Source organism: Kitasatospora sp. NPDC057936, from assembly GCF_042887525.1.
Lineage (GTDB): Bacteria > Actinomycetota > Actinomycetes > Streptomycetales > Streptomycetaceae > Kitasatospora.
Map to the genome: position 1 here is coordinate 181555 of NZ_JBHVPD010000002.1, position 55742 is coordinate 237296.

The 55742-nt window shown below is 73.8% G+C and carries 48 protein-coding genes and 1 pseudogene (1 of these 49 running past the window's edge); 26 read left to right on the forward strand and 23 right to left on the reverse strand.

Annotated elements, in window-relative coordinates; translation table 11 throughout:
• From ACFVU9_RS01960 to ACFVU9_RS01975, 4 genes are all read right to left on the reverse strand, one after another.
• Positions 1-693 carry the start of a hypothetical protein gene (locus ACFVU9_RS01960; RefSeq protein ID WP_380501468.1) on the reverse strand. It extends 1023 nt beyond the left edge of the window, so the window shows 693 of its 1716 coding nt (coding positions 1-693); the start codon lies at positions 691-693; its stop codon lies beyond the left edge, outside the window.
• 5 nt (positions 694-698) lie between these two features.
• Positions 699-1583 (reverse strand): trypsin-like peptidase domain-containing protein, encoded by an 885-nt coding sequence (locus ACFVU9_RS01965; protein WP_380501280.1) that lies wholly within the window; start codon positions 1581-1583, stop codon positions 699-701.
• Between the two features lie 32 nt (positions 1584-1615).
• On the reverse strand, positions 1616-2050 hold the full coding sequence (locus ACFVU9_RS01970) for a CU044_2847 family protein (RefSeq protein WP_380442850.1): 435 nt from the start codon (positions 2048-2050) through the stop codon (positions 1616-1618).
• 115 nt (positions 2051-2165) lie between these two features.
• Positions 2166-3728 (reverse strand): MFS transporter, encoded by a 1563-nt coding sequence (locus ACFVU9_RS01975; protein ID WP_380501278.1) that lies wholly within the window; start codon positions 3726-3728, stop codon positions 2166-2168.
• 90 nt (positions 3729-3818) lie between these two features.
• Between ACFVU9_RS01975 and ACFVU9_RS01980 the strand changes: the two genes are divergently transcribed.
• Positions 3819-4547, forward strand: coding sequence for a TetR/AcrR family transcriptional regulator (locus ACFVU9_RS01980; protein WP_387588944.1), 729 nt, complete (start codon positions 3819-3821; stop codon positions 4545-4547).
• A gap of 19 nt (positions 4548-4566) precedes the next feature.
• Here ACFVU9_RS01980 and ACFVU9_RS01985 read toward each other — a convergent pair whose 3' ends face one another.
• Both ACFVU9_RS01985 and ACFVU9_RS01990 read right to left on the reverse strand, forming a co-directional pair.
• A complete protein-coding gene (locus ACFVU9_RS01985) occupies positions 4567-7437 on the reverse strand; it encodes an AAA family ATPase (protein ID WP_387588946.1) in 2871 nt (956 codons plus the stop codon).
• Positions 7438-7592: 155 nt separating this feature from the next.
• On the reverse strand, positions 7593-8255 hold the full coding sequence (locus ACFVU9_RS01990; protein WP_387588948.1) for a DUF4232 domain-containing protein: 663 nt from the start codon (positions 8253-8255) through the stop codon (positions 7593-7595).
• Between the two features lie 223 nt (positions 8256-8478).
• Between ACFVU9_RS01990 and ACFVU9_RS01995 the strand changes: the two genes are divergently transcribed.
• From ACFVU9_RS01995 to ACFVU9_RS02035, 9 genes are all read left to right on the forward strand, one after another.
• Positions 8479-9216, forward strand: coding sequence for a phosphotransferase family protein (locus ACFVU9_RS01995; RefSeq protein WP_380501272.1), 738 nt, complete (start codon positions 8479-8481; stop codon positions 9214-9216).
• Positions 9217-9291: 75 nt separating this feature from the next.
• Positions 9292-9912, forward strand: a complete 621-nt coding sequence (locus ACFVU9_RS02000; RefSeq protein WP_387588950.1) for a sigma-70 family RNA polymerase sigma factor — start codon at positions 9292-9294, stop codon at positions 9910-9912.
• 104 nt (positions 9913-10016) lie between these two features.
• Complete coding sequence (locus ACFVU9_RS02005) at positions 10017-10970, forward strand: MerR family transcriptional regulator (RefSeq protein ID WP_387588952.1); 954 nt, start codon at positions 10017-10019, stop codon at positions 10968-10970.
• A 205-nt stretch (positions 10971-11175) separates the two neighbouring features.
• A complete protein-coding gene (locus tag ACFVU9_RS02010) occupies positions 11176-12459 on the forward strand; it encodes an NAD(P)/FAD-dependent oxidoreductase (RefSeq protein WP_387589013.1) in 1284 nt (427 codons plus the stop codon).
• Positions 12456-13274 carry a DUF1365 domain-containing protein gene (locus tag ACFVU9_RS02015; RefSeq protein WP_387588953.1) on the forward strand — a complete coding sequence of 273 codons (819 nt, stop codon included), beginning with the start codon at positions 12456-12458 and terminating at the stop codon, positions 13272-13274. Before ACFVU9_RS02010 ends, ACFVU9_RS02015 begins: the two co-directional genes overlap by 4 nt.
• Positions 13271-14575 carry a class I SAM-dependent methyltransferase gene (locus ACFVU9_RS02020; protein ID WP_387588955.1) on the forward strand — a complete coding sequence of 435 codons (1305 nt, stop codon included), beginning with the start codon at positions 13271-13273 and terminating at the stop codon, positions 14573-14575. Before ACFVU9_RS02015 ends, ACFVU9_RS02020 begins: the two co-directional genes overlap by 4 nt.
• Positions 14572-15426 (forward strand): DUF1295 domain-containing protein, encoded by an 855-nt coding sequence (locus ACFVU9_RS02025; RefSeq protein WP_387588957.1) that lies wholly within the window; start codon positions 14572-14574, stop codon positions 15424-15426. The genes ACFVU9_RS02020 and ACFVU9_RS02025 overlap by 4 nt, the downstream gene beginning before the upstream one ends.
• Complete coding sequence (locus tag ACFVU9_RS02030) at positions 15423-16742, forward strand: cryptochrome/photolyase family protein (protein ID WP_387588959.1); 1320 nt, start codon at positions 15423-15425, stop codon at positions 16740-16742. Before ACFVU9_RS02025 ends, ACFVU9_RS02030 begins: the two co-directional genes overlap by 4 nt.
• Before the next feature lie 136 nt (positions 16743-16878).
• Entirely contained in the window at positions 16879-18372 is a 1494-nt protein-coding gene (locus tag ACFVU9_RS02035) for an SDR family oxidoreductase (protein ID WP_387588961.1), read from the forward strand.
• On the opposite strand, the gene ACFVU9_RS02040 is transcribed toward ACFVU9_RS02035, so the two are convergent.
• Complete coding sequence (locus tag ACFVU9_RS02040) at positions 18344-18724, reverse strand: hypothetical protein (protein WP_387588963.1); 381 nt, start codon at positions 18722-18724, stop codon at positions 18344-18346. The genes ACFVU9_RS02035 and ACFVU9_RS02040 overlap by 29 nt on opposite strands.
• A 128-nt stretch (positions 18725-18852) precedes the next feature.
• Here ACFVU9_RS02040 and ACFVU9_RS02045 point away from each other — a divergent pair, with 128 nt between their 5' ends.
• The gene (locus ACFVU9_RS02045; protein ID WP_387588965.1) at positions 18853-19281 is read left to right on the forward strand and encodes a MerR family transcriptional regulator; all 429 of its coding nucleotides are present in this window, start codon (positions 18853-18855) and stop codon (positions 19279-19281) included.
• Between the two features lies 1 nt (position 19282).
• Positions 19283-19612, forward strand: coding sequence for a thioredoxin (gene trxA / locus ACFVU9_RS02050; RefSeq protein WP_387588967.1), 330 nt, complete (start codon positions 19283-19285; stop codon positions 19610-19612).
• Here trxA and ACFVU9_RS02055 read toward each other — a convergent pair.
• From ACFVU9_RS02055 to ACFVU9_RS02065, 3 genes are all read right to left on the reverse strand, one after another.
• Entirely contained in the window at positions 19605-20279 is a 675-nt protein-coding gene (locus ACFVU9_RS02055) for a DUF998 domain-containing protein (protein ID WP_387588969.1), read from the reverse strand. The genes trxA and ACFVU9_RS02055 overlap by 8 nt on opposite strands.
• A 108-nt stretch (positions 20280-20387) precedes the next feature.
• Complete coding sequence (locus ACFVU9_RS02060) at positions 20388-21623, reverse strand: hypothetical protein (protein ID WP_380442882.1); 1236 nt, start codon at positions 21621-21623, stop codon at positions 20388-20390.
• Positions 21620-22462 (reverse strand): alpha/beta fold hydrolase, encoded by an 843-nt coding sequence (locus ACFVU9_RS02065; protein WP_387588971.1) that lies wholly within the window; start codon positions 22460-22462, stop codon positions 21620-21622. Before ACFVU9_RS02065 ends, ACFVU9_RS02060 begins: the two co-directional genes overlap by 4 nt.
• A 344-nt stretch (positions 22463-22806) precedes the next feature.
• On the opposite strand from ACFVU9_RS02065, the gene ACFVU9_RS02070 reads away from it, so the two are divergent.
• From ACFVU9_RS02070 to ACFVU9_RS02105, 8 genes are all read left to right on the forward strand, one after another.
• Positions 22807-24648 (forward strand): FAD/NAD(P)-binding protein, encoded by a 1842-nt coding sequence (locus ACFVU9_RS02070; RefSeq protein WP_387589016.1) that lies wholly within the window; start codon positions 22807-22809, stop codon positions 24646-24648.
• A complete protein-coding gene (locus tag ACFVU9_RS02075) occupies positions 24645-25382 on the forward strand; it encodes a class I SAM-dependent methyltransferase (RefSeq protein WP_380442886.1) in 738 nt (245 codons plus the stop codon). Before ACFVU9_RS02070 ends, ACFVU9_RS02075 begins: the two co-directional genes overlap by 4 nt.
• Positions 25383-25385: 3 nt before the next feature.
• A complete protein-coding gene (locus ACFVU9_RS02080) occupies positions 25386-26876 on the forward strand; it encodes an argininosuccinate lyase (RefSeq protein ID WP_387588973.1) in 1491 nt (496 codons plus the stop codon).
• A gap of 125 nt (positions 26877-27001) precedes the next feature.
• A complete protein-coding gene (locus tag ACFVU9_RS02085; protein ID WP_387588975.1) occupies positions 27002-27940 on the forward strand; it encodes a kinase in 939 nt (312 codons plus the stop codon).
• Entirely contained in the window at positions 27930-30194 is a 2265-nt protein-coding gene (locus ACFVU9_RS02090; RefSeq protein ID WP_387588977.1) for a pyridoxal-phosphate dependent enzyme, read from the forward strand. Before ACFVU9_RS02085 ends, ACFVU9_RS02090 begins: the two co-directional genes overlap by 11 nt.
• Positions 30191-30910 (forward strand): AzlC family ABC transporter permease, encoded by a 720-nt coding sequence (locus ACFVU9_RS02095; protein ID WP_380442894.1) that lies wholly within the window; start codon positions 30191-30193, stop codon positions 30908-30910. The genes ACFVU9_RS02090 and ACFVU9_RS02095 overlap by 4 nt, the downstream gene beginning before the upstream one ends.
• Entirely contained in the window at positions 30910-31209 is a 300-nt protein-coding gene (locus ACFVU9_RS02100) for an AzlD domain-containing protein (protein WP_380442896.1), read from the forward strand. Before ACFVU9_RS02095 ends, ACFVU9_RS02100 begins: the two co-directional genes overlap by 1 nt.
• A gap of 186 nt (positions 31210-31395) precedes the next feature.
• Positions 31396-32139 (forward strand): alanyl-tRNA editing protein, encoded by a 744-nt coding sequence (locus ACFVU9_RS02105; protein ID WP_380442898.1) that lies wholly within the window; start codon positions 31396-31398, stop codon positions 32137-32139.
• A 432-nt stretch (positions 32140-32571) separates the two neighbouring features.
• On the opposite strand, the gene ACFVU9_RS02110 is transcribed toward ACFVU9_RS02105, so the two are convergent.
• The gene (locus ACFVU9_RS02110) at positions 32572-33555 is read right to left on the reverse strand and encodes an aldo/keto reductase (RefSeq protein ID WP_387588980.1); all 984 of its coding nucleotides are present in this window, start codon (positions 33553-33555) and stop codon (positions 32572-32574) included.
• Positions 33556-33610: 55 nt separating this feature from the next.
• Complete coding sequence (locus ACFVU9_RS02115; protein WP_387588982.1) at positions 33611-34924, reverse strand: cation:proton antiporter; 1314 nt, start codon at positions 34922-34924, stop codon at positions 33611-33613.
• A 73-nt stretch (positions 34925-34997) separates the two neighbouring features.
• Here ACFVU9_RS02115 and ACFVU9_RS02120 point away from each other — a divergent pair, with 73 nt between their 5' ends.
• Together ACFVU9_RS02120 and ACFVU9_RS02125 are read left to right on the forward strand one after the other, a co-directional pair.
• Entirely contained in the window at positions 34998-35720 is a 723-nt protein-coding gene (locus ACFVU9_RS02120; protein ID WP_387588984.1) for a leucine-rich repeat domain-containing protein, read from the forward strand.
• A 229-nt stretch (positions 35721-35949) separates the two neighbouring features.
• Positions 35950-36273, forward strand: a pseudogene (locus ACFVU9_RS02125) (hypothetical protein); the annotation flags it as partial.
• 709 nt (positions 36274-36982) lie between these two features.
• Here the strand turns inward: ACFVU9_RS02125 and ACFVU9_RS02130 are convergent.
• The 5 genes from ACFVU9_RS02130 to ACFVU9_RS02150 are packed head-to-tail and all read right to left on the reverse strand — an operon-like array spanning position 36983 to position 41905.
• Complete coding sequence (locus ACFVU9_RS02130) at positions 36983-37846, reverse strand: LLM class flavin-dependent oxidoreductase (RefSeq protein WP_387589019.1); 864 nt, start codon at positions 37844-37846, stop codon at positions 36983-36985.
• Positions 37847-37866: 20 nt separating this feature from the next.
• On the reverse strand, positions 37867-38679 hold the full coding sequence (locus tag ACFVU9_RS02135) for an ABC transporter permease (RefSeq protein ID WP_387588986.1): 813 nt from the start codon (positions 38677-38679) through the stop codon (positions 37867-37869).
• Positions 38680-38692: 13 nt separating this feature from the next.
• Positions 38693-39601 (reverse strand): ABC transporter permease, encoded by a 909-nt coding sequence (locus ACFVU9_RS02140; protein ID WP_380442912.1) that lies wholly within the window; start codon positions 39599-39601, stop codon positions 38693-38695.
• 3 nt (positions 39602-39604) lie between these two features.
• Positions 39605-40801: an ABC transporter substrate-binding protein gene (locus ACFVU9_RS02145; RefSeq protein ID WP_387588988.1), complete on the reverse strand. Its 1197-nt coding sequence runs from the start codon at positions 40799-40801 to the stop codon at positions 39605-39607.
• A gap of 42 nt (positions 40802-40843) precedes the next feature.
• Positions 40844-41905: an ABC transporter ATP-binding protein gene (locus tag ACFVU9_RS02150; RefSeq protein ID WP_387588990.1), complete on the reverse strand. Its 1062-nt coding sequence runs from the start codon at positions 41903-41905 to the stop codon at positions 40844-40846.
• Positions 41906-42087: 182 nt separating this feature from the next.
• Here ACFVU9_RS02150 and ACFVU9_RS02155 point away from each other — a divergent pair, with 182 nt between their 5' ends.
• The 4 genes from ACFVU9_RS02155 to ACFVU9_RS02170 all read left to right on the forward strand — a co-directional run bounded on the left by ACFVU9_RS02155 (position 42088) and on the right by ACFVU9_RS02170 (position 48449).
• Positions 42088-43620 carry a PucR family transcriptional regulator gene (locus ACFVU9_RS02155; RefSeq protein WP_387588992.1) on the forward strand — a complete coding sequence of 511 codons (1533 nt, stop codon included), beginning with the start codon at positions 42088-42090 and terminating at the stop codon, positions 43618-43620.
• 121 nt (positions 43621-43741) lie between these two features.
• A complete protein-coding gene (locus ACFVU9_RS02160) occupies positions 43742-44293 on the forward strand; it encodes a DUF3592 domain-containing protein (RefSeq protein WP_387588994.1) in 552 nt (183 codons plus the stop codon).
• Positions 44294-44422: 129 nt separating this feature from the next.
• A complete protein-coding gene (locus ACFVU9_RS02165; protein ID WP_387588996.1) occupies positions 44423-45598 on the forward strand; it encodes an FHA domain-containing protein in 1176 nt (391 codons plus the stop codon).
• 85 nt (positions 45599-45683) lie between these two features.
• Positions 45684-48449 (forward strand): protein kinase, encoded by a 2766-nt coding sequence (locus ACFVU9_RS02170; RefSeq protein WP_387588997.1) that lies wholly within the window; start codon positions 45684-45686, stop codon positions 48447-48449.
• Between the two features lie 138 nt (positions 48450-48587).
• Here ACFVU9_RS02170 and ACFVU9_RS02175 read toward each other — a convergent pair whose 3' ends face one another.
• The 6 genes from ACFVU9_RS02175 to ACFVU9_RS02200 all read right to left on the reverse strand — a co-directional run.
• On the reverse strand, positions 48588-49217 hold the full coding sequence (locus ACFVU9_RS02175) for a DedA family protein (RefSeq protein ID WP_380500392.1): 630 nt from the start codon (positions 49215-49217) through the stop codon (positions 48588-48590).
• A 96-nt stretch (positions 49218-49313) separates the two neighbouring features.
• Complete coding sequence (locus tag ACFVU9_RS02180; protein WP_387588999.1) at positions 49314-50504, reverse strand: hypothetical protein; 1191 nt, start codon at positions 50502-50504, stop codon at positions 49314-49316.
• Positions 50505-50603: 99 nt separating this feature from the next.
• Positions 50604-52346 (reverse strand): putative Ig domain-containing protein, encoded by a 1743-nt coding sequence (locus tag ACFVU9_RS02185; RefSeq protein WP_387589001.1) that lies wholly within the window; start codon positions 52344-52346, stop codon positions 50604-50606.
• A 190-nt stretch (positions 52347-52536) separates the two neighbouring features.
• On the reverse strand, positions 52537-53682 hold the full coding sequence (locus tag ACFVU9_RS02190) for a low temperature requirement protein A (protein ID WP_387589002.1): 1146 nt from the start codon (positions 53680-53682) through the stop codon (positions 52537-52539).
• An 80-nt stretch (positions 53683-53762) separates the two neighbouring features.
• The gene (locus ACFVU9_RS02195; RefSeq protein WP_387589004.1) at positions 53763-54854 is read right to left on the reverse strand and encodes a glycoside hydrolase family 113; all 1092 of its coding nucleotides are present in this window, start codon (positions 54852-54854) and stop codon (positions 53763-53765) included.
• Positions 54855-54884: 30 nt separating this feature from the next.
• Positions 54885-55742 (reverse strand): DUF2334 domain-containing protein (locus ACFVU9_RS02200; RefSeq protein ID WP_387589006.1); only part of this gene is annotated, 858 nt, incomplete at its 5' end.

The window sequence follows — 55742 nt, forward strand, 5'->3', positions numbered from 1 at the left end:
GGTCAGGCCGAGTTCATGGGCGTGGCGCTTGACGAGGTCGGTCAGCAGGACGGCCTCCGGCCCGGGGCACGCCGCGGCGAGGCGGACGAGGAAGCGCAGCAGCAACGGGGGGCGGTCGTCCAGCCGGGCCTGGTTGAGGCGGCTCACCGCCTCCGGCAGGCCGTCCTGCGGCCGGACCGGGTGGGTCTCGCCGGGCTCGCACGCCGACTCCACGAGGTGCAGGACCCGGGCCGGCCTCGGCTGGGGGTTCAGCGAGCGCAGCGTCCACAGGAGGACGAGCTGCGCCTGCGGGTCCAGCAGTCCGGGCTTGACGACGGCGTCGACCGCGGCGTCCAGCCATCCGACGGCGGCGGTGCCGGGGCGCAAGGTCCGCAGGGACTCGCCGAGTTCGCTGAGCGCGTGGAACGGTTCGTGCCACTGGCGGCAGGCGCGGACCAGTTGCAGGAGGTGGTCCCGCGCCTGCGGGCCGTCCGGTACGACGAACGGCGCGGACGGCCCGAGCCGGTCCCGCAGGTCGGCTAGGAGCAGGTGGCGGCTCTCCGGCTGGTCGAGGTCGGGCACCTCGCACAGGAACGCGTGGAGCACGGCGTCCGTCTTGGCCGACCACGGCGTCCGGCCGCCCGGCCCGCCCGGCGCCGGAGGGGCTCCCAGCGGGCTGTGGTGGCCGCCCAGCTTGGCGAGCCGGTGGAGCATTTCCCTCACGGACCGCCCTCCGGGTCGCTCGTCAGGGTGCGCAGCTCGTCGACGGCGGCGTCGCCGAGGCGCAGGAGCTCCAGCGCGTCCGTCACGGCGGCCAGCGCCGCGGCCGGGTCGCGGTGCCGCAGGCAGGCCTGCACCAGCTCCAGCAGGTGGTCGGTGGTGTGCGGGCGGTGGGCGACGTGCAGCGGGCCGGCGGCGAGGCTCTCCTCCGCCGTCCGCACGACGAGGAGGCGGAAGTCCGGGTCGTCCATGCCCGGAACGCGGAGCAGGACCGGCAGCAGGGCGCGCGCAGTGGGCAGCGGACGTTCCGCCACCCGTCCCGCGAGCCGCGCGTGCAGCGGATCGTCCGCGGGCAGCACGTCGGCCAGCGCCGACAGCGGCGTGAACCAGCCGCCGCGCACGCCGTCGAAGTCCCGGCTGCCCTTGAGCACGCCGCAGACGGCGCCGGAGTCGAGCCGGATCACCATGCCCCCGCTGAACCCGTCCCGGACCTCGTCCCCCGTCAGCCGCACGTATCCGGCCGCCGGTCCGGCGACGGTGAGCAGCAGCGAGTCCCCGTGGACACCGGGCGTCGGGGTGTACGGGGTGAAGCCCGCCACGAGGACGGCCGTGCCCGGGGGCGGGACGTCGGTGTCGAGGACGAGCGGTGACGGCGACTCGAAGGGCGCGGCGAGCGTGAGCAGGGCGAGGTCCGGAAAGGCGTGGAAGCGCCCCTCCCCCGGATCGGCCGGGAACCGCCGCGCCGGGCGGACCACCGGCGCCCGCCCGAACCACCCGTCCGCGGCCGGCTCGTCCACGGCCCGGCGCGCCACATGCGCGGCCGTCAGCACCAGCCCGGGCGCCACCAGGAACCCGCTGCCAAGGAACGCCGTCCCGTCCCTCACCCCGACCGCGGCACCGCGCGCGGCCGGCCCGGTCACCGCTCGTCGCCGCCCTGCGGCACGAACCCGGCCCCGCGGCCGGCCCGCGCCGCCGCGACCCGGGCGGTGTCCCAGCTCATCCGGACGGTGAACGACGCCTCGCCGCCGGCCTCGGCCAGCACCCCGATCACGGCGCCGGACTTGACCGCGAGTTTGAGCCCGAACTCGACCTCCAGCGTGTCCGGAACGGCCGCCCCGGTCCCGCCGATGCTGTCCGCGGCCCACCGCCCGACGCTCTTCACCACCTCGCGCACCGCGTCCAGCCGCTGCGGCAACTCGGCGAGCGCCTTGGCGGCGGTGTCCCGCACCCCGGCGTCCCCGCCGGCCTCGGCCCGGTCCAGCACCGTCACCTCGGCGTGGACGTACGCGCCCTCGCCGAGATCCACCGTGATGACGTCCCCCATCGACAGACTCCCCTCCGTCCGGTTCAACGACAGAACTATAGGACGATCAGCCGATGGTGACTGCTGATCAGCAGACCTCGGGAGCCACCCGGACGTCCGCCGGGCCGTGCGGGGGCGGTGAACCCGCCCCCGTCGCGGGCGGTCACAGCGCCGGACGGGCCAGTGCGTCCGGTGCCGTGCGGCCGGCCGTCGGCGACGGAGCGGTCAGTGGTCCGCCGGGCAGGGCCAGTGCGGCGAGGGCGCCGAGCAGGCAGACCGCCGCGGCCACGACGCTGGCCACGTGGAAGCCGGTCATGAACGAGTGCCGGACGGCGTCGAGCAGGCTCCGCTGCGACGCCGCGGGCGCCTGGGCGGCGATCCGGAGTGCGGCGCCGACCGACTGCCGGGCGGCGGCAGCCGTCGCCGGCGGCAGGGCGCCGAAGGACGTGGTCGCGAGGTGGTGCGCGTAGAGCGAGGTGAAGACGCTGCCCAGGACGGCGACGCCCAGGGTGCCGCCGGCCTCGCGGGTGGCGTCGTTGACGGCCGAGCCGACTCCGGCCTTGGCCGGGGGCAGGACGCTGAGGATCGACTCGGTGGCCGGTGCCGTGGTCAGGCCGAGCCCGAAGCCCATGAGCACCATCTGCCCGACGACGCTCGTGTACGAGCTGAATGTCGGCGAGGCCGCGATCCACCCGAATGACGACGCCAGCAGCAGGAGCCCGGCCGTCACGACGGCGCGGGTGCCGGCGCGGGTGGCGAGGGCGACACCGCCGACCGAGCCCAGGGCGAGGGTCGCGGCGACGGGCAGGATCCGCACGCCGGTCGACAGGGTGCCGTACCCGCGGACGAACTGGAAGTACTGCGTGACCAGGAAGATGAACCCGAAGAGCGCGAAGAACGCGACGGTGACGCAGCCGCTGGCGGCGGCGAACGCGGGCGTGCGGAACAGGGTCACGTCGATCATGGGCCTGGGGCGGGCGCGCTCGACCACGACGAAGGCCGCGGCCAGGGCGGCCGCGACGGCGAACCCGGCGATCGTCGCGGGGGCCGTCCAGCCGCGCACCGGCGCCTCGATGACCGTGTAGACCAGGGTGCCGATCGCGCCGGAGGACAGCACGAGACCGGCGGGGTCGAGCCGGGCCTCCGCCGGGGCGCTGGACTCGGGCACCCAGACCCACGCGGCCGCGAGGGCGATCAGGGCGACGGGGACGAGGGCCAGGAACACGGACGGCCAGGCGAAGTGCGCGAGCAGCAGCCCGCCGCAGACCGGGCCGACGGCCACGCCGAGGCCGGTGACCGCGCCCCACAGGCCGACGGCCTTGGCACGCTCGCGCCGGTCCGGGAAGGTGTTGGTGATCACCGACAGCGTGGTCGGGAAGATGACCGCAGCGCTCGCGCCCATCAGCACGCGCAGGGCGATCAGCGCGCCGGGGCCGCCGGCCGTCGCGCCCAGCGCGCTCGCGAGCGCGAAGGAGGCGAGGCCGAGGAGCAGGGCGGGCCTGCGCCCGAAGCGGTCGCCGAGGGAGCCGGCGGTCAGGACGAGCGCGGCGAAGGCCAGGTTGTAGCCGTCCACGATCCACTGCAGGTCGCGCGTGGTGGCGTGCAGCTGGCGGCTGAGGTCCGGCAGGGCGACGTTGACGATCGTCGTGTCGAGGTTGATCGCGAAGGCGGCCAGGCAGACGGCGAAGAGGACGGCGCCGCGACGGCGGGGAACTGTGAGGGACATGGGGTGCCTCCGTACTGCCGGAGCAGCATGTTGACAGTGGGCACATTTGCGACGATTCCACTCAAAATGGACAATGTCAACATGGAATCCGTGGAGACCGCCACAGGCACCGCCGAGCCCGCGCCCCGCCGGGGCTACCACCACGGCGGACTGCGGGAGGCCCTGATCGAGGCCGGGGTCGCGCTGGCCCGCACCGGAGGGCCGGACGCGGTGGTGCTGAGGGCGGCGAGCCGGGCCGCCGGCGTGTCCCACAACGCCGCCTACCGCCACTTCGCCGACCACGAGGACCTCATCGCGGCCGTCGGCGAGCGCTGCATGCACCACCTCGGCCGGCTCATGCTGGAGCGCGCGGCCCGGGCGACCGCACCGGACCCGGCCACCCGGGCCGCCGACCGGCTGGAGGCCATCGGCCGCGCCTACGTCGACTTCGCCCTCACCGAACCCGGCTGGTTCCGCACCGCGTTCTCCGGAGCCTCACCGGGCGGCAAGCGGCTCTGCGCGACCGAGCCGGAACCGCCGACCGCCGAATCCACCGAAGTCGCCGAAGCCGCAGACCGAGACGTCCGAGCCGACCCGGGGACGGATCCCTACCTGATCCTGGGCGCAGCACTCGACGACCTGGTCGAGGCCGGGGCGATGCCCGCCGAGCACCGCCCCGGTGCCCAGTACGCCGCGTGGTCCGCGGTCCACGGCCTCAGCGCACTCCTGGTCGACGGACCGCTGCGCACGCTGCCGCCCGCGGAGGTCGAGTCCGCCACGCACACCGTCCTGGCGGTCGTCGGGCGCGGCCTGGTGACGCCACCGCCCCCGGCGGGCTGACGGCCGGACAGGTTCCGCCTCACCCGGCCGCGTCGGTCCTGTCGGTCCCGTCGGCCTCCGGCAGCCGGCTCAGCGCGTCGCGCAGCGCGGCCCTCGTCGTGATGCCCAATTTGGGGAAGACGCGGTAGAGGTGCGAACTGACGGTGCGCGGGGACAGCCGGGTCCGCTCGCCGATCTCCTTGTTCGTGAGCCCGCTCGCGGCGAGGTCGGCGATCCGGCGCTCCTGCCAGGTCAGGGCCGCGGGTTCCGGAGCCGCCGGGCCCGAGGGCAGGCCGACTTCGCGCAGCTCGGCGCGGGCCCGGTTCTCCCACGCCGTCGCGCCGAGCCGGTCGAACTCCTCGGCGGCCAGCAGCAGCGGGGCCTGCCGGGCCGCCCGGGGCGCCTTCAGCTGCCGCAGCCTGATGCCGTGCGCCAGGCGGATCCGCGCCAGTTCGAAGGGGAAGTCCTGAGCCTCGGGGTACGCCTCGACGCGCGCGTACGTCCGCGCGGCCTCCGTCAGGTCGTCCGCGGTCATCGCGAGGGCGCCGTAGGCGGACAGGGCCAGCCGCGGGGACGCCTCCGGCAGGCCCGCGTCGCACGCCGCGAGCGCGTGCCGGCGCGCCTGCTCGCGGCGGCCGCTGTACAGCGCGGCCTCGGCCAGTTCGAGCAGCGCCCGCGGGGCGATCTGGTGGGCGTGGCGGTCGAAGCTGCCGGGTGGCGTCATGCCGATGGCGTACAGGTAGGCCGCCTCGAAGTCGCCTTCGGTGAGCGCCGCTCCGGTGGCGATCGCCTCGGTGATCTGGGTGAGCAGGCCGACGCCGCGCGGCCGCGCCCAGGCGTCCACGGCGGACTGCAGCTCGCGCGCCTCGTCGAGCCTCCCCTGCCGGGCGGCGAGCTGCCCGAGGCAGGCGCGGGCGTGGTAGGCGAGCAGGACGTGACCGTGCGCGGTGGCCAGGTCCAGCGCCCGCTGCGCCAGCCGGCGCGCCTCGTCCCACTCGCCGGAGTACATCCGGTCCAGCATCAGCATCCGCAGCAGGACCATGACGCTCGACACGGCGCCGGCCTCCTGCTCGCGCTCGACCGCGCCCCGCAGCTGGGTGCGGTACTGGTTCAGGACGTCGACGTGGGACGCGCAGACCCCCAGCCGCGCCAGGTCCCAGGGGGCCAGGTTCGCCGGATCGGCGAACGCCCGCTCCAGGCGCGCCCGCAGGCCGACCCCGCTGCGGGCCACGGCGCTCGCGTCGTGGTACATCGCCGTCAGGGGGTGGACCAGGTCGCCGAGGGCGTCGAGGATGCGGTCCGTCCGCTGCCACAGGGCGGGGTCGCCCGCGTAGTGGGCCATCGTCACCAGGGCGTCCGCCGCGCGGGCCAGCGTCTCGTCACGGGTCAGGGTCTCGTCGCGGCTCAGGGTCCCGTCACCGGTCCGCGCCGCCCCGTCCGCCCGGCGCTCGACCGCCGCCGCGAGCCGCTGGAAGGCGGGCCGGACCGCCCCGGACTGGACGAAGTCGGCGTGGGCGGAGGTGAGCACGGCGGCCAGCGGCTCGGCCGCGCCGGGTTCCGGCTCCGAGCGGTGGAGCAGCCGCTGGGCCTCGTCCAGCAGCGCCGCCTGACCGGCCGTGTAGGCCGCGTCGCCGAGCCGCCGGGAGCGCTGCGCGGGGTCCTCGCTCAGCTCGGCCGCGCGGGTCAGCCAGCTGACGGCGGCCGCCGCGCCGCCGCGCCGGGTCGCGGAGCCAGCCGCTGCTTCCAGCGCCGCCGCCACGGACTCGTCGGGGTCGACGGCCGCCGCGGCCAGGTGGCCGGCGTACCGCTCGACGTCCGCCCGGTGCACCCGGGCCAGTTCGGCGTGCGCGGCGCGGCACTGCTCGGGCGTCGCCAGCTGGACGACGGCGGAGCGCACCAGCGGGTGGCGGAAGACGAAGTCGCCGCCGGCCGCGTCGACGTCGAGCAGACCGGAGGCGGCGGCCTCCTCGACGCCGCGCATCCGGTACCGCGTGCCGTGGTCGCCGCCGCGCTGCCGGCCGGCGGTGCCGTCGAGGGCGCCCCGCAGCAGTTCGGCACGGGTGCCGGGCTCCAGGCGCTCGATCCGTGCGGCGTAGAGGAGTTGGAGGCGCCGGGGCAGCGGGAGACCGGCGCCGCCCGGCAGACTGCCGCCGGGGTGCGGCGCGGCCGGGCCGGGCGGGAGCTCGTACAGCGCCAGCGGGTTGCCCCGGGCGTGGTCGAGGACGGTGCGGCGGGCGCGCGCGTCGAGCCGTGGACGGTGCAGCTCCAGGAGGCGTTCGGCGTCCTCGTCGGACAGCGGCGCCACCGGCAGTTCCGGGAGGCGGGCGTCGTCGAAGCGGGAACGCTCGTCGGCCCGTAGGGCGATCAGCATCTTCACCGGACCGGCCGCCAGCCGGCGGGCGACGAAGCCGCACACTTCGGCGCTGGCGTCGTCCAGCCAGTGCCCGTCGTCGATCAGCAGCGTCAGCGGCCGCTCGGCGCCGGCCGGGGACAGCAGGTCGAGCACGGCGATGCCCAGGGCCATGACGGACGGCGGCTCGCCCGTGCCGTGCCCGAACACGACGTCGAGGAGCGCCCGTTGCCGCGCGCCGAGGCGGGCGGTGCGGTCCAGCACGGGGTAGAGGCACTGGTGCAGCCCGGCGAACGGCAGCTCGGACTCCGCCTCGACCCCCGTGACCCGGATCAGTGCGTGCCCTTCCCGGCCGGCCAGCCCGGCCGCGTGGCCGACCAGGGCGCTCTTGCCCACGCCCGCCTCGCCCCGCAGCACCAGGGCCCGGCCCTCGGGCGCGGTCACGAACGAGGCCAGCGCGGCCAGTTCGCGCTCCCGGCCGATCAGGGGCACGCCCGAGGGGTCGGGGGCGCCGGGCCAGGGCCGGATGCCGTCGATGCGGAGCCTGCCATCTGCGGCCACGTCCCGTCCTCTACCACTGATCGGCGCTTGAAGTGCCTCCGACTGTCACACCGATGCAGCAATTTACACGCCCATTGCCATCCGATCATCGTCCTACTGCCTGGGCCCGGGCGCGCCGCGACGTGACGGGCGCCGCGCCTGGGACCGTGTCGGTGCTACTTGGGTGCCGCCGTCATGGAGGCGACCGCCTCCGCCGTGGTGGCCCGGTAGAGGCCCATGCGGGGGTTCAGGACGCGGACGCCGTCGGGGAGCGGGAAGTTCTGGGTGTTCGCGAGGGGCATGTTGGTGCCCTCCTCGTCGGCCAGGACGTTGAGTTCGTTGATGCCGGCGGCGGTGCCGGTGGTGGCGCCGCTCGGGTCGAGGTCGATCACGGCGTAGGCGTTCTTGCCGGCCGGGACCGGGAAGCGCGAAGTGCCGCTGGCGAGCACCGGCTTGATGTTCTTGCTCTGGTCGCGCGCGGCGGAGTTGCCCAGGTCGACCCCCGGGGACGAGCTCAGGGTGCAGGCGCTCGCGCCGGTGTTGCGGACGTCGATGACCCACTGGTTGGGCGCCCCGGCGCGTGCCGTCACGTGGATCGAGAGGTGCTGGATGTCGCACGGATCGGTGGCGGCGCCGGTGCCCCCGGTGGGAGGCGTGTGCGTGGCGGGGCGCGACGCAGCGCCCGTCGGGGGCGTGACGGCTCCCTTGGTGGGCGCCGCGGTGGCCGTCGGGCCCGCGACCGGGTCGGCGTTGTCGGGCCCGCAGGCGGTCAGGGCGAGTCCGGCCCCGACGACGAGGACGGCGGGGACGAGCAGCGGGCGGCGGTTGCGAACGGACATGGTGGCTCCCCGATGACGGTTCGTGCTGACTGCGTGGACACCTCACAGGACGGTCGTCCGATGGCATTCGGTGGCACGCGTGGCGTCACAATCATCAGGACATGACAGGGACGCGACCGTGACATTCCGTCAGGTGTGGCGCGGTTGACACGACGAGCCGTCCGGAGTCGGCCGGTCGAATATTCCCTGCGACATCCACGACCCTCCCGGGATACTGCTCGCCATGGATGAGATCGAGGTCGTCGTCGCCCATTCCGAGCGCGCGACCCTGCGCGTCGGCGACGTGTTCCTGAAGGTGGACGCCGACCGGGCGCGCATGGACGTCGAGGTCGAGGCGATGGCCCTGGCGCCGGTGCCGACGCCGGAGGTGCTGTGGTACGAGCCGCCCGTGCTCGCGATCGCCGCGCTGCCGGGGCGGGCGCTCGGCCGGCTCGGCGAACCGTCGGCCGCGTCACCGGCGGCGTGGGCCGCGGCCGGCGCCGCCGCACGCAGGCTGCACGACGCGCCGTTGCCGCCGTGGTCGGCCCGGGGAGTGGACGAGTTGGCGGCGGACCTCGACCGCGAGTGCGCGTGGCTCGTGGCGAACGCCGTCCTGCCCGCCGACCTCGTCACCCGCAACCGGCGGGTCGCCGAGGCCGCGCTGCGGCCGTGGACCCCGGTGTTCACGCACGGCGACCTGCAGACCGGTCACGTGTTCGTCGACGGCGACGAGGTCACCGGCATCATCGACTGGTCCGAGGCCGCCCGGGGCGACGCCCTGTTCGACCTCGCCGTCCTGACGCTCGGCCACGAGGAGCACCTCGGCGACGTCCTCGCCGGCTACGGCGCCGACGTGGACGTCGACGTGATCCGCGCGTGGTGGTCGTTGCGGAGCCTGCTGGCGAGTCGCTGGCTGGTCGAGCACGGCTTCGACCCGTCCGCGCCGGGCTGCGAGTTCGACGTGCTCAAGGCCCGGATGTAGGAAGCCCGCGCGGGCGAAACGCTGCACAGACGCTGCGAGTGGTCTCGGTCATCCGCCCGGCCGCACCGTTGCCGTGTGACCCTCTGCACGCAGCAGCGACCCGATGTGCAGCCCCTCCCCTGGATCAACGACGTGGCGCCCGAGGAGTTGTGCCGGCTCGTCGTGGCCGTGGCGGGCGGGAGCGAGGAGGCCTTCGCCCGGCTGTACGACGCCGTCGCCGGACCGGTCTACGGCACCGCCGTCCGGACGCTGCGCAATCCGGCGCACGCCGAGGAGGTGGCGCAGGAGGTGCTGCTGGAGGTGTGGCGCGGGGCAGCCGGGTACCGGCCGGAGCGGGGCACGGTGATGGCGTGGGTGCTCACGATCGCCCGCCGCCGCGCCGTGGACCGGGTCAGGTCGGTGCAGGCCGCGTCGGACCGGGAGACGCGCGTCGCGTCGCTCGAACCGCCCGTCGGCGAGTCGGTCGTCGACCTGGTGGAACGCGGGCTGGACGTGGAGCGGGTACGGGCGGCGCTCGCGGGGCTGAGCCGGGTGCAGCGTGAGTCGCTGGTGCTGGCGTACTACGGCGGGTACTCGCAGCGTGAGATCGCGCAGATGCTCCGTGTGCCGCTGGGCACGGTCAAGACGCGCATGAGGGACGGGCTGATCCGGCTGCGGGCGTCGTTCGCCACCGGTCCTGCGGTCGGCCTCAGATGAGTGCCGGCCCGAAGGCCGTGGGGCGGGGCCGCCGGCCGGACGACAATGGGTGCGCCTCCGGTGACTCTCCGGGGGCTTCTGACGCCCCGTTCCCGGAGGACCTGATGGCCGAACCGCCCGTGCCCGACGCCGGGATGCCCACCGGGAGCGTGGCCCGGCGCCTGGGCGTGTCGCCGACGACGGTCCGCTCGTGGGAGCGCCGCTACGGCATCGGCCCGTCGGACCGGGAGCCCGGGCACCACCGCCGCTGGAGCGCGCGCGACATCGCGGTGCTGGAGGCCATGTGCCGGCTGACGGCCCGTGGTGTCCCGCCGGGCGAGGCCGCGCGGGTGGTCCTCGCGACGGCGAGTGCGGAGCCGTTCCAGCCCGAGGAGACGGCGGCCGCACGCCCCGGGGGAAGCCGGGCGCTGCGCGTGGGGACGGTACGCCCCGAGTGCCGCGGCCTGGCCCGGGCGGCCGTGCGGCTGGACGCCCCGGAGGTGGCCCGGATCCTGCGCGACGCCGTCCACGCGCTGGGGGTCGTGGACGCGTGGACGGAGGTGATGATGCCCGCGCTGCGCGCCGCCGGCCGCAAGTGGGCCGCCGAGGGCGAGCAGTACGTCGAGGTCGAGCACCTGCTGTCCTGGCACGTGGCCTCGGTGCTGCGGCATGCCGCCGTGCAGCCCGCGGAGGTCCGGGCGGTGCCGCCGGTCGTGCTGGCCGCGATGCCCGCCGAGCGGCACACGCTGCCGCTGGACGCCACCGCGGCCGGGCTGACCGCGCGCGCCCTGCCGTTCCGGATGCTCGGGTCGACGGTCCCGCCGCGGGCGCTGCTCGACGCGGTGCAGCGGATCGGCCCGGGTGCGGTGATGCTCTGGTCGCAGGACCGGCGGACGGCCGACCGGCAGCTGGTGCGGCGGGTGACCGACAGTGCGTGGGGGCCGCGCGGCTCCCGCGGCCGGGCGGTGGTGCTGGTCGCCGGTCCCGGCTGGGACCGCTCCCGGCTGCCGGCCCGCACCGCGAGCCCCCGCACCCTGGCGGGCGCGCTCGACCTGCTGGAGGAAGCGGTCGTCCCGTAGGCCCGGCCGCGGCACATCGCCGGCGCCACGGCCCGATCCGCTGGCCGATCCACCCACCAATCCGCCGAATGGACGGCTCCGAAGGTTCGGTGCAGACAGCACCCGGGCCGCACCCGCGGCCCCGACGAACCGAGGGGCCTTCGTGACGACAGTCGACACCGTCTCCACCTCCGGAGCCGTCCCGCGGCCCCGGAGCGGACCGCCCGTGCGCCACGCGGTGGTGGTGGGCGCCGGCGTGGCCGGGCTCACCGCCGCGTACGAGCTGTCCGGGGCGGGCGTGCGGGTCGAGCTGTTCGAGGCGGACGAGCGGCTCGGCGGGCACGCGCACACACAGGAGGCCGTCGGGCCGGCCGGGCGCGCGGCGGCCCTGGACACCGGGTTCCTGGTGCACAACGAGCGCACCTACCCGCACCTGGTGCGGCTGTTCGCCGAGCTCGGTGTGCGCACGCGAGTCAGCGACATGAGCCTGTCCGTGCACTGCGACGGGTGCGGCCTGGAGTACGCCGGTGCGCGCGGCCCGGCCGGTCTGCTGGCCCGGCCCGGGGCCGCGCTGCGCGGCCGGTACCTGCGGATGCTGGCCGAGGTGCCGCGCTTCCACCGGCGGGCCCGCCGCCTGCTCGCGAGGCCCGGGGACGACGGCCCCAGCCTGCGCGAGTTCCTCGCCACCGAGGGCTTCTCGCCGTACTTCGTGAGCCACTTCATGACGCCCGTGGTCTCGGCGGTGTGGTCGTGCGCGCCGGATCTCGCGGGCGACTACCCGGCGCGCTACCTGTTCAGGTTCCTCGACAACCACGGCCTCCTCAGCGTGAACGGCTCGCCGACCTGGCGCACGGTCGTCGGCGGCTCCCGGACGTACGTCGAGCGGATCGCCGGGAAGCTCGCCGAGCGGCAGGGCACGGTGCACCGGTCGGCCCCCGTCCGGGCGGTGCGCCGCCACCCGGGCGGCGTCACGGTCGTCACCGCGGACGGACGGCGCACCCGGGCGGACGCCGTGGTGATCGCCACCCACGCCGACCAGGCGCTGCGGCTGCTCACCGACCCGACCGACGCCGAGCTGGAGGTCCTCAGCGCCTTCCGGTACTCGCGCAACCCGACCGTCCTGCACCGCGATTCCTCCCTCCTGCCGGAGGCCGGCTGGGCCCGGGCCTCGTGGAACTACCGGATGCCCGCGTGCGACGGCCCCGCCGACCGGGTGCGGGTGAGCTACCACCTCAACCGGCTGCTGCGGCTGGACACCGGCGACGACTACCTGGTCACGCTCAACGAGGACGAGCACGACACCGTCCCCGAGGACCTGGTGGTGTCCCGCACGGTCTACGAGCACCCGATCTACACCGCCGGGACCGTCGCCGCCCAGCGCCGCCTGCCCGAACTCGCCACCGCCACGACCGCGTTCGCCGGCGCGTACCACGGCTGGGGGTTCCACGAGGACGGCTGCCGCTCGGGTGTCCGCGCGGCCCTGTCCCTCCTCGGGGCGGAGGCGCCGTGACCGCCGAAGTCCGCCGCCTGCCCGGCCCCTGGGGCGCCGTGCTGTACGAGACGCGCACCGCCCACGTGCGCACGGCCCCGCTGCGGCACGCCTTCCGGCACCGCGGCTACCTGTGGCTGGTGGATCTCGACCGGCTCCCCCGACTCCCCTGGCCGCTGGGAGCACTGGCCTCCTTCCGGCCCCGAGACCACCGCCTCGACCCCGGCTACGGGAACGCGACGATCCGGCAGGATCTCCGGGACTACCTCGCCGCCCGAGGTGTGCACCTGGGCCGCGGCCAGGTACTGATGCTCACTCAGGCCAGGTCGCTCGGGCACGTGTTCAACCCCCTCACCGTGTACTGGTGCCGCGACGAGGCCGGGCGCCCGCTCTGCACCGTCGCCGAGGTGCACAACACCTACGGCGGCCGCCACCGCTACCTGCTGCGCCCGGACGACGGGGGCCGGGCCGGGACACCGAAGGAGTTCCACGTCTCGCCGTTCTTCCCGGTCGACGGCGGCTACCGGATGTCCCTGCCGGAGCCGGGCGAGCACCTCCGCCTCGCCGTCCACCTGGAGCGCCCCGGCGGGCGCGTCTTCACCGCCACCGTGCGCGGCACCGCTCACCCGGCGAGCACCGCCGCCCTGCTGCGGGCCGCCCTGCGGCACCCGTTCGCCACGCAGGCCGTGAGCCTGCACATCCGCTACCAGGGCGTCCGGCTGTGGCTGCGCGGCCTGCCCGTTCACCCCCGGCCCGTCCACCCCCGGCCCGTCCCCGACACCGCCCAGCCCGCCACCGGGCACCCCGTACGCGAGGAAGAGGTGCCCTCCGCATGACCACCACCCCGGCCGCCCCGCGGTCGGCGCCACCCGCCCCGCCGACCCCGGTCGTCGACCCCGCCCGCTGGCCCGACGTCGCCCGCGTGCCGCACGCCCCGCTGCGCGCCGCCGTCGCCGGCCGGCTGCTGAGCCGGGTCGCCGCCCGCCGCGGCCTGCGCGTCGAACTGCCCGGCGGGCGCGTCCTGCGCCCCGCCGCACCCGGCGCCCCCGTCCTGCGGCTGCACCACCCGCGGGCGTTCCTCCACCGCGTCGGCGAGAGCGGCCTGATCGGCTTCGGCGAGGCCTACCAGGCCGGCGACTGGGACAGCCCCGACCTGACCGCGCTGCTCACCGCGCTCGCCGCCGCCCCGCAGACCCTCGTCCCGGCCGGCACCCGCTGGCTGCGCCGGCTGTACGTCCAGCGCCCGCCGGCCGCCGAGTCGTCCACGGTCGACGGCGCCCGGCGCAACATCCCGCGCCACTACGACCTGTCGAACGACCTGTTCGCGCTCTTCCTCGACCCGACCATGACCTACTCGGCGGCGCTCTTCCCGACCGGCCCCGCCCCCGGCCGGGCGCCGCTCGCGACCTGGGACGGCCTGCCCGCCGCCCAGCACCGCAAGATCGACCGGCTGCTCGACCTCGCCGGCGTCGGCCCCGGCACCCGGCTGCTGGAGATCGGCACCGGCTGGGGCGAACTGGCGCTGCGGGCGGCCGCGCGCGGCGCCCGGGTGGTCAGCCTCACGCTGTCCGAGGAACAGCTCGCCCTCGCCCGCCGCCGGATCGCCGAGGCCGGGTACGAGGGACGGGCCGAGGTGCGGCTCTGCGACTACCGCGCCGCCGAGGGCGCGTACGACGCCGTGGTCAGCGCGGAGATGATCGAGGCCGTCGGACGGCCGTTCTGGCCGGGCTACTTCCGCACGCTCGACCGGGTCCTCGCACCCGGCGGACGCGTCGCCCTGCAGGCGATCACCATGCCGCACGACCGGATGACCGCGAGCAGCCGCACCTACACGTGGATCCTCAAGTACGTCTTCCCGGGCGGCCTGATCCCGTCCCTGCGGGCGGTCTCCGAGACCGCCGCCCGGCACACCGCCCTGCGCGTGCGCGCGGCCGACGCGTACGGGCCGCACTACGCCGAGACGCTGCGGCTGTGGCGCGAGCGGTTCACCGCGCACGCCGGCCAGGTCGCGGCACTCGGCTTCGACGACGTGTTCCGGCGCACCTGGGAGCTGTACCTCGCGCACTCCGAGGCCGGGTTCCGCGCCGGCTACCTGGACGTCCACCAGATCCTCCTCACCCGCGGGGCGCCCTCATGAGCCGGGCCGTCCCGGACGGCGGCGCGTTCGCGCTCAACCTCGCCGTCACCGCCGCCGCCGTCCTCGCGATCATGCTCGCGACGTTCGTCGTCGGGGTGCGCACCGGCCGGCACCGGGCGGTCGACGTCGCGTGGGGCCTGGCCTTCGCCGAACTCGCGCTCGTCGGCTACCTCCTGTCGGACGGCCGGGGCGACCCCGGCCGGCGGGTGCTCGTCACCGTGCTCGTCGCGGTGTGGGGCGTCCGGCTCTCCGCCCACCTGTGGTGGCGCGCCCGGGGCCTGCCGGAGGACCGGCGCTACGCCCGCATGCTCGCCCGCGTGCCCGAGGGCCCGGCCCGCGTCCGGTACGCGCTGCGCAAGGTGTACCTGCTCCAGGCCGCGATCGTCTGGTTCGTCTCGCTGCCCGTCCAGGCGGCGCAGTACGTGCCGTCCCCGCCCGGCGCGCTCGCCTGGGCCGGGGTCGGGCTGTGGAGCGTCGGCCTGGCCTTCGAGGCGGTCGGCGACCGGCAGCTCACCCGCTTCAAGGCCGACCCCGCCAACCGGGGACGGATCATGGACCGCGGCCTGTGGCGCTACACCCGCCACCCCAACTACTTCGGCGACGCGTGCGTCTGGTGGGGCGTCTTCCTGCTCGTCGCCGACACGCCCGTCGGATGGGCGTTCGTCCTCAGCCCCCTCCTGATGACCTGGTTGCTGGCGTTCGGCAGCGGAAAGCCGATGCTGGAGCGCCGGCTCGCCGCCGAACGCCCCGGCTGGGCCGAGTACGCGGCCCGCACCAGCGGGTTCGTGCCGCTGCCGCCGCGCCGGGACCCGAGCACCCCGACCGCACCACCTGCGAGGCCCCACCCGTGACCGTCTCCATCGCCCTGTTCACCCAGGACCTGCGCCTGCACGACAACCCCGTCCTGCACGCCGCCCGCGCCGCGGGCGACGAGGTCGTGCCGCTGTTCGTCCTCGACCCCGCCGTCGAGGCCGCCGGCTTCGCCGCCCCCAACCGGCTGGCGTTCCTCGCCGACTGCCTCTCCGACCTGGACGCCTCGCTGCGGCGCACCGGCTCCCGGCTCGTGCTGCGCCGCGGTGACACCGCCGAGCAGGCGGCGCGCGTGGCGACCGAGGCCGCCGCGGGCACCGTCCACCTCGCCGCCGGGGTCAGCGCCTACGCCCGGCGGCGCGAGGCCGCGCTGCGCAAGCACTTCGGCGACCGCCTGCACGTCCACGACGCCTCGCTGACGGTCGTCGGAGCGGGCCGGCTCACCCCGGCGAACCGCGACCACTACGCGGTCTTCACCCCGTACCACCGCGTCTGGCAGGAGGCCCCCTGGCGGACCGTCCTGGGCGCGCCCCGGAAGCTCGACACGCCGGACGGCATCGGCGGCGAGCACCTGCCCACCGCCCGCCCGGCCTCGCCCGCCCTGCCGCGCGGAGGCGAAACGGCCGCCCGCGAGGTCCGGCGACGCTGGGACATCGACGCGTACGCCGACATCCACGACGACCTCGCCGCCGACGCCACGTCCCGTCTCTCCCCCTACCTGCACTTCGGCTGCCTGTCCCCCACCGAACTCGCCGTCCGCGCCCAGCAGCACGGCGGCGACGGAGCCCAGGCCTTCGTCCGGCAGCTCGCCTGGCGCGACTTCCACCACCAGGTGCTCGCCGCCCGCCCCCACGCCGCCCGGCGGGACTACCGCACCAAGGACGACCACTGGCACCACGACGACGGCGAGGCCGAGGCGTGGCGCCGGGGCCGCACCGGCTACCCGATCATCGACGCGGCGATGCGCCAGCTCGCCCACGAGGGCTGGATGCACAACCGCGGCCGGCTGCTGACGGCGAGCTTCCTCGCGAAGAGCCTCTACCTGGACTGGCGCATCGGCGCCGCCCACTTCCTCTCCCTGCTCGTCGACGGCGACGTGGCCAACAACCAGCTCAACTGGCAGTGGGTCGCGGGGACCGGCACCGACACCCGCCCCAACCGGGTCCTCAACCCGCTGCGCCAGGCCGACCGCTACGACCCGGACGGGACGTACGTCCGCCGGTGGGTGCCCGAACTCGCCCACCTCCCGGGGGCCACCATCCACCGCCCCTGGCTCCTCGCCCCCGACTACCCGGCGCCGATCATCGACCCCGACACGCTCACCGCGCGGCTGCGGCACGCCCGGGGCCTGGACTGACAGGGTGGCCCGGCGGGCTCCGCCGATCCGACCGGGCCACCGGCTCCGAAGACCGCGCGACGCCTTCCTAGGACCCCGACACGAACAACCCGACATGAGCGACCCGACATGAGCGACCCGACATGAACCGCCCGACATGAACGACCTGCCCCCCGCCCCGCCGCGCTGCCTGGTGACCGGCGCGACCGGCTACATCGGCGGCCGCCTCGTCCCCGAGCTGCTCGCCCGCGGCCACCCCGTCCGCTGCCTGGTGCGCGACCCCGGACGGCTGCGGGACCAGCCCTGGCGGGCGCGGGTCGAGACCGCCGTCGGCGACGTCACCCGGCCCGCCACCCTCACCGGCGCCTTCGACGGCGTGGACGTCGCCTACTACCTCGTCCACTCCCTCGGCACCGGCCCCTCGTTCGAGGCCACCGACCGGGAGGCCGCCCACGCCTTCGGAGCCGCCGCAGCGGCCGCGGGGGTCTCCCGGATCGTCTACCTCGGCGGGCTCGTCCCCGACGGCGTCGACGAGAGCGGGCTCTCCCCGCACCTGCGCTCCCGCGCCGAGGTCGGCCGCATCCTGCGCGCCAGCGGCGTGCCGACGGCCGAACTGCGCGCCGCCGTCATCATCGGCTCCGGCAGCGCCTCCTTCGAGATGCTCCGCCACCTCACCGAGCGCCTGCCCGCGATGGTCACCCCGCGCTGGGTCGCCACCCGCATCCAGCCGATCGCCGTCCGCGACGTCCTGCGCTACCTGGCCGGCGCCGCGCTCCTACCGCCGTCGGTCAACCGGACCTTCGACATCGGCGGGCCCGACGTCCTCACCTACCGCGAGATGATGCAGCGCTACGCCCGGATCGCGGGCCTGCGCCGACGCGTCATCCTCCCTGTCCCCGTGCTCACTCCCGGGCTCTCCAGCCACTGGGTCGGCCTCGTCACCCCGGTTCCCGGCTCCATCGCCCGGCCGCTCGTCGAGTCCCTGCGCCACGAGGTCGTGTGCGGCGAGCACGACCTCGCCCGGTGGGTGCCCGACCCGCCGGAGGGCCTGACCGGCTTCGACCGGGCCGTGGCGCTCGCCCTGCGCCGCATCAAGGACGCCGACGTCGCCACCCGCTGGTCCTCCGCCTCCCTGCCCGGCGCCCCGAGCGACCCGCTGCCCACCGACCCCGACTGGGCCGGCGGCAGCCTCTACCAGGACCTCAGGGAACGCACGGTCGCCGCCGCGCCGGCCGACGTCTGGCGCGTGGTCGAAGGCATCGGCGGCGACAACGGCTGGTACTCCTTCCCCCTCGCCTGGGCCCTGCGCGGCCTCCTCGACCGCCTGGCCGGCGGCGTCGGCCTGCGCCGGGGCCGCCGCGATCCGGCCCGCCTGCGGGTCGGGGACTCGCTCGACTTCTGGCGGGTCGAGGAGATCGAACCGGGCCGCCTGCTCCGGCTGCGCGCCGAGATGCGGCTCCCCGGCCTGGCCTGGCTGGAGCTCTCCGTCACCCCGGACGGGAACCACGGCACCCGCTACCGGCAGCGCGCGCTGTTCCACCCGCACGGCCTGGCCGGACACGCCTACTGGTGGTCGGTCGCGCCGTTCCACTCGGTGGTCTTCGGCCGCATGGCCCGCAACGTCACCGAACGCGCCCGCCGGGCGGGCTGAGCGTCGACAGCCACCGCCAGCGCGGAAGTTCGGTGCCGCAACAGGCGAGCGCGAGGACGGAGACGAGCACCGCCGCCCACACCGGGAACAGCAGCCAGGCGGCGACGACGGCCCCCGCGAGCTCGGCGAGCACCATCAGGACCGTGACCCACCCGGGCACCGCGACGACCGTCCCCGGCTTGTCCCCGGGCGTCTGCAGCACGGCCGGCACGCCGATCAGCACGACGTCCACCCCGATCGCCAGCAGCACCGAGTGCGGCCACAGCGCGATCGGCAGCCCGATCCACCCCACCAGCTCCAGCCCGGCCCTCAACCCGGTGGCGTACCAGGGCTCTTCGTACGTCCGCGCCATCGTCGCCTCTCCCCCGTCCACGAGTGCCGGGGCAGCGTAGCGCGCAACGGACCCCGGGCCCACCCGTCCCGCCGGTCCGGACGGCGGCGCTGGCGTTGACGTCGGCGTCAAGGTCTAGCGTTCTCTCCATGCGGATCGGCGAACTGGCGGCACAGGCGGGGACGACCACCCGCACCCTTCGGTACTACGAGTCGCGCGGGCTGCTGCCCGCCCGGCGCAACGGCAACGGGTACCGGGCGTACGACGAGGCGGACCTGCGGCTCCTGCGGCAGATCCGGACGCTCCAGGGCTTCGGCTTCGACCTGGAGCAGACCCGCCCGTTCGTCGAGTGCCTCCAGGCCGGGCACCCGGAGGGCGACTCCTGCCCCGCGTCACTGGACGTCTACCGCGGCCGGCTCGCCGAGCTGGACGAGTGCCTGGCGCGGCTGCACGAGGTGCGCGACCGGGTCGCCGCCCAGCTGGCCCGCGCCGAGCTCCGGGTCGAGGCCGAGCATCCGGGCGGGCCCGAACCGCACTGCGAGCTTTCCACCAACCATGCCCAGACGAAGGAGAGTTGAGATGACGGGAACGGAAATTCTGGCCGTGACGGACGCGAGCTTCGCCGCCGAGGTGCTCGCGGCCGACGTGCCGGTCCTGGTGAAGTTCACCGCCGACTGGTGCCCGCCGTGCCGGATGGTCGCGCCGGTGCTCGCGGAGATCGCCCGGGAGAAGGCCGGGGAACTGAAGGTCGTCCAGCTGGACGTCGACACCAACCCCGAGTCCCAGGCGGCCTACTCGATCCTCTCCATGCCGACGATGGTGCTCTTCCGCAACGGCGAGCCCGTGCGCAGCATCGTCGGCGCGCGGGCGAAGGCCCGGCTGCTGCGGGACCTGGCCGACGTCATCTGACGGCCGGACCTCGGGCGCACCCGTCGGCCAGGGCCCGGCGGGTGCCGAGGGCCAGCAGGACCACCCCGGCCGACGCCGCCAGGGCGAGGGCCCGTTCCGCGTAGCCGGCGCCGGCGTGGCCGTGCAGCCCGATGAAGGCGATCACGCCGATGAACATCACCGGGCTGAAGGCCAGGGCGCCCCCGGACCAGCCCTGCCACGCCGGGTTCGCGCGGAAGTGGGCGGCCAGGACGGACGGGGTGATCACCATGACCGGGAAGCCGACGAACGAGATCGCCAGATGCCCCGTCGCCTGCCACGAGCCGGACCCGAGGCCCTGGACGCACCCGGGGTCGGCGGCCCGGCAGTCGAGGCGGAAGAGGACGTCCCACACGTTGTCCAGGCCCAGCGGGGACGCGGCGACGAGCCAGGCCCCCGCCGGTCGCCGCCCGCCGGGGGCGGCCAGGGCCGGGCCCAGCGCGAAGAGGGCGAACGCGATGGTCAGGACGCCCGCGACGCCCTGCGCCGCGAGCACGAGCCCCGCGTGATCGGCCGTCCGCGCGCCCAGGTCGCTGATGCCGTGCGCGGAGCTGCGGTAGCCCCGCCCCTCTGCGATCCCGCCGACCGACCACACGGCAGTGAAGAGGACTTGGGCGACGACCGCTCCCCGGACAAGTGCCATCCGCATGCTCTGCTCCCCCCGACGCCCAACCCCCGTTGATACAGTTGTATCAGATGGAGGGCGTCGTGGAAGAGCCACCGCCCTCCGACCCGGCACGCCTTACCGCGGCACCGCTTACCGCAGCACCTCCGCGAGCACCTCGCCCAGCGGCGGTCCGTCCATCGCCGCGCGCAACTCCTCGACGGCAGAGAGCCGTTCCGCAGCCCCGAGCGCCAGGTACTGTCCAATCCGCTCGTTCAGGCAGCGGCGGAACCGGTCGTAGTGGCCGTCGTCGCGGCGGATCCGCCCGGCCAGCTCGACCAGCGCCGCCGTCCCCGTGAAGTCGTCCTCCGGGACCGGGCGGTCGGGCAGCAGGTCGGCCAGGCCGACGGCGGTCTTGGCGAACAGCGTCCGCTCCAGCCGGCGGACGGTGAACAGGTGCGCGTAGTGCTGCTCGGGCAGCGCGAGCGGGAGGCGGCCGAGCGCCAGCGCCTCGTGAAGGGCGGTCAGGCCGGGGGTGAGCAGGTAGTGCGGGGTGGAGGCGACGTGCCGGAGCAGCTCGCGCTGCGGCACCAGCCGGCAGTCCGCCCGCCGTCCGTCCACCGTGACCGTGCGCGCCCGCCGGCCGCCGAACGGCCCGCCGCAGACCAGGACGCGGCGGAACCGGGGCCAGTCGCGCAGCAGGTCGGGCAGCCAGCGCTCGATCAGCAGCAGGTAGTCGTTGTGCTCGTCGAAGTCGAGCAGGAAGTTGCGGAACCCGCCGAGGTTGATCAACAGGTCGTACTCCGACGCGGCCGGCTCCGCGCTCGCGGCCGCCCGCAGCCCGTCGTGATCGACCAGCGCGCCGGTCGTCCGGGGCACCCGCCCCACCCCCAGTCCGGCGAACTCCGCGATCCGCTGCCGCACCCCGGGGAAGTTCTGCACCAGCCCGTGGGTGGCCAGCAGGTGGGCGGCCACCACCCGCTCGTGCGGGGACAGTTCACCGAGGTGCCGGTCCGCCGCCCCGAACCCGGACCGCGGAAGCGTCTCGCAGAGCCGCAGGATCTCCGCGAGCGGCCGTTCCAGGCGCCAGAACGCGAACAGGCTGTCCAGCAGGACCACCGGCCGGTCCGCCAGCACGCCGTGCAGCACGAGGTCGGCGTCCATCACGGACACCACGCGGTCGCAGCCGGCCAGCAGCCGGCTCAGGTCCGCGTCGCGCGGGGCCGGCGAGCGGATCTCGTCGAAGGCGTCCGGATTGCAGTGCGCGAACTCGGCGGCCACGCCGTCCCCGACGAAGATCCGCTCGTGGCCGCTCAACGCGCGCGAGACCGCGACGAGTTCGGCCGCCGGCCCGAACCCGCAGTTCTGCGCCCCCATCACGAGTCTCACGACACCTCCTCCAGACCCGCCGGCACCGCCGCGGACCCGGCCGGGAGTGCGTCCAGCACGGCGCCCAACTGCCGGGCGAACTCCTCCGGATGCTTGGCGTACCCGGCGTGGCCGCCCGGGAAGAGCGCCAGGTCGCGGCCGAGGAGGGCCGCGAGAGCGGCGACCGGACGGTGGATCAGGTAGCCGCGCGACTCCAGGCCGCCGGCCGGCGTGATCCGGTCGGCGAGCCCGCTGAGCGCGGCGACGTCCAGGGAGAATGCCGTCGTCGGGCGCATGACGTGGGCCAGGAAGAACTCGTTGTTGTCCCGCACTTCGGGCAGCGCGGGCGCCGGCCGTCCGCCGAAGGCGCCCGCGAGGCTCAGCATCGCCGCCGCGGCCCCGTCCCGTCGGTAGGTCTCGTGCACCTCCTCGAAGAACGCGACCTGCGCCTCGCCGTCCGGCAACAACCGCATCGCCGGGGGCTCGTGGGCGACCACCGCGGCCACGCGGTCGGGGTGCGTCCGCAGCAGTTCGAGGGCCACGAGCGCCCCGGCGCAGCTCCCCAGGGCGAGCACCGGTTCGTCGCCCACGGTGTGCCGGTCGAGCAGCCGGAGCGCGTCCTGCGCCTGGACGTCGACCCGCTGGTCGACCGGCGGCCCGTGGAGCGGGCTGCGGGAGATTCCGCGCGGGTCGTAGCTCAGCACCCGGTAGCGGGTGGCGAGTTGCTCGGCCAGTGGTTCGAACACCGCCGCGTCCGAGGCGCCGCCGGGCACCAGCAGGAGCAGTGGTCCGGTGCCTCTGAGCTCGTGGTGCAGGCGCGCCCCGGGAACGTCCAGGGTGCCGGTCTCCAGCGCTGCCATCACGTGCTCCAGGCGCGTTCCGGTGTCGGGCGGTCCCCGGCAGGATACCCACCGGACGCGAACGTTCCGGTGGTCCGACGCGCTGGCGGAAACCGGCCGGAACGCGAGTGCGCCCCGGCACGGAAATCGCCTCAGGATCCTCCCGGACAGCACACAGCACACGAATTGATCGAAGCACCTTGCGTCACACTGATCGAGCACAGACTCTCCGGTAAGGCCACGTCATAATCGGAGTATGGACTTTGGGTTGTCGGTCGCGTAGCGTGGCCGCCGTCGATCTCATCGACTTCTCATGTCTCCGGGGGTTTCACTTGGCATCGGAGTATTCAATCGCCATCATCGGCATGGGTTCTCGCGGGTGCAGCATCCTTGAACGGATCGTCACCCTGGCGCCCAGGATCGGAAAGCACGGCGCACCACCCGGCCGGTTACGCGTGGAGATCATCGACCCTTTATCCGAGGGCGAGGGACTCCATTCCGTCTCGCAACCCGACTACTTACTGCTGAATACCTTGTGCGGCGAGATATCGATGTTCCCCGACCGGGACGCGGTCGGGGCGTACGCGGGCGAGGCCGGCCCGAGCCTGTACGAGTGGGTGACCGAACGCGGTCTGATGATCGCCGGGGACGGGCACACGGTGGGCCGCACCGGCCGTCCGGTCCGGCCGAACGACTTCCTGCCCAGGCGGCTGCTGGGCGAGTACCTGCAGTGGTTCCTCGCCCGCCTGCGCGAGCGGGCCCCGTCCTGGCTGAGCGTGACCGTGCACCGCTCCCGGGCGACCTCGCTGGCCTCGGATCCCGGCTCCGGCGTCCGGATCGGCCTCGCCGACGGTTCCACGGTCGGCACCGATTACGCCTTCCTGACCGTCGGTCACGTCCCCAACCGGGAGAATTCCCCGCCGATCGCAGCCGAATTCCCGTCGGCCGCCGCCCGGCACATCGGCGACCCGTACCCGATCCCCGACAAGCTCGCCGTGATCCCGCCGGAGGATTCGGTGGCGGTCGCCGGATTCGGCCTGTCGGCCATGGACGTCATCGCCGCATTGACGGTCGGCCGCGGCGGCCGATTCGTCCCGGACGGCCGACGGCTGCGCTACCGGCCCGGCGGCGCCGAACCGGAATTGCTCCTCTATTCCCGTTCCGGAGTCCCGTTCCGGGCCCGCCCGCACCGCATGCGAATGAGCAGCCGCTTTCAGCCGCTCGTCCTCACCCGGGCGACGGTGGCCGAGTTCCGCGAGGCCGGGCCCCTCGACTTCGACGACTGCCTGTTCCCGCTGCTGCTGACCGAGATGCGGATCGCCTACCACCGGTGCCGCGCCCTGGTCGAGGGCGGCGCCGACGCCGAGGCGGCGCTCGCCGCCGAGCTCACCGGGGCGGCCGACACCGACAAGCTCCCCGCGACGCTCGACCTGCTCGACCAACTGCACGGCCCCTTCGACCCGTTGAAGGCCTGGGACGACTCGGCCGCCATGGAGCTGCACGACAGCGCCGGCTATCAGCACTGGCTGGCGGAAACGATTCGCCACGATCTCGTCGAGGCCGACCGCGGACTGGACCACAGCCCCCTGAAGGCAGCCCTGGAGGCCGTCCGCGAGGTCCGCGACACCCTGCGCGACGCCGTCAACTTCGGCGGCCTGACGAACGCCTCCCTCGACCGGTTCCTGCACACCACCGTGCCGCTGTTCAACCGCGCGGTGGTGGGACCCCAGAAGGAGCGGCACGCCGAACTCCTCGCCCTCATCGAGGCGCGGGTCGTGCGCACACCGTTCGGCGCGGCCCCGTCGGTGCACTGGAACGACGACGGCGGCCGGTGGACGATCGCCTCGACCCGCCTGGCGACCCCGCACCGCGAGGACGTCGACTGGCTCTGCGCTGGCAACTCGCCCTGGCCCGCCGTGGACTCCTCCGCCAGCCCGCTGATCCGCTCCCTCCACGAGGACGGCCGGATCCGCCGACTGCTCCCGGAGAGCACCGCCGTGCGGGGCGCCGACGTCGACGCCTCGCTGCACCCGGTCGACGCCGCCGGCGTGAGCGACCCGCGGCTCTGGCTGATCGGGCCCCTGTGCGAGGGCGCCACCTTCTACAACCACCTCGTTCCGACCCCCGGATACTCGCGCGCCTTCGTCGACGCCCACCGCTGCGTCGCGGAGCTCTTCGCCCTGGACAACGAGAGGAACGCCCAGTGACCACCGACACCGCCGCCGGCCGCCCCGGCGCCGCCAACGCGCAGGACGAACTCGCCAAGGGCCAGTGGAACGACGCCTACCGGCTGGAGGACGGCCACACCAACCTCTGGGGCGACCCGCCGGTGCCCTACGTCGTGAACGCGGCCAAGCTGTTCGCCGACCACGACGCCTTCGTGGTCCTGGACCTCCCGTGCGGCGACGGCCGCAACCTGCCGCCGCTCGCCCAGGCGGCCACCGTCGTCCTCGGCGGCGACACCTCCCGCAACGCGATGGGGATCGCCCGCCGGGTGGTGGCCAAGGCCAACGCCGACAACGTCGTCTTCAAGGTGACCGACGCCTTCGCCACCGGGCTGCCCGACGACTCCGTCGACGGGATCTTCTGCTGGGACCTCCTCGGCCACCTCACCGAGCCCGTCAAGGCGCTCCAGGAGCTGTACCGGATCTGCCGCCCCGGCGGGCACGTCGTCGCGAACATGTGGACGATGAACGACTGTCAGGTCGGCGACCCCGGCATGAAGGAGGTCCGGCCGAAGGAGTACCTGGACCACGCCGACTTCTACTGCCGCTTCTTCGACCGCCCCGACCTCGACGCCTACCTCGCCGACGCCGGGCTCGCCGACGAGGTCGCCGCGGTGGAGCTGCTGCGCTGGATGGAGCCCCCGCACGCCGGCTACCGGCCCTACTTCCACGAGCACGAGAGCCTGGCCTTCACCATCCGGAAGAAAGGTCGGTGACCCGTGGCGGCTCCCCTGACCGGAAGGATCACCGCGAACCCGCACACCCTGCTCCACGAGGAGGTCCTGGCCCCCCAGTTCGAGTTCGAGCTGGAGCACCTCCTGCCCTGGTACCTGGCGATCGAGAAGGTGCTCGCCCTGGAGTACCTGCGGATGGGCCTGATCGACGCCGGGCAGGCCGAGCTGATCGGCAAGGCGCTGCACGGCATCACGGCGGCGACGGTCTCCGCCGATCCCGAGCGCAACATGTCGGACATCGCGTTCGCGCTGGAGCGGCACGTCGACCACCACCTGCCCGCTCCCGTCCCGGCCTGGCACGTCGACCGCAGCCGCAACGACCTCCAGGCCTGCGCCCAGGTGATGTTCGCCCGGCACCAGCTGGCGCTCACCGCCGACGCCCTGCTCGCCCTCGGCCGCTCCGCCCACCGCCTGGCCGGGGAGACCACCGAGCTGCTCATGCCCGGGTACACCCACGCCCAGGCCGCGCAGGTCATCACCCCCGGCTACTACTTCGCCGCCGTCGGCGAGGAGGTGCTGCTGGCGGCCCGCCGGCTCCTCACGGCCCACGACGAGATCGACCTGTGTCCGCTGGGCGCGGGCGCGATGGCCGGTCAGGAGCTCGCGTGGGACCGCGACCGCGCCGCCCGGCTGCTCGGCTTCGCCGGCCCGCGCCCGCACGCCCTCGTGGCGGTCGCCTCCCGGGACTGGGCGCTGCGGATCACCGGCGAACTGGCGCTGTTCGGCGTGGTGCTGAGCCGCTTCACCACCGACCTGATCTCCTGGGGCAGCAGCGAGTACGGCTTCATCGACCTGCCGGACGCCTACGCCGGGATCTCCTCGGCGATGCCGCAGAAGAAGAACTTCCCGCTCCTGGAACGGATCCGCGGCAAGACGGCCCACCTCGCCGCCTTCCACGTGGACACCCTGACGGGCCAGCGGAACACCCCGTACTCCAACTCGGTCGAGGTCTCCAAGGAGGCCGGCACCAACGTCCTGACGGCGTTCCGCACCGCCCGCAGCGTGTTCACCCTCGCCACCGCCGTCCTGGACAACCTGGAGTTCCGCGCCGACCGCATGCGCGGGGCCTGCGAGCGCGAGTACCTCGGCGGGTTCACCCTCGCCAACCTGCTCACCCTCGACGAGGGCGTCCCGTGGCGGACGGCGCAGGTGGTGGCCGGCGGCTACGTCCTGGCCGCCGCCGAGCAGGGCGCGTCCCCGCGGGACGTCCGGCCCGACCTCCTGCGGCAGGTCGCGAAGGACCACGGCTTCGAGATAGCCGAGCCGCAGCGCCTGCTCGCGACCGCCTTCGACACCGACGCGAGCATCCGGCGCAAGGTCTCCGCCGGTTCGACCCGGCCGGACGAGGTCCGCACGATGCTCGCCGACCAGTCCGACCGCTACGACGGGATCCAGGCCGCCTGGGACGCCCGGCGCCGCCGGATCCGCGAGGCCGGGGCAGAGTCGGACCGCCTGCTGGGCCTCACGTCCGGCTGAGCCGCCGGCGGGACACGGCAACGCCCGGCGCCGCACGGCGGCGGACGATCACGGACATCCACCGACGGCCACCGACGCTCAATGACGGCCGATGACGCTCAATGACGGTCAACGAGGAAACCATCATGTTCATACGGAAGGAAGCGGGCATCGGGGTCGCCAACGGCACCTTCGGGGAACTGCTGCAGGGGATGCTGCTGGAACGCCAGCGCCGCTTCCTGGTGACCCTGCCCATCGACGCCTGGTCGACCGCGGTCTTCCGGGCCACCACGACCACCGACGAGATCACGGTCAGGCCCACCTGGAAGCACAAGTCCCGGCACCTCGCCACCCGGATCCTGCGCGCCCACGGGTACATCGGCGGCGGCACCCTGGAGCTCGACTCCGCGATACCCGAGGGCAAGGGACTGGCCAGCTCCTCGGCCGACCTCGTCGCCACCGCCCGCGCCGTGGCCGACACCCTGGGGATCACCCTCGCCGAACCCGAGATCGAGTACTTCCTGCGCGGGATCGAGCCGTCCGACGGCGTCATGTACGCGGGCGTCGTCAGCTACTACCACCGCGAGGTGCGCCTGCGCGAGCGGCTCGGCTTCCTGCCCCCGCTCACCGTCGTGGCCCACGACCCCGGCGGCACGGTCGACACCGTCGGCTTCAACCGGACGGTCACCGCGCCGACCCTGCGCGAACGCCGCGAGTACCGCGACCTGCTCGACACCCTGAGCACCGCCGTGAGCTCCGCCGACCTCGCCACGATCGGCGAGGTCGCCACCCGCAGCGCCGAACTGCACACCCGCCGGCTCCCCCGCCCGGACTTCGAGGAACTGCACCGGATCTGCCGCGACCACGACGGCCTCGGCCTGGTCGTCGCCCACAGCGGCACCGTCCTCGGCATCCTCCTCGGCGAACACGGCGCCGACCCACTGCGGCTCGAACAGGTCCTCGCCCGCTGCGCCCGCCTCCCGGGCACGGTCGAGGTCCACCGCACGCTCGGCAAGGCCGATTACGACACCCCGCACCCCTCTGTCCACCACGCCGGCTCCATCGGAGGAGACTGTGCTCTTTGACAGTGTTGTCGACGCGATAGGCCACACCCCACTCGTCCGGCTGCGCCTCGACGCGCCCGCCGGCGTGGAGGTCTTCGCCAAGCTGGAGTGCCAGAACCTCTACGGGATGAAGGACCGGGTCGCCCGCACCATCATCCTGACCGCCAAACGGACCGGCGCCCTGCCCGACGGCGCCGCGATCGTCGAGAGCTCCTCGGGGACGATGGCCCTCGGCGTGGCCCTCGTCGGCCGCGCGCTCGGCCACCCCGTCCACATCGTCACCGACCCGCGCATCGACGACATCACCCTCGCCAAACTGCGCGCCCTCGGGTGCGAGGTCCACGTCGTCGAGGCCATGACCGGGACGGGCTGGCAGGGCGCCCGCCTGGAGCTCCTGGCCCGGTTGCGCACCGAACTCCCCGGCGCGTTCTGGCCGGACCAGTACGGCAACCCCGACAACCCGGCCGGCTACCGCGCCCTCGCCGCCGAACTGCTCGACGACCTCGGCGGGTTCGACGTGCTGGTCGGCTCGGTCGGCAGCGGCGGCTCGCTCTGCGGCACGGCGCGGCAGTTGCGGACCACCCTGCCCGAGCTGCGGGTCGTCGGGGTGGACTCCGTCGGCAGCGTCCTGTTCGGCCAGCCCGACCGGCCCGGACGCAAGCAGAGCGGCCTCGGCAACAGCCTCCTGCCGGGCAACCTCGACCGGCGGCTGATCGACGAAGTGCACTGGCTCAACGACCTCGAAGCCTTCACCGCGACCCGCGACCTCGCCCGCGACCAGCAGATCTTCGCGGGCAACACCTCCGGGTCCGTCTACCAGTTGCTGCGCCACCTGGCGGCCCGCGCGGCCCCGGGGACGAGGATCGTCGGCATCCTCCCCGACCGCGGTGACCGCTACACCCGCACCATCTATGACGACGACTACTGGACCGAACACCAGGTGGACCGACAAGTGCCCGCCACCGCACCCGTCACGATCACCCCGGGCCGGGTCGCCGAGCACTGGTCCCGCACCGAGGAGATCGAACGCTCCGCGGACCGCCAGCGCCTGCTCTTCGTCGAGTCGAACACCACCGGCACCGGCATGCTCGCCCTCCGGCTCACCCGGGACCTCGGTCTCACCCCGGTCCTGCTCACCAACTCCCCCGAGCGCTACCCGGACGTGGCCGGCACCGGCTGCGAGGTGGTCACCTGCGACACCAACTCCGCCGCCGCACTGCGCGAGACCGTCCGCGCCGCCTGGCGCCGGGAGGAGATCGCCGGGGTCGCCACCACGAGCGACTTCTACCTCCCCGCGGTGGCCGGACTCACCACGCTCCTGGGCCTGCCGGGGAACTCCGTGGAGAGCATGACCGCGTGCCGCGACAAGGCGGTCACCCGGGCCCGCCTGGCGCAGGCCGGCGTCCGGCAGCCGCGGTTCGCGGTCCTGGCCGACCCGGCGGACGTACCGGAGGCGGTGGCCCGGATCGGCCTGCCCTGCGTGGTCAAGCCCGCGGACGACAGCGGCTCCAACAACGTGCTGCTCTGTTCGACGGCCGAACAGGCGGTCGCGCAGAGCCGGGTGATCCTCGCCGAGACGGTCAACGTGCGCGGGCAGGCCACCGCCGGCACGGTGCTCGTCGAGGAGTACCTGGACGGGCCGGAGTTCAGCGTCGAGACGTTCAGCCGGGCGGGCGAGGTGCACTGCGTCGGGATCACGCAGAAGCACCTGGCGGGCCCGCCGCACTTCGTCGAGCACGGCCACGTCTTCCCGGCCGCCGTGCCGCCGCACGTCGCCGACGACCTGGCCGGGGCCGCCCGGCGGGCCGTCCGGGCGGTCGGGCTGACCAGCGGCGCCGCCCACACCGAGGTCCGGCTCACCCCGGAGGGCGCGGCCGTCATCGAGGTCAACGGCCGCCTCGCGGGCGGGATGATCCCCGAGCTCGTCCGGCTCTCCACCGGGATCAACCTGCTCGAGGAGCAGGTCCGCGCCGCCCTCGGCCGCCCGCCCCGGCTGGACCGCGTCCCGGCCCGGGCCGCCGCCATCCGCTTCCTGCTCGCCGAGCGCGAGGGCACCTTCTCGCACGTCTCCGGGACCGAGGCGGCGCGGGCCCTCGAAGGCGTCCGCCATGTCACCGTCACGGCTCGCCCGGAACAGCGGGTGGAGCCCGCGAAGAACGCATACCATCGGCTCGGCTACGTCATCGCCGAGGGCGAAACCCCCGACGCGGCCGCCGAGTTGTGCGCCAAGGCGCACGACGAACTGACGATCGTGCTGCGAGAGCGGAATCCATGACCAAAGCGCAATCCACCGCGAGCCCGGTACCCACCGCCGACAGCTGGCCGCGGCAGAGAGCCGCCGTGCTGCGGGACGCGGTGGGCGTCGGGCTCGCGGTCGGCGCCCTGGGCCTGTCCTTCGGCGCCCTGGCCGTCGTCGCCGGCTTCTCGGTGCTGCAGAGCTGCGTGCTGTCCCTCCTGATGTTCTCCGGCGCCTCCCAGTTCGCCGTGATCGGCGTCCTCGGCGCCGGCGGCGCGGCCCTCACCGGCGCGGCGACCGCGACCCTGCTGGGCGTGCGCAACAGCCTCTACGGGCTGAACCTCTCCGCCCTCCTCCAGGTCGGCGGCCTGCGGCGGGTGGCCACCTCGCAGCTGGTGCTCGACGAGAGCTCGGCGATGTCCATGGGACGCGGCACCCGGCGCGAGGCGCGGCTGGCCTTCTACGCCACCGGCGCGGCCGTCTTCGTCTGCTGGAACATCGCCACGCTCGCCGGCGCCCTCGGCGCGAAGGTCCTGCCCGATCCGGAGGCGCTCGGCCTGGACGTCGCGTCGCCCGCGGCGTTCGTCGCCCTGCTGATGCCCCGGCTGCGCGAACGGCGGTTCTGGGCGGTGGCCGTGGCGGCCGCCGCCGTCGCGCTCGCCGGGGTGCCGCTTCTACCCGTCGGGGTGCCGGTGCTGCTCGCCGGCCTGGTCGCCGGCGTCGCCGGCCTCGCGCTGCGCAAGGAGAGCCGCTGATGTGGACCGCGATCCTGCTCGGCAGCCTCGGCGTCTACCTGCTGAAGCTGGCCGGCCTGTGCGTGCCGGAGTCGGTGCTCAAGCGACGGCGGGTCCAGGAGATCTCGGCGCTGCTGCCCGTCGCCCTGCTGGCGGCGCTGGTCGCCGTGCAGACCTTCAGCCGCGGCCACGACCTCGTCCTGGACGCCCGCGCGGCCGGCTTCGGCGTCGCGGTGGTGGCCGCGCTCCTGCGGGCGCCCTTCCTCCTCGTGGTGGCGCTCGGCGCCGCGACCGCCGCGCTGCTCCGGCTGGTGAGTTGACGTAGCGTCACGTGTTCGACGACGGACCGCGTATGCTCGGAGCGACTGGCGAGGCGCGGCCGTACGGGCGAGTTCGGGCAGGTCCGCGCGCGGGGATCGCCACGCGTACCGCAGAACTACCGCAGTGTCACCGGAAAGGAGAAGGAGCCGGCGGGCCCGGTCGGGCGACCGCGGCTCCAACTGCCCATGGGAATCGACCACCACGGCCGCACGCACCGGCTGGACTGGGAAGACGTCACGCTGAGGGAATGGGACTGCACGGTCCTGTGGTCGGATCCGGCCGATCCCGAGGCCGGGATCGTCCTGGACCGCTCGGCCTTCTACCCCGGCGGCGGCGGCCAGCCGCCGGACCACGGCGTGCTGATCTGGCAGGGCGTGCAGACCTCGATCATCGGCACCCGCAAGGGCGACGACCTCTACCTGCTGCCGGCCCCGGGCGACCCCGTCCCGCCCGCGGGCACCACCGTCACCGGCGCCCTCGACGACCAGCGGCGCAGTTCCCTGATGCGCACCCACTCCGGGCTGCACGTCCTGTGCGGCACCGTCTTCCGGGACTTCGGCGCCCTGGTGACGGGCAACAACATGGAGCCGGGCGAGGCCCGGATGGACTTCAACCTGCCCGAGGTCCCGCCGGGCTTCAAGCAGGCCCTGGAGGACGCCGTCAACGCGGAGATCTCGGCCGACCGCAAGATCGTGGTCCGCACCCTGCCCAAGGCGGAGGCCGAGGCCATCCCGGACCTCGTGCGCACCCAGTTCAAGGCGCCCCCGGACGTGCCCGAGGTCCGCGTGGTCGACATCGTCGGCCTCGACGCCCAGGCCGACGGCGGCACCCACGTCGCCTCCACCGGCCAGATCGGCCGCATCACCGTCACCAAGGTGGAGAACAAGGGCCGTCAGAACCGGCGCGTCCGCATCCGCCTGGAGCCCTGAGACCGGGCGGTTCGGGCGCCCGCGCCGACGGCACTCGCAAGAAAGTTCCCCTTCGCCGAAACCTTCGCGCCTTGTCATGACTGAAACACCGTCAGGGCGGGCATAACGATGACAGCCACCGACGGCCTCGGCTGAAGCTCCCCCACGAGCCCAACCGAGGCCTGGCCGGCGACCGGGCCTGGACGTGACTCCCCCCACGGAGTGGCGACCAGGCCCGCATGGTGTTCAACCAGCGACACGCAGCGTACATGCCATATCAACGTAACGCTACTGTGCCGCCGGATCGAGTGCCGCCGGGCCCGCCGGGAGGCCCCCTTCGCGACGCCTTCGGTGCCCCTGACCTGCGCGGACCCTCTGCGGCGCAGCGGCTGTTAGAGGTGCCCGCCCGGACGCGGCCGGGCTGAGGCACTGCGGCCCCAGGGCGGGCCGGCGTCACCAGCGGTCGTGCACCTGGGGCCGGATCCGGCGGTCGTACAGCTCCCGCACAGCGTCCAGGGTGGCCTCCGGCAGCGGCGCCAGGTCGGCGGCGGCCGCGTTGGCCCGCGCCTGCGTCACGTTGCGGGCGCCCGGGATCACCGTCGTCACCCCCGGCTGCTGGGTGATCCAGCGGAGCGCCGTCTGCGCCGCCGTGGCACCCTCGGGCGCGAGTGCGGCGAATTCGGCCGCCGCCTCGACGCCGGTCGCGAAGTCCACCCCGGAGAAGGTCTCGCCCTGGTCGAAGGCCTCGCCGTGCCGGTTGTAGGTGCGGTGGTCGTCGGCGGCGAACACGGTCTGCCGGGTGTAGCGGCCGGAGAGCAGCCCGGAGGCCAGCGGCACCCGGGCCAGGATCCCCACCCCGGCGGCCTCGGCGGCCGGCAGCACCCGCTCCAGCGGCTTGAGCCGGAAGGCGTTCAGGATGATCTGCACGCTCGCGACACCCGGGCGTGCGATCGCCGTCAGCGCCTCCGCGCAGGTCTCCACGCTGACCCCGTACGCGGCGATCCGCTCCTCCGCCACCAGGGTGTCCAGGGCGTCGAACACCTCGTCCGCGGAGTACACGGGCGTCGGCGGGCAGTGCAGCTGCACCAGGTCGAGCCGCTCCACGCCCAGGTTGGCCCGTGAACGGTCCGCCCAGGCGCGGAAGTTGGCGAGGTGGTAGTGCTCGGGCCGCTGCTCGACCCGGCGACCGAACTTCGTGGCGACGAACACCCCGGCGTCCGGGCGGCCCTTGAGGTAGCGGCCGATCAACTGCTCGCTGCGGCCGTCGCCGTAGACGTCGGCGGTGTCGAAGAGGGTGACACCGGCCGCCACGGAGGCGTCCAACACGGCGAGGGCGTCCTCCTCGCGGACGTCCCCCCAGTCCGCGCCGAGCTGCCAGGTACCGAGTCCGACGATCGAGACGGGACGGCCGGTGCGGCCGAGTACGCGCTGTTCCATGACGCGAGCCTCTCACGCCGCACCGCACGGCACCCCGCGCCGCCCCGGCCGGCCGTCACTCCCTCGGCGCCCCCGCCCCTTCGTGTCCCGCCCCCTCGTGCCCCGCCCCCTCGTGTCCCGGGGCCGCGGCGGTCGCGACCGGCTCGGCGGACCGGCCGTTCAGGAGCCGTGCGATGGCCACCGACCCGGCGCCGTGGATCAGGATGCTGCCGAGCACCGTGAGCGTCATGGTGTCCAGGGCGGTGACGGCGAGCGGCCCCTCCGGGAGGCCGTTGAAGGCGAGCAGGCCGAACACGATGGACGTCGTGCCGCGCGGACCGAGCGCGCCGACCATGAGCCGTTCGCGCCAGCTGAACTTCGAGCCGAGGAACGCGAGCAGGACCGGCACGATCCGCACCACGGTGAGCGCGGCGACGGCGACCACGACGATCGACCAGTCGACGCCCTCGCTCACCGTCAGCACCACGGCGTTGCCGAAGAAGAACCACATGCCCATCGTCATGATCGAGTTGGTGTCCTCGATCAGCTGGAAGTCCGAGGCGTCGGGAGCCGAGGCGCCGTGCCGGCGGACCGGCGCCTGCCGGATGAACCGGAAGGCGATGCCGCACACGAACGCGGCCACGAAGCCGTTCCCGTCCACCGACACCGTCACCGTGTACGCGATCAGCGGCGAGACGAGCACCATGATCCGCCGCGACTGCGCCGTCATCCAGCGCGCGCCGTCGGCCCGGTTCATCAGCCACGCGATCAGCGCCCCCAGCAGGAAGCCCGCCAGGACGGCCTTCACCGCCGCCGGCACGGTCGTGCCCAGCGCCTCCGCGGGCGTGCGCGCTTCGGAGTGCGTCCCGGCCAGGATCAGCGCGAACAGGAACAGCGGCGACACGATGCCGTCGTTGTAGCCGCTCTCCACGTTCAGCACGCCGCGCACCCGCGCCGGGATCCGCGGATCGCGCACGAGGGTCTCGGCCGGGGCGAAGTCGGTCGGGACGATGATGCACGCGATGAGCAGCAGCACCGCCCACGGCATGGCGGGCAGCAACAGCCACCCGAGCAGCACCATCAGACCGAGGCTCAGCGGCATCGCCACCAGCAGCGCCCGCACCGCCGACACGGGGTCGTTGCCGAACAGCCGCCCACCCGGCAGCTCGGTAGCATCGACGAACAGCAGGACGGCCAGGATCACCTCGGCCACGTGCTGCGCGACCTCGGAGTCCATCGTCGCCGCGAGGTGACTGTGCGTGAACACCCCGGTGAGGACCCCCGCCAGCACCAGCACCAGCGGAGCCCGCACGTGCCACTGTTCCAACCGCCCGGCGACCAGCGACCATGCCGCCACCACGCTGGTGATCACGATTAGTACAAAGATCATCGTCGAGAGGGTACCCCACCAAGGTGTCGACACAGCCCGACCACCGCCCGTGCCCATCCGTATCGTGTACGCCATGGCGAACGAGGCAGATTCGAGGACGTCCGGCAGCGCATTCCCCCGTCACACCTGCACGTGCTTCGAACAGTCCCGGGCGACCAATCGGCGCCGCGTGCGCTTCCACGACGACCGGCAGGACACGTCGTCGCCGGCCTGGCAGCACCTGCTGACGCTGATCGAGGAAGCGGCCGCCGACGGACGCGAGGTCTTCCGGCCGCTGGCCGACATGAGTCCGGAGCAACGGCGGCAGATCATCACCCTGCCGCCCACGATCGCGAAGCTCACCGCGGTCAGGCATTTCGACCTCTACGGCAGCAACCTGGTCCGCATCCCCCCGGAGATCGGCGCCATGACCGGCCTGGAGGAGTTCACCCCGTACACGTCGTACCGACTGCACTGGTTCCCGTACGAGCTGACCAGGTGCCCGAACCTGAAGCGGAGCACCGTGAGCACGCGCGCCTTGTACGGGAACGAGAAGTTCCGCCCACCGTTCCCCCCGCTCCGGTCCGGCGGCGAGGGGGCGGGCAGCACGTGCAGCGTGTGCGCACGGCCGTTGGACGGCATCGGGATCCACCGTGCATGGATCTCCCTGCGGGTCGCCACCGACGTGCTCCCGCTCCTGGTCGACGCCTGCTCCGAAGCCTGCGTCCAGGCTCTTCCCACACCTCCGGACGGCTACGTCCGAACCCCCCACCCGGGCGGCCCCGGGATCGACCAACCCACGGCCGACTACGCCTGACCCCCACCGCGGAGCGACGACCCGCGCGGCTGTTCGCAGGACTGCCATCGGGCTGTTACGGGTGTCCATTGACCTGCTGGAACGGGCTCGCCACCATCGGGGCATGACCTTCGCGAGCTGTCGCCGTCCCCGGTAGTCACCCCACAGGCCGTTGCGGAACCTCGACCGGACCGAGGACCGCCATGACGCTCGCACTCGTCGCCGACCCCGCCCCGCCGTCCGCCGCCGACAAGCCGGACGCGGCCACCGCACGTTCGCCGGGACCGCCGAACAGGTCGCCGACACGATCGAGGAGTGGTTCCGCCACGGCGCGGCGGACGGATTCAACATCATGCCCGCCGTCCTGCCGTCGGGCCTGGAGGTGTTCGCCCGGCGGGTGGTCCCGATCCTGCGCGAGCGCGGCCTCTTCCGCACCGAGTACACCGGCACCACCCTGCGCGACCACTACGGCCTGCCCCGTCCGGCCGGCCGCTCCGGCACCGCCGCGAGTCGAGCTGCGAAAATCCCGGCCCCGGGGCGTCGCCGCCCTCGGTCATGTACGTTTGAACACTGATGACTGACTGTTCATCAGATAGCCGATCCCATGACTGGCGCAGGGGCGTGACGTGGCTTCTCCTTCTTCCGACCCATGGTTGAAGCAGCACACCGTTCAGATTGCCGCGGCGATCATCGCGGCCATGGGGGCGATCGCAGTGGCCTTCATCAGCGGCGCCTTCTCGCACCCTTCCTCGGCCTCGCAATCCCCCGGATCACCCGTCGGAGTCTCGGTTCCGACTCCCACGCCGACCCCGGAACCAGCGTCGAGCCGGCCCCCGTCTTCTCCTGCTCCGGCAACTGCGCCGGCATCCGCCACACCAGGTGCCGAAGCAGGAGAAGGCGGCGCGGACAGCTGGATCGCACAGCTCTACTCCGAACCGGTCTCCACGGGCATCGCCACTCGGGACCAGCGGCTGGCACAGGTCAGGGCCGACGTACCGACGGCCCAGGTCCTGCGGAGCGACGACTTCGCCTCACTGCGCCCCGGGTACTGGGTCGTCTACGACCCGGGTCCCTTCAGCGACGGTTCCGCGGCTCTAGCCTTCTGCGCAACACACGGCCGCGTGGGCCAGGACCGATGCATCGGCCGCTTCCTGAGCCATCACGCCGAGGACTTGCCGTACCAGTGCTTTCCGCCGGCCGCCAACCCGTCCGGCTACTGCAGGCACGGTTGACGATGCAGGGGACGGTCTCATGCGCGGCCCGAGCCGGCGGCGGGCGGGTCGTCAGAGCACCGGCGGGCCGGCCTCGATGCGGCGCAGGACCGGGGTGAGGCGGTCGAGGTCGGGGCCGGTCTGGAGTCGGCGTTCGTCCCACCAGGTGGCGCCGGCGTCGCGCAGGGGGCCGATCAGGTCCCTGGCCCTGGCCGCGTCCGGGGGTGTGGCTCCGCCGAGCACGAACTCGAACGGGCGGTCGGGCTCGGCCGTGCGCTGCTCGCGGACGTAGCCGATCAGGTCCCGCACCTCGGCCGCGTCCGGCACGTGGCCGTGCCGGGCGCGTTCGAAGAGCGGGACCGCGCCGTCGAAGCGGGCCGCGCGGCGCATGGGTGGGCGGCGCGGCCAGAAGCCGCCGATCCAGACCGGCGGGCCGGGCCGCTGCACGGTGGCGGGCAGCAACGTCACGTCGCGGGCCTCGTAGTGCGTGCCCCGGTGGTCCACCGGGGTGCCGGACCAGAAGCGCCGCAGCAGGTCCAGGCCTTCGTCGAGCCGCTCGGCCAGGACGCGCGGGTCGGCGGTGTCGCCGAAGCTGCGGTACTCGTCGTCCACCGGGCCGCCCAGGCCCGCGGCGAAGACGACCCGCCCGCCGCTGAGGTGGTCCAGGGTGGCCACCTGGCGGGCGAGTTGCTGCGGGCGGTAGCGCGGGACCGGTGTCAGCAGGGTGCCGAGCCGGATCCGGGTGGTCGCCAGCGCGGCCGCGGTCAGCAGCATCCAGGGGTCGCCGAACGGCCGTCCCTGGTGGTGCCGGTGCAGGACGTGGTCCCAGACGAACAGCCCGTCCCAGCCCGTGTCCTCGGCGGCCACGGCCACGGTCGCGACGTTGCGGGGATCGGCGAAGTCGCCGAAGTTGGGGATGTTGACGGAGAAGCGCATCCCCGTGCGTTCCGACGGGATCACGACCGGCCTCCAGGGGTGTCGGCGGAAAGGCGTTGGGCGAGGTACACCGGGACGACCGAGAGCAGGACCAGGACCGCGGCGACGACGTTGACGACGGGCGCCTGGTTGGGCCGGGCCAGGTTGGCGTAGATCCACACGGGGAGCGTCTGGACGCCGGGGCCGGCCGTGAAGGTGGTCACCACGATCTCGTCGAAGGAGAGCGCGAACGCCAGCAGCGCGCCCGCCAGCAGGGCGGACCGCACGGCGGGAAAGGTCACGTAGCGGAAGGTCTGGAAGGTGTGCGCGCCGAGGTCGGCGGAGGCCTCCTCGGCCGAGGGCGACATCCGGCGCAGCCTGGCGACGACGTTGTTGAACACGGCGACGATGCAGAAGGTCGCGTGCCCGATGACGACGGTGAGCAGCCCGAAGCCGATGCCCGCCGGGCCGAGGACCGTGCGGAAGGCGGCGTTGAGGGCGATGCCGGTGACGATGCCGGGCAGGGCGATCGGCAGGATCACGAGGAACGACACCGTCTGCCGGCCGAAGAAGCGGTGGCGCTGGACGGCGAAGGCGGTCATGGTGCCGAGGACGAGCGCGACCAGCGTCGCCCCGGCGCCCGCCTGCACGGAGGTGACGAGCGCGGTGCGGGCGCCGTCGGACTGCCAGGCCCGGACCCACCACTCGGTGGTGAGTCCGGTCGGCGGCCAGGCGAAGGAGCGGTCCTTGTTGAGCGAGTTGACCAGGACCAGGAGCAGCGGCAGGTATACGACGGCGAGGCCGGCGGTCATGGCCGTGCGCAGCGCGATCCGGGCGCGGCGGGAGAGGTTCACTGGTGTTCGCCCCCTACAGCGAGTCCAGGGCGCCGGTGCGGCGCACGGCGAGCAGGTAGCCGACGATCATCACCACGGGCACGCAGGACAGCGCGGCGGCGAGCGGCAGGTCGAGGGTCACGTTGTCGGCGATCGCGGTGCCGAGCATCTGCGTCTTCCCGCCGACGATCCGCACGGCGATGTAGTCGCCGAGGCTCAGCGAGAAGGTGAAGACGGAGCCGGCGAACACCGAGGGCAGGACCTGCGGCAGCACCACCGAGCGGAACGTCCGCCCGGCGGAGGCGCCGAGGTCGGCGGAGGCGTCGAGGAGGTTGGCCGGCAGGTTCTCCAGCCCCGCGTAGACCGGCAGGATCATGTACGGCAGCCACAGGTACGCGAGGACGACGACGACCGCCGCCGTGCCGTACCCGGGGCTGGACAGCCCGAGCGGCGCGCCGAGCCAGTCCAGCACGCCGCCCTGGCCGAGGATGACCCGCCAGGCGTACGCCTTGACGAGGTAGCTGGCCCACAGCGGGGTCAGGACGGCGACCACCAGGAGCTTGCGGGTGCGCGGGCGGGCGATCCGGGCCATGTAGAAGGCCATCGGGAACGCCACCACGGCGTCGATCACCGTGACGGCGGCGGCGATGCCGAGCGTGCGCAGGGCGATCGCCCGGTAGACCGGCTCGGTGAGGACGGTGGTGAAGTTGGCGGTGTTCCAGGTCCGGACGACGTCGGAGGTGAAGTCGTCGACCGTCCAGAAGGCGGAGAGGAGCAGGACGGCGAGCGAGCCCAGGTAGGCGAGCACCAGCCAGGCCATCGGCGCCGCCAGCAGCAGCGCGAGCCGCAGGCCGGCGTGCCGGTGGAGGACGGACGCCGCCCGGCGCAGGCCGCCGCGCCGCCCGGGTCGGGCCAGGGGCGGGGCGGCCACGTCGGTCGTCACCGGTCAGCCCTTGATCTCGGTCCAGGCGGCGGTCCAGGCGGCGTAGTCGGTGCAGGGGGTGCTGCGGCCGTCCAGGCAGTTCTTGACCGGGGTGGTCCAGTAGTAGACGTTCTTCCAGTACGGCTCGTCGGTGGCGTGGAAGGTCGTGCAGAAGTTCTTGTCCGCGGTCTGGTCGCAGGCCTTGGCGTTGGCCGGGGCCTCGCCGAACCATTCGGCGACCTGGGCGTTGGCCTTCGGCGAGACGATCCAGTTCATCCACTGGTAGGCGCAGTTGGGGTGCGCGGCCTTCGCCGACACCATCCAGGTGTCCGACCAGCCGGTCGCGCCCTCCTTCGGCAGCACCGCCTGGACCGGGGCCTTGTCGGCCTGCGCCAGGTTGGCGATCACCTGCCAGGTGGTGCCGACGACGGTGTCGCCGGTCTTGAAGGAGTTCTCCGCCTTCTGGTAGTCGCTCCAGTACTCGCCGACGGACTTGTGCTGGGCCTTCAACAGGTCGACGGCCGCCTTGAGTTGGGCCTGGTCGAGGGCGTAGGGGTTCTTGATGCCGAGTTCGGGCCTGGTCTTCATCAGGTAGAGCGCGGCGTCGGCGATGTAGATCGCGGAGTCGTACGCGGTCACGTGGCCCGCGTACGACGAGGCGCCGTCGAAGACGACGCTCCACGAGTCCGGCGCCGGCGAAACCTTGTCGGTGCGGTACATCAGCAGGTTGGCGCCGCGGCCGTGCGGGATGCCGTACATCTGGCCGCCCACCGAGTTCCACGGCTGGTTCTTGAGTCCCTCGAAGATGTCCGCGTAGTTCGGGACGAGGCTCGTGTTGACGGGGGCGACGTCGCCGGAGGCGATCAGGCGCAGCGTCGCGTCGCCGGAGGCCGAGACGGCGTCGTACTGGCCCGTCTTCATCAGCGAGACCATCTCGTCGGAGGTGCCGGCGGTCTTCGTGCTGACCTTGCAGCCGGTCTGCTGCTCGAAGGGGTGGACCCAGTCGACGTTCTTGTCGTCCGAACCGTCCTCGGCGTAGCCGGCCCAGGCGACGAGGTTGACCTGGCCCTCGCCGGCGCCCAGGGACTGGAGCATCGGGAGCTTCGGCGGGTTCGGGCCGTGGGCGCCGGTCGTCGCGGTGTTGCTGCTGCAGCCCGCGAGCAGGAGGACCGCGGCGGTCGCCGCGGTCGTCGCGGTGCGGGCGATCGAGGGGATGCGCATGGGATGTCTCCGATCTTCAGGGGAGAGGAACTGCGGGGTGGACTACCGGCCGACGCGCACGGTGTGCTTCCGCTGCCAGGCCAGCACGACGTCCGTGCCCCGGTGGCGGACGACGTCGGCCGAGCCCTCGTCGAGGTTCTGCCGGACGGCGGTCAGCCGCCCGCCCGCCTCCAGGTCGACCAGGAACCGGGTGTGGCCGCCCGCGTAGACGACCTCGGCCACCCGCCCGGTCGCCGACAGCTCGTCCGGCCCGGCGGGATCGTCCGGGTGCGCTATCCGGATCTTCTCCGGCCGGATGCTGAACGGCCCCGCCTCGCCCACGACCTGCTCGGCCGCCGCGCCGTCCAGCAGGTTGGAGATGCCGACGAAGCCCGCGACGAAGGCGGTGGCCGGGTGCTCGTACACCTCGGCGGGCGAGCCGACCTGCTCGATCCGCCCCGCGTTGAACACCGCGACGCGGTCGCTCATCGTGAGGGCCTCGTCCTGGTCGTGGGTGACGAACACGAAGGTGATCCCGACCTCGCGCTGGATCCGCTTGAGCTCCGCCTGCATCTCGTGCCGCAGCTTCAGGTCCAGCGCGCCGAGCGGCTCGTCGAGCAGCAGCACCTTCGGCCGGTTCACCAGCGCCCTGGCGAGCGCCACCCGCTGGCGCTGGCCGCCCGAGAGCCGGGCCGGGCGGCGCCGCTCGAAGCCGTCGAGCCGGACCATCGCGAGCGCCGCGCGCACCCGCCGCGCCCGTTCGGCCTTGGGCACCCGGCGGACCATCAGTCCGTAGCCGACGTTCTGCTCGACCGTCATGTGCGGGAAGAGGGCGTAGTCCTGGAACACCGTGTTGACGTCCCGGTCGAACGGGGCGAGTCCGGTGACGTCCGCCCCGCCCAGCAGGACCCGGCCGGCGGTCGGCGACTCGAAGCCCGCGATCATGCGCAGCACCGTGGTCTTCCCGGAGCCCGACGGGCCGAGCATCGCGAAGAACTCGCCCTCGCCGATCTCCAGATCCACGCCGTCGACCGCGCGGACCTGGCCGTCGAAGCTCTTGGCGAGCGCTTCGAGCCGGACCGCCGCGGGCGGCGGGGCCGGTCGGGGCGCGTGGTCGTCGCTCATCAAGTCCTGTGGCCTTCCTGGTCGGTGTCCCGTCGTCGCTGCCGTGCGGGTGGCGTGCGGGTGGGTGTCATGCAACGGACGAACGGCTCGGCGCTCGGAAACCTAGGGGGATTCCCCCGATCCGGCTATGGACGCCCGCACGGTCTTCCGCCGCCGAGTTGTGCGGCGCTACAGTCCGGCGCATGTCGGTGACCCTGCGCGAACTGCTTCGGGAAGAGGCCCTCGGCCTGCGGCTGTGCACCGGCCCGGCCGGGGCCGAACGCGTCGTGCGCTGGGTCGCGGTGACCGAACTCGCCGATCCCACGCCGTGGATGACGGGCGGCGAGCTGCTCCTCACCACGGGCCTGCGGCAGCGGACCGCCGCCGCCCAGACCGCCTTCGTCCAGCGGGTGGCCGCCGCCGGCGCGTCGGCGGTCGGCTTCGGCACCGGGCTGAGCCACCCGACCGTCCCGCGGGCGACGGTGGCCGAGGCCGGGCGGCTGGGCCTGGCCGTCCTGGAAGTCCCGTACGAGACGCCGTTCATCGCGGTGAACCGCCTGGTCGCCGAGCGGATCGCGGCCGAGGACCACAGCGCGCAGCGGCGGCTCGTCGACCAGCACGACCTGCTGGTCCAGGCGCTGCTGGGCGGCGAGGGCCTCGGCGCGCTGCTGCGGGTGCTGCGGCGGGCGTGCGGGTCCGAGGTCGCCGTGCTCGACCGGCACGGGACGGTCCTCGCCGCCGCCCCCGAGCGGTCCGACGCACTGATCGAGGAGGTCCGGGCGGCCGGGCCGGACCTCGCGGAGTCGCCGGGTGGCCCGGTCCGGCTGCCGGTCCAGGTCGACGGGATGCTCGCGGCGTTCCTCTGCCTGCGGTCGGCCGGCGACGCCGCGGACGTGCTGCCGTACGCGGTGCGGCTGGTCGGCCTGGAACTGGCCCGCCGGCAGGCCCACCTGGCCGGGCGGCGGGAACTGGCCGGCCAGGTCGTCGAGGACATCGTCCGGGACGTGATCGCCCCGGCCGCCGCCGAGCGCAGGCTCGCCGCCTTCGGGCTCGCCGCCAAGACCGCCCACCGGGTCGTCCTGGGCAGCCTCGGACCGGACGGCGGAGGGCCCGCGGCCGACCGACGGCTCGCCCGGCTGCCCTGGCTCACGTCACCGGCGTCGGGGCACCCCGACTCCCCCGAACCCGTGCTCACCGCCGTCGTCGACCGGTACCTGGTCGCGGTGGTCCCGCAGTCCGCCCCCGTCGACCCCCTCGCCCGGCGCTTCGGCACCGCCCTCTCCGGCCTCGACACCCGCGCCTCCGTCGGGATCGGCGGCTGCTACCGGGGCGTCGACGGCCTGCGCTGGAGCTGGTTCGAGGCCCAGGCCGCCCTCACCCGCGGCCCCGGCATCCACACCGGCGACCCGCTCAACCTGCCGCGCCTGCTGCTCTCCAGCCCCGATCTGCCGCTCAAGCAGCTCGCCACCGAGGTGCTGCGCCCGCTCACCCGCTTCGACGAGGCCAACCAGGCCGACCTCGTCACGACCCTGCACGCCTACCTGGCCGCCGACTGCTCGGTCCAGGCGGTCGCCGACCGCCTGTACGTCCACCGCAACACCGTCCGCTACCGCCTGGACCGGATCGAACGCCTCACCGGCCGCTCCCTCCAGTCCATGCAGGACCGCTTCCAGCTCTGGCTCGCCCTCCTCGCCGCCTTCCCCGACCGCGAGCCGGCGAACTCCCGGCCCGACTGACCGGCTCCGGCTGACCGGCTTCGGCCGACCGGCTCCGCCGGGCGGGAACCGGATGGCGCCCGACGTCCGTCCTGGACACCGGAGTTCATGCGTTCGACTGGCATCCACGGGGGGATGGAGAGTGTCGGAGAGCGGCAATTTCATCGGAGTGTTCTTCGTCATCGTCGGACTGGTGCTCGCCGGGGCGGGCCTGGCGTCGGCGATCGGCGTGGCCGGCGGGGCCAACCGGCGGGCGCGGATCCTGCAGGACGGAGTGCCGGCCGAGGGGCGGTGCCTGGAGACCTACGTGACGGTCGAGCGGCGGGTGGGCTCGGACCTGTCCGACCCGGGCCGCCACGTGCGGCACACGATCATCGGGTTCCGCACCGCGGACGGCCGCGACATCCGCATCGAGGAGACGTCGGGCGTACCGCGCGTCGTCGGTGACCACGTGCCGGTGCGCTACCTGCCCCTCGAACCGCACGTGGCGATGGCGGTCGACCGCAGCCCGGCCGGACAGGCGGCGGCCTCCGGCGCGAAGGTAGCGATGGGAGTGGTGTTCATGGTCGTCGGGCTGTTCGTCGTCGTCGTCGGCATCGGCATCGCGTCGGGCGGTTTCGACTCGGGACCGCCGCACGTCCCCGGCTTCCCCGCGCCGCAGCAGCCCGGCCCCGGGGGTTACGACTTTCCGTAGAGCCGGCGGGTCGCGCAACCGCACGGCAGGGGTGACACCCGGCGGGATCGACCAACTGCCCCTTGCCGCGCGCCCGATCCGGCTAGCCTCGTACCACCGGTCGGGGCGCGGGAGCGTGCGGGAGTGGAAGTGGCCAGTGATCAGCCGCAGTTCCGGCGGATGGAACGTCATCTGCGCGGCGGCGCCGAGGACGTCGACTACCTGATCGACCTGTCGAACGTCGTGCGGGAGACCGCGCTCGGCGGGGAGGCGCCCCGGGCGCTCGGGCGGCTGCGCCTGGTCCTGCGCGCCCTGCGGGAGTTCACCGGCGACGACCGGGTCACCGTCCACGCGATCGCCGACGACAGCCTGATGCGGCCGGAGTCCGACGGGCAGTACCCGCACCCGGACGAGCCGCGCCTGCTGCGCGAGTGGCGGGACCGGGGGCTGATCGCCTCGGTCGGCACCGCCGACCTCGACCTGCTCGAACAGGCCGACGAGTACCGCATCAGGGTCGTCAGTGGCGACAACTTCATCGGGCACCGGGCGGAGCACCGGTGGATCCAGGGCAACCGCGACCGCTTCCTCAAGCCGGTGCGCCCGCACGGCGGCCCGGTCCGGCTCGTCCTGCGCGACATGCGGGTCTACTCCGACCGGGAGATCTCCCGCGAGGGCGAGAAGGACCGGCTGCGGGGCGACGGGATGCTCTTCGAGGGCCGGCCGCGGCGCAAGGTGCTGGAGCGCTCCTGGCGCTGCCCCCTGCCGGGCTGCCACCCCGCCCCGGCCTTCCGGCGCCGGCGGGTGGTCTGCCGCACGCACGGCACGCTGCTCACCGACAGCGGGCCGCGCCGTCCCCGCGTCCAGCTGAAGGTCATGGTGGACGGGCAGTGCCGGGCCTGGCACAACCTGGTGCAGGACGAAAGCGTGGAGTTCGTCCTCGGCCGGGCCAACCTCGACCGCATCGAGCCGTGCCACCTCGCCGAAGAGCGCCGCAAGCCGATCAGCCGCGAGCACTTGGTCCTGGCCTCCCGCCGGGGCGCCCTCCAGGTGCTCGACACCAGCCTGGCGGGCTGCGCGATCCGCACCGCCCGGCCCGGCGCACCGCCCACCGCCTGGACGGACCTGCCGCGCCTGCGGGAGGAGTCGCCGCAGCGCCCGCGGGAAGCCCTGTTCCGCCCCTTCGGCCCGGACGACGAGATCCTGATCGCCCCCGGCGTCGTCCTGTGCCGCAGCGGCCAGCAGTGGCCCGGGGAACGCCCCGAGGCGGTGCAGGCCAAGGCGCCCCGGCGCTCGCCCACGGCGGACGAGCCCACCCGGCCGGGCTGAGCCGGAGCGGACGGGCGGACCCGGAGCGGACGGCGGACCCGGCCCAGGCCGGCGGAACAGTCAAAGAGGCGACGAGGAAGAAGAGTTGGAACACCTCTGGAACACCGATCCGGAGCGGATCGGCCCGTACCGGCTGTACGGCAGACTCGGTGAGGGCGGCTACGGCACGGTCTACTACGCCCGCCGGATCGAGCCGGGCGACTGGGCGGGGCGCGAGGTCGCGCTCAAGGTGATCCGGCCGGACCGCCTGGCGAGCGACCAGCGCACCTACCGCGAACGCTTCGTCCGGGAGGTGCGGGCGGCCCGCGCGGTCGGCGGCCGGCACACGGCCAGGGTCGTCGACGCCGACACCACCGCCGACGAGCCCTGGTTCGCCACCCGGTACATGCGCGGCATCGACCTCCGGTCGGCGCTCCGCGCCTGCGGCGGCCCGCTGAAGGGGCGCACCTGGCAGGTCCTCGCGGTCGGGCTGGTCGACGCGCTGACCCGGATCCACGCCGTCGGCCTGGTCCACCGGGACCTCAACCTCTCGAACGTCCTGCTGGACAGCCACGGCCCCTGCGTCATCGACTTCGGCATCGCCCGCGACCTCACCCGCACCGACGGGACCGCCCTCACCGGGGCGGGCAACCCCGGCACCCGTGCGTTCTCCTCGCCCGAGCAGCTGAGGAACCGGCCGGTGGAACGGCCGGGAGACGTGTTCTCCCTCGGGCTGGTCCTCGCCTACGCGGCGCTCGACCGCCATCCGTTCGGAGCCGGCTCCGAATCGGAGATCACGGCCGGCATCCTCGCCGGCCGGCCCCGGCTGGACGGCCTCCCGACGGCGGTCGCCAAGGTGGTCCGCCCGTGCCTGGAACCCCTCCCGCAGAACCGGCCGACCACGGACCGGCTCGCCACCCTGCTGCCGGCCACCGAACCGGACGTCCCCGGCTGGCTGCCCTCCGCCGTGCTGGCCGCCATCGTCGACCGCTGGCAGGTCGCGAACGAGCTGCGCGAGCCGCTGCGCCGCCGGCCCGCGACCGCGGGTCCGCGGCAATCGCTGACGGTGCCGCCGACCGCGCCCGGCCTCTCCCCCACCGCCGACGACTGGAACCGCGAGGACCACGACCTCGCGGCGTCGCCGACGGGCGGCGGACAGCGGCAGGGGACGACGCAGCCGCCGACGGCGGCGAAGCAACCGGCCGCGACGCGGCCCGCTGTGAAGCAACCGGCGGCGAAGGGGCCTGCGTCGAAGGGGACTGCGGCGAAGCAACCCACGGGAAACCAAGCCGCGGCGAAGCAACCCGCGGCCGCCCAAGCCGCGGCGCCGAAGGAGAAGCCCGCCAAGCCGTACGCCGGCGAGCCCGGGGCCAAGTGGCGGGCCGCCGCCGAGGCCGGGAACGCCAACGCGATGCGCCAGGTCGCGCTGGCCGTGCGGGCGACCGGCGATCTGCAGGCCACCCTCTACTGGCTGCTGCTGGCCGCCGGGGCGGGCAACACGACCGCCGCCCGCGAGGCGGCGCAGCTGATCGAACGGTACTTCCCGCACCGCGGGCCCGAGGCCGTCACGCTGTACCGGTCGGCAGCGCGGGCCGGCGAGTCCCAGTCCATGATGCGCCTCGGCACGCTGGCGGAGGCAGAACCGGGCGGCGCCGGACGGGCCGAGGCGCTGGTCTGGTTCGAGCGCGCCACGGCCAAGGGCTCCAACCAACAGGCCACCGACGCCGTGGCCCGGCTCAGGAGCACCCGGCCCAAGACCGGCGTCTCCTGGCGCGAGCGCGCGCTCCTGACCGCCTACCAGGACGCACCACCGGGCAACGAGGGCGCCACGGCGTTCGACCTCGCGAGCTGGTACCACAAGGAGACGCGCGTCCCCGAGGCGCTGCACTGGTACCTGAAGGCCGCCCGGGCCGACCACGCGCACGGCATGCTGCTGGCCGCGGAGCTCCTCGAACAGACCGGCCGGGCCGAGCAGGCGATCACCTGGTATCGGCGCGCCGCCGAGAAGCGCCACCCTGCGGCCGGCAAGGAAGTGGAACGGCTGCGCACGGGGCTGGAGCGCGCCCCCGGGCCCTCGGGCGCGGCGGCAAAGGCGCCTGCCAAGGCACCGGTGCAGGCACCCGCGAAGAAGCCCACGAAGAAGGCCGCCGCCACCAAGACGTCCGCGCCGGCCAAAGCACCCGCAAAAGCGCCCGCCAAGGCGTCGGCGAAGGCGCCCGCGAAGGTGCAGATCCCCTCCACGTCGCTCTCCGCCCGGGAGCAGGCGCAGTTCCACGAGCTCAACGGCCATCCGGCACACGCACTCACCTGCTTCCTGGCGGCCGAGCAGCAGGGTGACCCCACCGCACCTCGCGAGGTCGCCCGCCTCTCACTGACACTGCACGAGACCGCCACCACGAGCGAGGAGCGCAAGCGGCTCAGAAGGGCGGCCGTCAAGCGCTACCGCGCCCTGGCCGAGGCCGGCGACCGCGCCGCCGCGTCGATCATGGCCACCCTCGACCCCGCCCGCACCCGCCACTGGCTGGAACAGGCGGCCGCGGCGAACGACGCCGGGGCGATGCGGAAGCTGGCCCGCCTCCACCTGGAGTCGGACACCGCCCAGGACCACCGGATCGCGCTCGACTGGCTCCACCGCGCCGGCGAGGCCGGCAACCTGGGGGCGATCCTGGACGGCGCCCGGGCCCTGGAGCGCAACGGCTCGTACCGGGCGGCCATCGAGTGGTACGGCTGGGCCGACGAACGCGGCCACCCCGGCGCGGCCGAGCAGGCCGCCCGGATCGAGGCCGAGCACCCCTTCACAGCGGCGCTGCGCCTCTTCTCGAAGCGGACCTGGCTCCGACAGCGGGACGACCGCACGGGTCGGAACACCTAGAACAACAGCTCCGGAACCCGGAGGAATCAGCGCTGCCAGAGGAACGCGGCCCCACCGCACTCGCGGCACGTCGGCCACACGAACCCGTCCGGTGCGAGCGGGATTCCGCCGGTGCGCCCCCAGGAGCGGGGGCAGGCCTCAGGACTTCTCCTCGCGGCGCCGCGCACGGCGCCTGCGGAGGTGCCACGCGACGATGGCGATGACGACGAGGGCGGCCAGCGCGATCGCCGCGACGCGGCCCGCGACGCCCTCGACCCGGCGGTAGGCAGCGCCGGCGAAGTAGCCGAGGAGGGTGCAGCCGACGCCCCAGGCGATGCCGCCGACGGCGTTGTAGAACAGGAAGCGGCGGTAGGGCATGCGGGAGGTGCCCGCCAGTGCGGGCACCATCGTGCGGAGGAAGGCGATGAACCGGCCGAAGAAGACGGCGGCCGAACCGCGTCGGCTCATGAAGTCCCGCGCCCTGTCGATCCGTTCCTCGTGTCGGCGCAGCGCGCGCGTGTGCAGGAGGGACGGCCCGAAGCGGCGGCCGATCTCGTAGCCGACGGAGTCGCCGAGGATGGCGGCGCCGACGACGGCGACCGTGATCCACGCGAGCGAGACCTTGCCCTGGTGGGCGAGGAGACCGCCGAGGATGGCGGAGGTCTCACCGGGGACGACGAAGCCGACGAATCCCACGAAGATCGCGTCCTCGGCGAAGACCAGCGTCGCGACGACGGCGTACACCACCGGTCCGGACAGTCCGCGCAGCCAGTCGGTGATCACGTTCATCGGCGCACCCCGCTCGGGATCACCCTCCCATGATCCCGCCGGAACGCCCCGACCGCCCACGACCACCCCGGGTGACCACCCGGTGACCACCGGTCCTCAGCGCGTCGGGCGCCTGCCCTTGCGGTGGTCCTGCTTCGGGAGGATCTGCCCGAGCATCGTCGGCCCCGAGGGTTCGCTGCGCGCAGGCGCCTTCGGGAGCGGCGTCTCGCCCTCGAAGACGAAGGTCCGGCCGCTGATCTCGACCCACACGGACTCGTGCAGCAGCAGCCGCTGCCCGCGCCGCAGCTGCCACGTCCGCCCGGGCCGGACCTCGCGCTCCGTGCCGTCGGCCGAGCGGACCCGGCAGCCGTTGGTGCTCGTGTCGTGCGCCTCCAGGACGCCGTCGTGGCAGGCCAGCCGGACGTGCGAGCGGCTGACGAGGTGGGTGGCCGCGCCGGTGAGCCACGGGCCGATCAGGACGGTCCGCTGCCCCTTGCGGGCCACCGGGTCGCGTCCGACGACGACGTCGTGGCCGGTCACGACCACGACGCGCGTCTGCACCTCGTCGTTCACGTGGATCTTGACCTCGACCTGGCTCGGGCGCGGCCCGCGGTCGATCAGCGGCAGCCGGTGCGTCGGGCAGACCGCCCGGCCGCGGTCGTGCCGCGGCAGCGCCTGGCCCGCGCCCGTCCGGCGCCCGCCCTCGAAGAGCCGGCAGCCGCGCTCCGGGCAGCGCCAGAGCCGTTCGAGGAACTCGCGGCGCGGGCCGCTGCCGGTGCGCCGGTCGAGCATCCCGGCGGAGAGCAGCAGGCGTTCCTCCTCCTTGCGCGTGATCTGCCAGTCCTCCGGCACCGGCATGACCCGCCGGACGATCCCGACCCGGCCGCCGGGCAGGGGGACAGGCTTCACGAAGCGGTCGCGGTTGCCGGAGATCCACGGGTAGCGGCGGTGGAACTCGACGAAGCCGTCGTCGCTCACGACCGAGACGCCGGAGAGGTCGGCGATCTCTATCAGCCGGTCGTCCGCGACCGTTCGCGGCTCCATCAGACCGGCCTCGACCCAGTCGTGCAGCTGCGCCCGCTCGGCCCGGGTGAGGTAGGAGTCGGTGAGCAGCGAGTCGTCGACGACGGCGTAGATCTGCAGGGTGTGGTCGCCCACGTGGGAGGCCAGCGCGCGGCAGAGTGCGGTGAGCCGCGACAGGTCGGCCTTCCGGGCGCTCAGGAGGGCGTCGTCGCGGACGACGTTGGAGACGTCGACGACGAAGTCGGCCGAGGCCGGGTCCAGCGTCAGGAATTGCTCCGCAGACATGGGCCGAGGCTAGCAGTGGCGGTGTTGGGCCGCCGTCAATGTCGCGGACTCTCATGCCGGTTGCCCTCCTTCTCATGAAGGAGGGCAACCGGGGCCGGATCACGCCACGTTGACGGCGGTGTCGTCGAGGACGAAGGAGGTCTGCTTGGTGTAGTCCTCCGAGCCGCTGAACTTGAGGGTCACGCTCTGCCCGGCGTACGCGGACAGGTCGAGGGTGTGCTGCTGGTAGCCGGCGGCCGCGTTGACGTTCGAGTAGGTCGCCAGGGTGGTGCCGTTCGCGGTCACCGTCAGCTTGTCGAAGGCGGTGGTGCTGCTCGCGGCGGTGTCGATGTGCAGCCAGAAGCTGAGGTTGTAGGTGCTGCAGCCGGCCGGGAGGGTCACGGTCTGGGCGAGGGTGTCCGTGTTGGTGGTGCCGTACCCGTCGAGCCAGGCGTCGTAGGTGCCGGAGTGCGGCGGCTCGCTGGAGCTGCTGTTGATGGTGCTGGTGCCGCTGGTGTTGGTCTCGGTCCAGCCGGCCGTCGAACCGGCCTCGAAGCCCGGGTTGGCGAGCAGTTGGGCGGCGGTGCAGCCGCTGCCGCCGCCGGCGGGCTGGACGGTCCAGGTGAAGGTGACGGAGGAGGACGGGCCGGTGGAGTCGGTCGCGGTGGCCGTCACGGAGTAGCTGCCGGCGGTGGTGGGCGTGCCGCTGATCAGGCCGGTCGTGGCGTTGACGCCCAGGCCGGCGGGCAGACCGGAGGCGGCGTAGGTCAGGGTGCCGCCGGCCGTGTCGGTGGCGGACAGCTGGACGCTGGTGGCCGTCCCCGCGGTAGCGGTGCGGGCACCGGGGTTGGTGAGGGTGACGCTGCCGGTGGTGCTGCCGCTGCCGGTGCCGGCGAGCCAGGCGGTGGCGTTCAGGCCGAGCGCGGCATCGGTGCCCGCCGGGTCGTTCCAGCCGTTGTAGACGGTCTTGCCGGGCTCGCCGGTGCCGTCGTCGATGGCGGAGCTGTCGCCCCAGATGGCGACGCGGCCCTTGCCGAAGCTGCTGGTGGCGAAGAACGCGCCGGTGGTGCCGGAGTAGCCGGTGCGGTAGACGATGCCCTTGACGGAGGGGTTGTCGGCGGGCTTGAGGGTGAAGGTGGTGCCGTTGCGGATGATGCTGCCGGTGACGGTGCCGAAGGGGCCGTGCAGGACGGGGTCGGCGGCGTCGCTGATCGCCCGCGGGTTGTCGGTCTGGATGTTGAGCAGGTCGACCGAGAGCCCGAACGGGTCGTTGCTGTTGACCGAGTTGGTGGTCATCAGGTCGTTCAGGATGGCCGGGGAGTCCCAGCCGTCGTTGTTGCGGTCGCTGCCGGTGTGGTCCGAGATGAGGAAGAGCCCGCCGCCGTTCTGGACGAAGGTCATGACGGCGGTCTTCTCGGAGTCGCTGAGCCGGATGTTCGGCTCGGGCAGGACGAACTCGTCGAAGTTGGCGAGGTCCAGTGCGCCGCCGGTGCCGTAGGTGATGGTGGAGCCGCTCGGCAGCGTCTTGAGGCTGTACTGGCCGGTCTTCTGGAGGGCCACGCCCCAGGCGGAGATGGCGCCGGTCCAGTCGGTCTCCGACTGCGGGTTGGCGTTCTCGGCGAGCGGGTCCGGCTGGCTGGTGCTGATGATCCAGTCCGCGTTGCCGGCGGTCTCCGCCTTGCTGTTGTCGAACAGGACGCGGTGCTGCGCGGTCGCGGCGGGGGCCGCGGCCGGGGCGGTCGTGGCGTTCGCCGTGGTCGTCGCCGCGGCGGCCCGGTGGGGGACGGTGCTCGATCCGGCGAGGACGGTCAGGACGACCGCCCCCAGGGCGAGGGGGCGGATGGTGTCGAGGCGTCTGAGCATGGGTCAAGTCCTCCGTGCAGTGGGGGTACAGGGGGGCGGTGCTACGCGCGTAGGCGCGCCGGACACCGTTCCATGATGGAGTAAGCGGCGCTTGAACGGAACGCGACGAATCAACGTTCCGCACCGCCTCCACATCCCCATAAACGGAATACGAGCAGTCAGTTCGCGACACCGTGACGATGACGGCCGGTCAGCCCCGTCGGGCGGCGCTGCGGTGGCGGGCGAGTTTGGCGAGGGCGAACACCACCAGGGCCGCGCAGGCGACCGCAGCCCAGGCGGGGAGGAACACCGAGGCGGGTGCCAGGCCGGCCAGGGTGAGGAGCAGGGCGGGCAGGTACCAGCCGAGGACGGTCCGCGGGCCGTCGCCGTAGCGCAGCGAGATGGCGGCGTTGGCGGTGTAGAAGGCGAGGACGCCGCCGCACAACGCCCAGCGGGCGCCCACCGGCAGGTGGTGCGTGGGAGCGGCCACGGCGGTGCCGAGGGCGGCGGCGATGACGGTCACGCCGGAGACCAGGACGAACGGGAGGTACATCACCGTGTCGCGGATGGCCCGGTCGGACCGTTCGGCCTGGACGTGGGCGAGTCCGCGCGCCGCCTCCGTCGTGCCCCAGACGAAGAAGACCATCGCGAGTTCGGCGACCACGACGAAGGCGAGCAGCGCCGTCGCCCCCGACGCCCGGGTGAAGTGGGCGGACAGGGTGACGCCGATGGTGTAGACGCTCTCGCCGAGCACGATGACGACGAACAGGCTGATCCGCTCGACGAGGTGCTCGACCGACAGCCGGGCGTAGAACTCGGCGCTGATCCCGGCGCGCACCGACAGCAGCACGACCTCCAGCACCGTCGCCGCGCCCCAGAGGACGAACCTGCCCGGCCCCGGCACGACGGCGGAGACGGCCCAGAGCACCGCGGGCAGGAGGCAGTAGAGGACGGGCCGCCAGACCGGCAGCGGGCTCCCGGGCCGCCGCGCCCGGTCGAGCCAGATCGCGAAGAACCCCAGCCGGACCCACGCGGCGCCCAGCGCGTACGCCCACGCCCGCGATCCGAGCCCTTCCGGCGCCGCCGCGGCCATCAGCCCGAGCGCGGGCATCGTCCCGAGGAGCAGGGCCTGGCCGCGGGGGCGGTCCGAGCCGACCACGTTGATCGTCACCGTGAGGTTCGCCCACGCCCACCAGGCCGGGAAGAACAGCACGAGGAACGTGCCGAACTCCTTCGCCCCGGGGTCGCCGTGCAGCCCCTGGGCGAGGACGCTCACCACGACCACGAACACCAGGTCGAAGAACAGCTCGAACCAGCCGGCCCGCTGTTCCTGTGGCGTCTCCTCGTGCTCCTGCATGCGACCACTCTGCCCGCCCGGCGCCGCCCCGCCCCCGCGGCGCTCCGGCCGCGCCCCTGCGCCCTACCCGCGCGACGGCGTCACCCCGCCTGCGTCCACCACTTCTTCAGGACGTCCTCCGCGGGCTTCCCGTGGGGCGTGTACGCGAGCTTCTTCTTCGTCTCGCCGCTGTCGGGCCAGTCGTCCCACATCCACCAGCAGACGCCGGCCCACCAGGGCTTGCCGTCGAAGGTGGCGAGCAACGCCTCGTAGGCGGCGGCCTGTTCGGCGTCGCCGTCGCGCTTGCTGACGGTCCAGGAGTAGGGGGCCGTCGTCGTGCCGCGCTGGCTGACGTAGCCGGCCTCGGTGAAGAGGATCTTCCGCTGCCGGCTCTGGGAGAACGCGGCGAGCTCGTCGGCGATGGGCTGCCACGCCTGGCGCAGCTGGGCCGGGTCGGTCGTCGCCTTGTCGGTCAGCGGCCAGTAGGCGTCGATGCCGATGACGTCGAGGTCCTTCCAGAAGGGGACCTTCTTGTACTCGTCGTAGTTGGCGGCGTACGTCAGCGGGCCCTTGAAGCGGTCGCGGACGGCGGCGATGACGCTGCTCCAGTGCGCGCCGTCCTGGGAGGTGCCGGCGAGTTCGGTGCCGACGGAGAGCTGGTCGACGCCGTTGTCGGTGGCGAGTTGGGCGTAGTGGGTGATGAGGCCCTGGTAGGCGGTGAACCAGGCGTCCGGGTCGGACGGCCTGATCTCGGCGCGATCGCCGCCCTTGGTCAGGTCGACGTGGGGCTTGATCATCGTCTTGAGGCCCGCGTCGTGGGCGAGGCGGATGATGTTGCGCAGGCTGTCGTCGGCGGCGGTCTCGTCGGTGGTGCGCATGGCCGAGTCGGTGACCCGGTCCTGGTACCAGGTCGGGGTGAAGGTCACCCACCGGGTGCCGGTGGCGGCGATCTGCTGGATGTAGGTCGCGGCCTGCGGGCTGTCGTAGTCGTCGGTGTTCCACGAGGGGAGCGTCATGCCGCGCATCTCGCTCGTCTTCCCGTCGTCGGGTCGGCCGGTCGGTGGTGCACCGGCCGAGGAGGGGCTGGGCTTGGGCTTGTCCTCGTCGTCGCCGGACTCCGCGGAGCATCCGGCGGCGACGAAGAGGACGGCCAGCACCGCGAGGGCGGCGGCCGACCTCTTCACCGGGTTCACTGCTGAGAGCTCCTCACCTGTTCGGGCCGCTCAGTTGGCCAGGTCCATCGGGCCGACGAAGGTGTAGCCGAGGGCCCTGATGCCGTCGATCGTCTGCTGGAGCGGCGCCACGGGGTAGTACGGGTGGTAGAAGAAGCTGGCCACCCCGTCGCGGACGGCGAGGTTGGCCCTGGCCGAGTTGATCAGGTCGGCCGGGAGCCGTGCCGGGTGGTTGTTGACGGGCACGGGCTCGTAGTTGCCGATGTCCTCGGGGAGCACGGTCGTACCGTAGACGTCCTTGACCGCGTACGGGAAGAACTGCCCGATGTAGCGGCCGGGGTTCACGGGCGCGCCGCTCAGCGTTCCGGCGAAGTACAGCGGACGCTCCAGCCGGGCCGTGTAGTTCTGGCCGAAGACCCGGTAGTCGGCGGCCGAGGCGGCGTAGTGCGGGGTGGTCCAGAGGGCGGGCCTGGGCAGGCCGGCCGCGGCGAAGCCGGCGAGGGCCGCGGTCACCCGGGACTGGGCCCAGGCGGTGGAGTCCTCGGCGGGCGGCCCGTCGTAGACGACGTTGTTGGCGGCGTCGACGTGCGAGCGGAAGAACTCGAAGTCGTCGGCCGTGACGCCGGTGTAGGGGTTGTTGACGTTGCTGTACTGGTGCGTGTAGCCGTGGTTCATGAGGACGGCGCCGTGCGCGAGCATGTACTGGAGCGCGGCGACGACGTCCGGGGCCTGGGCCAGGGTGATGGTCTGGGGCGTCCCGTTGTTGTACACGCCCCGGGGGTCGGTGTAGACGGGGATGACGTTGATCCCGTAGGGGATGTTCTGCGAGGCCAGGTAGTCGGCCATGGTGCGCAGTTCGGTCGGGTCCGACCCCGGGCTGATGTCCTCCAGGCGCACGAACGCGCGGTG

Coding starts and splice junctions, on each gene's coding strand:
- ACFVU9_RS01975 (WP_380501278.1), bottom strand. CDS start 3,728: ATGTCCCTCACAGTTCCCCGCCGTCGCGGCGCCGTCCTCTTCGCCGTC.
- ACFVU9_RS01990 (WP_387588948.1), bottom strand. CDS start 8,255: ATGTCCGTTCGCAACCGCCGCCCGCTGCTCGTCCCCGCCGTCCTCGTC.
- ACFVU9_RS01995 (WP_380501272.1), top strand. CDS start 8,479: ATGGATGAGATCGAGGTCGTCGTCGCCCATTCCGAGCGCGCGACCCTG.
- ACFVU9_RS02005 (WP_387588952.1), top strand. CDS start 10,017: ATGGCCGAACCGCCCGTGCCCGACGCCGGGATGCCCACCGGGAGCGTG.
- ACFVU9_RS02020 (WP_387588955.1), top strand. CDS start 13,271: ATGACCACCACCCCGGCCGCCCCGCGGTCGGCGCCACCCGCCCCGCCG.
- ACFVU9_RS02025 (WP_387588957.1), top strand. CDS start 14,572: ATGAGCCGGGCCGTCCCGGACGGCGGCGCGTTCGCGCTCAACCTCGCC.
- ACFVU9_RS02035 (WP_387588961.1), top strand. CDS start 16,879: ATGAACGACCTGCCCCCCGCCCCGCCGCGCTGCCTGGTGACCGGCGCG.
- ACFVU9_RS02040 (WP_387588963.1), bottom strand. CDS start 18,724: ATGGCGCGGACGTACGAAGAGCCCTGGTACGCCACCGGGTTGAGGGCC.
- ACFVU9_RS02045 (WP_387588965.1), top strand. CDS start 18,853: ATGCGGATCGGCGAACTGGCGGCACAGGCGGGGACGACCACCCGCACC.
- trxA (WP_387588967.1), top strand. CDS start 19,283: ATGACGGGAACGGAAATTCTGGCCGTGACGGACGCGAGCTTCGCCGCC.
- ACFVU9_RS02055 (WP_387588969.1), bottom strand. CDS start 20,279: ATGCGGATGGCACTTGTCCGGGGAGCGGTCGTCGCCCAAGTCCTCTTC.
- ACFVU9_RS02065 (WP_387588971.1), bottom strand. CDS start 22,462: ATGGCAGCGCTGGAGACCGGCACCCTGGACGTTCCCGGGGCGCGCCTG.
- ACFVU9_RS02070 (WP_387589016.1), top strand. CDS start 22,807: ATGGGTTCTCGCGGGTGCAGCATCCTTGAACGGATCGTCACCCTGGCG.
- ACFVU9_RS02085 (WP_387588975.1), top strand. CDS start 27,002: ATGTTCATACGGAAGGAAGCGGGCATCGGGGTCGCCAACGGCACCTTC.
- ACFVU9_RS02095 (WP_380442894.1), top strand. CDS start 30,191: ATGACCAAAGCGCAATCCACCGCGAGCCCGGTACCCACCGCCGACAGC.
- ACFVU9_RS02100 (WP_380442896.1), top strand. CDS start 30,910: ATGTGGACCGCGATCCTGCTCGGCAGCCTCGGCGTCTACCTGCTGAAG.
- ACFVU9_RS02105 (WP_380442898.1), top strand. CDS start 31,396: ATGGGAATCGACCACCACGGCCGCACGCACCGGCTGGACTGGGAAGAC.
- ACFVU9_RS02110 (WP_387588980.1), bottom strand. CDS start 33,555: ATGGAACAGCGCGTACTCGGCCGCACCGGCCGTCCCGTCTCGATCGTC.
- ACFVU9_RS02115 (WP_387588982.1), bottom strand. CDS start 34,924: ATGATCTTTGTACTAATCGTGATCACCAGCGTGGTGGCGGCATGGTCG.
- ACFVU9_RS02120 (WP_387588984.1), top strand. CDS start 34,998: ATGGCGAACGAGGCAGATTCGAGGACGTCCGGCAGCGCATTCCCCCGT.
- ACFVU9_RS02130 (WP_387589019.1), bottom strand. CDS start 37,846: ATGCGCTTCTCCGTCAACATCCCCAACTTCGGCGACTTCGCCGATCCC.
- ACFVU9_RS02145 (WP_387588988.1), bottom strand. CDS start 40,801: ATGCGCATCCCCTCGATCGCCCGCACCGCGACGACCGCGGCGACCGCC.
- ACFVU9_RS02150 (WP_387588990.1), bottom strand. CDS start 41,905: ATGAGCGACGACCACGCGCCCCGACCGGCCCCGCCGCCCGCGGCGGTC.
- ACFVU9_RS02155 (WP_387588992.1), top strand. CDS start 42,088: ATGTCGGTGACCCTGCGCGAACTGCTTCGGGAAGAGGCCCTCGGCCTG.
- ACFVU9_RS02175 (WP_380500392.1), bottom strand. CDS start 49,217: ATGAACGTGATCACCGACTGGCTGCGCGGACTGTCCGGACCGGTGGTG.
- ACFVU9_RS02180 (WP_387588999.1), bottom strand. CDS start 50,504: ATGTCTGCGGAGCAATTCCTGACGCTGGACCCGGCCTCGGCCGACTTC.
- ACFVU9_RS02185 (WP_387589001.1), bottom strand. CDS start 52,346: ATGCTCAGACGCCTCGACACCATCCGCCCCCTCGCCCTGGGGGCGGTC.
- ACFVU9_RS02190 (WP_387589002.1), bottom strand. CDS start 53,682: ATGCAGGAGCACGAGGAGACGCCACAGGAACAGCGGGCCGGCTGGTTC.